The 54,869-nt window shown below is 40.5% G+C and carries 74 protein-coding genes, 3 tRNA genes and 1 pseudogene (1 of these 78 running past the window's edge); 73 read left to right on the forward strand and 5 right to left on the reverse strand.

The window, feature by feature from the left end; genetic code table 11:
- Positions 1–158: 158 nt before the first annotated feature.
- The 3 genes from G602_RS0109670 to G602_RS26015 form a co-directional block, all read right to left on the reverse strand.
- A complete protein-coding gene (locus tag G602_RS0109670) occupies positions 159–962 on the reverse strand; it encodes an ExeA family protein (protein ID WP_026657311.1) in 804 nt (267 codons plus the stop codon).
- Positions 962–2,206, reverse strand: coding sequence for a DDE-type integrase/transposase/recombinase (locus tag G602_RS0109675; protein ID WP_026512086.1), 1,245 nt, complete (start codon positions 2,204–2,206; stop codon positions 962–964). Before G602_RS0109675 ends, G602_RS0109670 begins: the two co-directional genes overlap by 1 nt.
- A 62-nt stretch (positions 2,207–2,268) precedes the next feature.
- Positions 2,269–2,787, reverse strand: coding sequence for a DUF6431 domain-containing protein (locus tag G602_RS26015; RefSeq protein WP_155829656.1), 519 nt, complete (start codon positions 2,785–2,787; stop codon positions 2,269–2,271).
- Between the two features lie 276 nt (positions 2,788–3,063).
- Between G602_RS26015 and G602_RS26020 the strand changes: the two genes are divergently transcribed.
- The 57 genes and pseudogenes from G602_RS26020 (at position 3,064) to G602_RS30315 (ending at position 41,531) form a co-directional block, all read left to right on the forward strand.
- Entirely contained in the window at positions 3,064–3,828 is a 765-nt protein-coding gene (locus tag G602_RS26020; protein ID WP_049945159.1) for a WYL domain-containing protein, read from the forward strand.
- Positions 3,800–4,354: an isochorismatase family cysteine hydrolase gene (locus G602_RS26025; protein WP_044931724.1), complete on the forward strand. Its 555-nt coding sequence runs from the start codon at positions 3,800–3,802 to the stop codon at positions 4,352–4,354. The genes G602_RS26020 and G602_RS26025 overlap by 29 nt, the downstream gene beginning before the upstream one ends.
- Position 4,355: 1 nt before the next feature.
- On the forward strand, positions 4,356–5,099 hold the full coding sequence (locus G602_RS0109695; protein ID WP_026658842.1) for an N-acetyltransferase: 744 nt from the start codon (positions 4,356–4,358) through the stop codon (positions 5,097–5,099).
- A gap of 190 nt (positions 5,100–5,289) precedes the next feature.
- Positions 5,290–5,496 carry a hypothetical protein gene (locus G602_RS0109700; RefSeq protein ID WP_026658843.1) on the forward strand — a complete coding sequence of 69 codons (207 nt, stop codon included), beginning with the start codon at positions 5,290–5,292 and terminating at the stop codon, positions 5,494–5,496.
- Between the two features lie 349 nt (positions 5,497–5,845).
- On the forward strand, positions 5,846–6,301 hold the full coding sequence (locus G602_RS0109705) for a hypothetical protein (RefSeq protein ID WP_026658844.1): 456 nt from the start codon (positions 5,846–5,848) through the stop codon (positions 6,299–6,301).
- Positions 6,302–6,790: 489 nt separating this feature from the next.
- Positions 6,791–7,750, forward strand: coding sequence for a hypothetical protein (locus G602_RS26030; RefSeq protein ID WP_049945160.1), 960 nt, complete (start codon positions 6,791–6,793; stop codon positions 7,748–7,750).
- A 631-nt stretch (positions 7,751–8,381) separates the two neighbouring features.
- A complete protein-coding gene (locus G602_RS0109720; RefSeq protein WP_022762071.1) occupies positions 8,382–8,999 on the forward strand; it encodes a TetR family transcriptional regulator in 618 nt (205 codons plus the stop codon).
- A 47-nt stretch (positions 9,000–9,046) separates the two neighbouring features.
- Positions 9,047–9,982 carry an aldo/keto reductase gene (locus G602_RS0109725; RefSeq protein WP_026658846.1) on the forward strand — a complete coding sequence of 312 codons (936 nt, stop codon included), beginning with the start codon at positions 9,047–9,049 and terminating at the stop codon, positions 9,980–9,982.
- 1 nt (position 9,983) lies between these two features.
- Positions 9,984–10,526 (forward strand): flavin reductase family protein, encoded by a 543-nt coding sequence (locus tag G602_RS0109730; protein ID WP_026658848.1) that lies wholly within the window; start codon positions 9,984–9,986, stop codon positions 10,524–10,526.
- Between the two features lie 63 nt (positions 10,527–10,589).
- Positions 10,590–11,069: a flavodoxin gene (locus G602_RS0109735; RefSeq protein WP_026658849.1), complete on the forward strand. Its 480-nt coding sequence runs from the start codon at positions 10,590–10,592 to the stop codon at positions 11,067–11,069.
- Positions 11,070–11,087: 18 nt separating this feature from the next.
- Positions 11,088–12,134, forward strand: a complete 1,047-nt coding sequence (locus G602_RS0109740) for an aldo/keto reductase (protein WP_026658850.1) — start codon at positions 11,088–11,090, stop codon at positions 12,132–12,134.
- A gap of 11 nt (positions 12,135–12,145) precedes the next feature.
- Positions 12,146–12,901: a carboxymuconolactone decarboxylase family protein gene (locus tag G602_RS0109745; protein ID WP_026658851.1), complete on the forward strand. Its 756-nt coding sequence runs from the start codon at positions 12,146–12,148 to the stop codon at positions 12,899–12,901.
- Between the two features lie 14 nt (positions 12,902–12,915).
- A complete protein-coding gene (locus G602_RS0109750) occupies positions 12,916–13,641 on the forward strand; it encodes a flavodoxin (protein ID WP_026658852.1) in 726 nt (241 codons plus the stop codon).
- A 50-nt stretch (positions 13,642–13,691) separates the two neighbouring features.
- Entirely contained in the window at positions 13,692–14,762 is a 1,071-nt protein-coding gene (locus tag G602_RS31875; RefSeq protein ID WP_049945161.1) for a DUF4405 domain-containing protein, read from the forward strand.
- Between the two features lie 83 nt (positions 14,763–14,845).
- Positions 14,846–15,202, forward strand: coding sequence for a helix-turn-helix domain-containing protein (locus tag G602_RS26040; protein ID WP_049945162.1), 357 nt, complete (start codon positions 14,846–14,848; stop codon positions 15,200–15,202).
- 54 nt (positions 15,203–15,256) lie between these two features.
- Positions 15,257–15,955 carry a metallophosphoesterase gene (locus G602_RS0109765; protein WP_026658853.1) on the forward strand — a complete coding sequence of 233 codons (699 nt, stop codon included), beginning with the start codon at positions 15,257–15,259 and terminating at the stop codon, positions 15,953–15,955.
- 550 nt (positions 15,956–16,505) lie between these two features.
- Positions 16,506–16,576 (forward strand) — tRNA-Ile (locus G602_RS0109770).
- A gap of 198 nt (positions 16,577–16,774) precedes the next feature.
- Positions 16,775–16,848 (forward strand) — tRNA-Thr (locus tag G602_RS0109775).
- A gap of 82 nt (positions 16,849–16,930) precedes the next feature.
- A tRNA-OTHER gene (locus tag G602_RS0109780) sits at positions 16,931–17,005 on the forward strand.
- Positions 17,006–17,220: 215 nt separating this feature from the next.
- Positions 17,221–17,874, forward strand: coding sequence for a tRNA(His) guanylyltransferase Thg1 family protein (locus tag G602_RS26045; RefSeq protein WP_242835561.1), 654 nt, complete (start codon positions 17,221–17,223; stop codon positions 17,872–17,874).
- A gap of 7 nt (positions 17,875–17,881) precedes the next feature.
- A complete protein-coding gene (locus tag G602_RS29790) occupies positions 17,882–18,808 on the forward strand; it encodes an RNA ligase family protein (RefSeq protein WP_081675953.1) in 927 nt (308 codons plus the stop codon).
- Between the two features lie 18 nt (positions 18,809–18,826).
- Positions 18,827–19,414, forward strand: coding sequence for a metallophosphoesterase (locus G602_RS28860; RefSeq protein WP_026658855.1), 588 nt, complete (start codon positions 18,827–18,829; stop codon positions 19,412–19,414).
- A complete protein-coding gene (locus G602_RS0109800; RefSeq protein WP_026658856.1) occupies positions 19,411–20,523 on the forward strand; it encodes an RNA ligase in 1,113 nt (370 codons plus the stop codon). Before G602_RS28860 ends, G602_RS0109800 begins: the two co-directional genes overlap by 4 nt.
- 8 nt (positions 20,524–20,531) lie before the next feature.
- Positions 20,532–21,368 carry a TIGR02452 family protein gene (locus tag G602_RS0109805; protein ID WP_026658857.1) on the forward strand — a complete coding sequence of 279 codons (837 nt, stop codon included), beginning with the start codon at positions 20,532–20,534 and terminating at the stop codon, positions 21,366–21,368.
- A 130-nt stretch (positions 21,369–21,498) separates the two neighbouring features.
- Entirely contained in the window at positions 21,499–21,864 is a 366-nt protein-coding gene (locus G602_RS0109810) for a type II toxin-antitoxin system RelE/ParE family toxin (RefSeq protein WP_026658858.1), read from the forward strand.
- Entirely contained in the window at positions 21,857–22,147 is a 291-nt protein-coding gene (locus G602_RS0109815) for a helix-turn-helix domain-containing protein (protein ID WP_026658859.1), read from the forward strand. Before G602_RS0109810 ends, G602_RS0109815 begins: the two co-directional genes overlap by 8 nt.
- Positions 22,148–22,511: 364 nt before the next feature.
- Positions 22,512–23,429, forward strand: a complete 918-nt coding sequence (locus tag G602_RS0109825) for a magnesium transporter CorA family protein (protein ID WP_026498250.1) — start codon at positions 22,512–22,514, stop codon at positions 23,427–23,429.
- 205 nt (positions 23,430–23,634) lie between these two features.
- Complete coding sequence (locus tag G602_RS26060; protein WP_242835562.1) at positions 23,635–24,666, forward strand: AAA family ATPase; 1,032 nt, start codon at positions 23,635–23,637, stop codon at positions 24,664–24,666.
- A gap of 5 nt (positions 24,667–24,671) precedes the next feature.
- The gene (locus G602_RS26065) at positions 24,672–24,995 is read left to right on the forward strand and encodes an RloB domain-containing protein (protein ID WP_081675965.1); all 324 of its coding nucleotides are present in this window, start codon (positions 24,672–24,674) and stop codon (positions 24,993–24,995) included.
- Positions 24,996–25,078: 83 nt separating this feature from the next.
- Positions 25,079–25,243, forward strand: a complete 165-nt coding sequence (locus tag G602_RS30300) for a hypothetical protein (protein WP_196808638.1) — start codon at positions 25,079–25,081, stop codon at positions 25,241–25,243.
- An 8-nt stretch (positions 25,244–25,251) separates the two neighbouring features.
- A complete protein-coding gene (locus G602_RS0109845) occupies positions 25,252–25,593 on the forward strand; it encodes a hypothetical protein (protein ID WP_026658860.1) in 342 nt (113 codons plus the stop codon).
- A gap of 24 nt (positions 25,594–25,617) precedes the next feature.
- Positions 25,618–26,136, forward strand: a complete 519-nt coding sequence (locus tag G602_RS0109850; protein WP_026658861.1) for a GNAT family N-acetyltransferase — start codon at positions 25,618–25,620, stop codon at positions 26,134–26,136.
- The gene (locus tag G602_RS0109855; RefSeq protein ID WP_026658863.1) at positions 26,133–26,744 is read left to right on the forward strand and encodes a sugar O-acetyltransferase; all 612 of its coding nucleotides are present in this window, start codon (positions 26,133–26,135) and stop codon (positions 26,742–26,744) included. The genes G602_RS0109850 and G602_RS0109855 overlap by 4 nt, the downstream gene beginning before the upstream one ends.
- Positions 26,689–27,408: an HD domain-containing protein gene (locus tag G602_RS0109860; RefSeq protein ID WP_330369126.1), complete on the forward strand. Its 720-nt coding sequence runs from the start codon at positions 26,689–26,691 to the stop codon at positions 27,406–27,408. Before G602_RS0109855 ends, G602_RS0109860 begins: the two co-directional genes overlap by 56 nt.
- 299 nt (positions 27,409–27,707) lie before the next feature.
- Entirely contained in the window at positions 27,708–27,992 is a 285-nt protein-coding gene (locus tag G602_RS26070) for a hypothetical protein (RefSeq protein WP_044931765.1), read from the forward strand.
- Between the two features lie 17 nt (positions 27,993–28,009).
- Positions 28,010–28,759, forward strand: a complete 750-nt coding sequence (locus tag G602_RS0109875) for a nucleoside phosphorylase (RefSeq protein WP_026658865.1) — start codon at positions 28,010–28,012, stop codon at positions 28,757–28,759.
- Entirely contained in the window at positions 28,756–28,887 is a 132-nt protein-coding gene (locus G602_RS31725; RefSeq protein ID WP_256374973.1) for a hypothetical protein, read from the forward strand. The genes G602_RS0109875 and G602_RS31725 overlap by 4 nt, the downstream gene beginning before the upstream one ends.
- A gap of 36 nt (positions 28,888–28,923) precedes the next feature.
- The gene (locus G602_RS0109885; RefSeq protein WP_026658866.1) at positions 28,924–29,112 is read left to right on the forward strand and encodes a hypothetical protein; all 189 of its coding nucleotides are present in this window, start codon (positions 28,924–28,926) and stop codon (positions 29,110–29,112) included.
- Between the two features lie 131 nt (positions 29,113–29,243).
- Positions 29,244–29,894: a 3'-5' exonuclease gene (locus tag G602_RS0109890; protein WP_026658867.1), complete on the forward strand. Its 651-nt coding sequence runs from the start codon at positions 29,244–29,246 to the stop codon at positions 29,892–29,894.
- Between the two features lie 18 nt (positions 29,895–29,912).
- Positions 29,913–30,584: an SIMPL domain-containing protein gene (locus G602_RS0109895; RefSeq protein ID WP_242835564.1), complete on the forward strand. Its 672-nt coding sequence runs from the start codon at positions 29,913–29,915 to the stop codon at positions 30,582–30,584.
- A gap of 22 nt (positions 30,585–30,606) precedes the next feature.
- Positions 30,607–30,801 carry a hypothetical protein gene (locus G602_RS0109900; RefSeq protein WP_026658870.1) on the forward strand — a complete coding sequence of 65 codons (195 nt, stop codon included), beginning with the start codon at positions 30,607–30,609 and terminating at the stop codon, positions 30,799–30,801.
- Between the two features lie 121 nt (positions 30,802–30,922).
- Entirely contained in the window at positions 30,923–31,447 is a 525-nt protein-coding gene (locus G602_RS0109905) for a hypothetical protein (protein WP_026658871.1), read from the forward strand.
- A gap of 579 nt (positions 31,448–32,026) precedes the next feature.
- Positions 32,027–32,188: a hypothetical protein gene (locus G602_RS30305; RefSeq protein WP_155829783.1), complete on the forward strand. Its 162-nt coding sequence runs from the start codon at positions 32,027–32,029 to the stop codon at positions 32,186–32,188.
- Positions 32,189–32,287: 99 nt separating this feature from the next.
- A complete protein-coding gene (locus tag G602_RS0109920; RefSeq protein ID WP_026658872.1) occupies positions 32,288–33,958 on the forward strand; it encodes a hypothetical protein in 1,671 nt (556 codons plus the stop codon).
- Complete coding sequence (locus G602_RS0109925) at positions 33,958–34,350, forward strand: hypothetical protein (protein WP_026658873.1); 393 nt, start codon at positions 33,958–33,960, stop codon at positions 34,348–34,350. The genes G602_RS0109920 and G602_RS0109925 overlap by 1 nt, the downstream gene beginning before the upstream one ends.
- Positions 34,337–34,612 carry a hypothetical protein gene (locus G602_RS0109930; protein ID WP_026658874.1) on the forward strand — a complete coding sequence of 92 codons (276 nt, stop codon included), beginning with the start codon at positions 34,337–34,339 and terminating at the stop codon, positions 34,610–34,612. The genes G602_RS0109925 and G602_RS0109930 overlap by 14 nt, the downstream gene beginning before the upstream one ends.
- A 504-nt stretch (positions 34,613–35,116) precedes the next feature.
- The gene (locus tag G602_RS0109940; protein ID WP_026658875.1) at positions 35,117–35,626 is read left to right on the forward strand and encodes a YcxB family protein; all 510 of its coding nucleotides are present in this window, start codon (positions 35,117–35,119) and stop codon (positions 35,624–35,626) included.
- A gap of 207 nt (positions 35,627–35,833) precedes the next feature.
- Entirely contained in the window at positions 35,834–36,487 is a 654-nt protein-coding gene (locus tag G602_RS0109945; RefSeq protein ID WP_026658877.1) for a hypothetical protein, read from the forward strand.
- Positions 36,488–36,747: 260 nt separating this feature from the next.
- Positions 36,748–37,284 carry a histidine phosphatase family protein gene (locus G602_RS0109950; RefSeq protein ID WP_026658878.1) on the forward strand — a complete coding sequence of 179 codons (537 nt, stop codon included), beginning with the start codon at positions 36,748–36,750 and terminating at the stop codon, positions 37,282–37,284.
- Positions 37,285–37,322: 38 nt separating this feature from the next.
- On the forward strand, positions 37,323–37,919 hold the full coding sequence (locus G602_RS0109955; protein WP_026658879.1) for a histidine phosphatase family protein: 597 nt from the start codon (positions 37,323–37,325) through the stop codon (positions 37,917–37,919).
- Between the two features lie 72 nt (positions 37,920–37,991).
- Positions 37,992–38,774: a PhzF family phenazine biosynthesis protein gene (locus tag G602_RS0109960; protein WP_026658880.1), complete on the forward strand. Its 783-nt coding sequence runs from the start codon at positions 37,992–37,994 to the stop codon at positions 38,772–38,774.
- A 69-nt stretch (positions 38,775–38,843) separates the two neighbouring features.
- A pseudogene (locus tag G602_RS32210) lies at positions 38,844–38,918 on the forward strand (GNAT family N-acetyltransferase); the annotation flags it as partial.
- Positions 38,919–39,078: 160 nt separating this feature from the next.
- The gene (locus G602_RS0109970) at positions 39,079–39,681 is read left to right on the forward strand and encodes a DUF1349 domain-containing protein (protein WP_026658881.1); all 603 of its coding nucleotides are present in this window, start codon (positions 39,079–39,081) and stop codon (positions 39,679–39,681) included.
- Positions 39,659–40,186 carry an MBL fold metallo-hydrolase gene (locus tag G602_RS30310; protein ID WP_196808639.1) on the forward strand — a complete coding sequence of 176 codons (528 nt, stop codon included), beginning with the start codon at positions 39,659–39,661 and terminating at the stop codon, positions 40,184–40,186. The genes G602_RS0109970 and G602_RS30310 overlap by 23 nt, the downstream gene beginning before the upstream one ends.
- A gap of 104 nt (positions 40,187–40,290) precedes the next feature.
- Positions 40,291–40,839 (forward strand): GNAT family N-acetyltransferase, encoded by a 549-nt coding sequence (locus tag G602_RS0109980; RefSeq protein WP_026658882.1) that lies wholly within the window; start codon positions 40,291–40,293, stop codon positions 40,837–40,839.
- 55 nt (positions 40,840–40,894) lie between these two features.
- A complete protein-coding gene (locus G602_RS26080; protein WP_049945164.1) occupies positions 40,895–41,398 on the forward strand; it encodes a GNAT family N-acetyltransferase in 504 nt (167 codons plus the stop codon).
- A complete protein-coding gene (locus tag G602_RS30315; RefSeq protein ID WP_155829787.1) occupies positions 41,370–41,531 on the forward strand; it encodes a hypothetical protein in 162 nt (53 codons plus the stop codon). Before G602_RS26080 ends, G602_RS30315 begins: the two co-directional genes overlap by 29 nt.
- Positions 41,532–41,549: 18 nt before the next feature.
- Here the strand turns inward: G602_RS30315 and G602_RS29800 are convergent, their stop codons facing one another.
- Positions 41,550–41,912: an alanine:cation symporter family protein gene (locus G602_RS29800; protein ID WP_242835566.1), complete on the reverse strand. Its 363-nt coding sequence runs from the start codon at positions 41,910–41,912 to the stop codon at positions 41,550–41,552.
- Here G602_RS29800 and G602_RS26090 point away from each other — a divergent pair.
- A complete protein-coding gene (locus G602_RS26090) occupies positions 41,818–42,597 on the forward strand; it encodes a peptide transporter (protein WP_242835574.1) in 780 nt (259 codons plus the stop codon). The genes G602_RS29800 and G602_RS26090 overlap by 95 nt on opposite strands.
- 18 nt (positions 42,598–42,615) lie before the next feature.
- A complete protein-coding gene (locus tag G602_RS0110005; protein WP_026658885.1) occupies positions 42,616–43,116 on the forward strand; it encodes a hypothetical protein in 501 nt (166 codons plus the stop codon).
- A 457-nt stretch (positions 43,117–43,573) separates the two neighbouring features.
- Here G602_RS0110005 and G602_RS0110010 read toward each other — a convergent pair whose 3' ends face one another.
- Positions 43,574–44,845, reverse strand: a complete 1,272-nt coding sequence (locus G602_RS0110010; protein WP_026658886.1) for a hypothetical protein — start codon at positions 44,843–44,845, stop codon at positions 43,574–43,576.
- A 386-nt stretch (positions 44,846–45,231) separates the two neighbouring features.
- Between G602_RS0110010 and G602_RS26095 the strand changes: the two genes are divergently transcribed.
- The 14 genes from G602_RS26095 to G602_RS26105 all read left to right on the forward strand — a co-directional run.
- On the forward strand, positions 45,232–45,672 hold the full coding sequence (locus G602_RS26095; RefSeq protein WP_044931777.1) for a hypothetical protein: 441 nt from the start codon (positions 45,232–45,234) through the stop codon (positions 45,670–45,672).
- A complete protein-coding gene (locus tag G602_RS0110020) occupies positions 45,659–45,973 on the forward strand; it encodes a TfoX/Sxy family protein (protein WP_026658887.1) in 315 nt (104 codons plus the stop codon). Before G602_RS26095 ends, G602_RS0110020 begins: the two co-directional genes overlap by 14 nt.
- A gap of 11 nt (positions 45,974–45,984) precedes the next feature.
- The gene (locus G602_RS0110025; protein ID WP_026658888.1) at positions 45,985–46,590 is read left to right on the forward strand and encodes an HD domain-containing protein; all 606 of its coding nucleotides are present in this window, start codon (positions 45,985–45,987) and stop codon (positions 46,588–46,590) included.
- Positions 46,578–46,802 (forward strand): hypothetical protein, encoded by a 225-nt coding sequence (locus G602_RS26100; protein ID WP_044931732.1) that lies wholly within the window; start codon positions 46,578–46,580, stop codon positions 46,800–46,802. The genes G602_RS0110025 and G602_RS26100 overlap by 13 nt, the downstream gene beginning before the upstream one ends.
- Positions 46,803–46,974: 172 nt before the next feature.
- Complete coding sequence (locus G602_RS0110035) at positions 46,975–47,187, forward strand: DUF3791 domain-containing protein (protein ID WP_026512034.1); 213 nt, start codon at positions 46,975–46,977, stop codon at positions 47,185–47,187.
- A complete protein-coding gene (locus tag G602_RS0110040) occupies positions 47,184–47,759 on the forward strand; it encodes a DUF3990 domain-containing protein (protein WP_049945166.1) in 576 nt (191 codons plus the stop codon). The genes G602_RS0110035 and G602_RS0110040 overlap by 4 nt, the downstream gene beginning before the upstream one ends.
- Positions 47,749–47,973: a hypothetical protein gene (locus G602_RS0110045; protein ID WP_026512033.1), complete on the forward strand. Its 225-nt coding sequence runs from the start codon at positions 47,749–47,751 to the stop codon at positions 47,971–47,973. Before G602_RS0110040 ends, G602_RS0110045 begins: the two co-directional genes overlap by 11 nt.
- Before the next feature lie 386 nt (positions 47,974–48,359).
- On the forward strand, positions 48,360–49,493 hold the full coding sequence (locus tag G602_RS0110055) for a M20/M25/M40 family metallo-hydrolase (RefSeq protein WP_026658890.1): 1,134 nt from the start codon (positions 48,360–48,362) through the stop codon (positions 49,491–49,493).
- Between the two features lie 279 nt (positions 49,494–49,772).
- A complete protein-coding gene (gene yqeK, locus G602_RS0110060; RefSeq protein ID WP_026658892.1) occupies positions 49,773–51,266 on the forward strand; it encodes a bis(5'-nucleosyl)-tetraphosphatase (symmetrical) YqeK in 1,494 nt (497 codons plus the stop codon).
- Between the two features lie 54 nt (positions 51,267–51,320).
- A complete protein-coding gene (locus tag G602_RS0110065) occupies positions 51,321–51,890 on the forward strand; it encodes a VOC family protein (RefSeq protein ID WP_242835568.1) in 570 nt (189 codons plus the stop codon).
- 281 nt (positions 51,891–52,171) lie between these two features.
- On the forward strand, positions 52,172–53,677 hold the full coding sequence (gene preA / locus G602_RS0110075) for an NAD-dependent dihydropyrimidine dehydrogenase subunit PreA (protein WP_026658894.1): 1,506 nt from the start codon (positions 52,172–52,174) through the stop codon (positions 53,675–53,677).
- A gap of 66 nt (positions 53,678–53,743) precedes the next feature.
- A complete protein-coding gene (locus G602_RS0110080; protein WP_026658895.1) occupies positions 53,744–54,304 on the forward strand; it encodes a hypothetical protein in 561 nt (186 codons plus the stop codon).
- A 20-nt stretch (positions 54,305–54,324) separates the two neighbouring features.
- Positions 54,325–54,828, forward strand: a complete 504-nt coding sequence (locus G602_RS0110085; protein WP_026658896.1) for a hypothetical protein — start codon at positions 54,325–54,327, stop codon at positions 54,826–54,828.
- A gap of 21 nt (positions 54,829–54,849) precedes the next feature.
- Positions 54,850–54,869, forward strand: partial view of a histidine-type phosphatase gene (locus G602_RS26105; protein WP_196808640.1) — the 5' end (the start) only. It continues 1,615 nt past the right edge of the window; 20 of the gene's 1,635 nt are visible here — the first part of the coding sequence; the start codon lies at positions 54,850–54,852; its stop codon lies off the right edge, out of view.

The following is a 54,869-nucleotide window of genomic DNA, read 5'->3' on the forward strand; positions in this document are numbered from 1 at the left end:
TGTTGTCCGGCACATTAAATGAGTCCTCAATCTTCACTTTAAATGAGGCTGCATAGGGTGTCAGACAAAGGGTACAGTTAGATTGTTTGACACCTGATTTTCAGATTATATAAATGAAATCATCCCTCACGCACTTTAAATGAGTGAGGGATGTAATCCTAACCAAGTTCGCAGTCATTGACTGCCTGCATGACGATGTCGGTTGTAATGAGATCAGCTTTGGCGCTGTCACCTATAAGGAGGCTGGCGTTACAGTACTTGTTTATGAGACGCGGAGTTCCATCAGCTGCGTTGAGTATTGCTTCTATTGCTGCACCATCAAAGATGGTCTGATTACAGCCAGCACCTTTGAGCTTTTCAGAGATATAGCTGCGGCCTTCTTCCTTTGTCACACCATCAAGGTTGTAGTTCATGACGATTCTCTGCCTGAGGGGTTCATGAATACCAAGCCCGAGTGTGGAATTAAGGTTCGGAAGTCCGGCAAGCAGAATGACTGCTCTGTCCCTGGAATCCATCTCAAAGTTAAAAAGAATCTTGAGATCGTTAAGGATGGTATTGTTGATATAGTTCGCTTCATCAATGATGATCACAGGCGTTTTCCTCTTTTCAACGGACAGGCGTGTGACTTCTTCCTGGATGATCTTGAAATTACTTGGTTTCTTGAATGCAGGCTGGGCGCCAAACTCTGAAACAAGATTTCTGTAGAAATCATTCGGGGTCAGGGTGGAAAGACTTGAATATATAACTTTATACAGCGAGGGATTCAGCGATGATGACCAGTGCCTTATGACAGTTGTCTTGCCTCTACCGGGACTTCCGGTGAGCAGGCCGAATCCTTTGGTCTTGGCCAGGTAGTCAAGGCGGAACAGGGCTTCCCTGTGTTCTGCGGTATCAACGATTATCTCCCTTGAGTTCTTGATAAATGGGTTAAACTCAAGCCCGTAGCGTGTAAAGTATTCCATCAGTCTTCTCCTCTGCAGATATGTACCTTGTCTCTCTTAACTTTGGAATTCTCCACTTTGTTTAGGAGACGGATTGGCGTAAGTGTTCCATCGGCTTCAACAATGTAAATTTCGTCAAGCCCTGGAGAATAGCGGAGCTTGATATGCTGCTTTGAAAAACGGCAGTCCACTTCGTATTCAACCTGGTCTATGGTGATGACATTATCAGCCGAGACTCTTCTCTCGATTTCGAGGAGGAAGGAGTGGTCTATCTCTTCATCGCTGAGGCGGTGGAAAAGATTTGGTTCTGAGAAGTATCTGTCCTGCGGTGATCTTCCGTTTAAGGAAGAATGTACGGTCTGATTGTACTTCTGCACATAGGCAAAGAGATTACCTCTGAGTTCATCGAGGGAATGGAAATCCCTGATGTCGAGGCCTGACATCCACTGATCTTTCATGGTGCGGAACCAGCGCTCGATCTTTGCTTTCTGTGTAGGCGTGTAAGGCTGGTCATAATGGATGACTGAGCCGATGCGGGCGGCAAGGAGTTCCATCTGCTTGTTCTTGTAGGAACTGCCATTGTCAAAGTTGAACATCTGTGGACGTCCATACTTTGCAACTGCTGATTTTATGACAGACATGAGGTTCACAAAGTTGTCATTGAAGAAAACATCTATGCCAACAATGAACCTGCTTGCATCATCGATAAGGGCAATGATATAGACTTTATGCTTCTTACCATCATCGGTCTTGAGATAAGGGCCAACGCTTGAATCTCCGCACCATACCTCGTTGATGTGTGGGCGCTCGTAACGTCGCATGTCAGGGTTTGTGGTGGTCTTCATTTCAAGTGAGAGCTGATTGACGTAGCGGTTGACTGTTGATTCTGAAACAGTGCCTACTTTTATGCTTCCGTTATCCTGAAGCTGTCTGTGGATAGATGCTGCGGACATGCGGGGGTAGTTGGTTTTGAGATATCTGATCTGTTCCTGAAGATCTGCATCCAGCTTTCGGGGCAGACCCTGATCCACACGGCCTGTAGGGATGAGAGCATCAAAACCGCCTTTCTTGTAGTTACGGTACCAGCGCTCAATGGTCTGTGGTGCAAAGTGCTTGACCGAGCCATCAGGAGCTAAAACTCCCTTGGCTGAGGCGTCATTAAAGAAAGCCGTAAGGGATGAGTAGTCTTCCCAGAGACCTGAAATGATTGGAGAGATAACAGAGTATCTCATAAGAGCAATGTTTTGTTGTTTTTCCTGATCCATGGCGGATCCTCCTTTCGTTTTTTCTTAAGTATATGGAGGATCAGGAGAGAGTTCGTGCCAGGTTATGTGGTATTTAGGAAAAGGATATTTGGAGTACATTTAATCTGCATGAACTGACGCTTGAAGTATTGAAAACAGCTGCTTATAAGGCTTTCGCCATCAACAGAAATACGTTCGGAGATAAGCCGTTGTTTCCAGTGCTTCAGGTACATCCTGATGATGTATCTAAAGTTGCTCTCGTCAAAAGACAGAGCTGAGGAAAGAGTGATGTTTGAAGGCGTCTCTTTTTCATGAGCTGTGATTATCTGAAGGTGATCCTGGAATGATATCTGGGAATAAGGAACCATTGATGACAGAAGGAGAGCGTGAGTGCGTCCACACTGATCGCATTTCACACGGCAGATCCTGAACATTACTTTTCCATCCTCGGTTTTAACATATCTGTTGTAATAACCATGGACGGATAGGCAGCCTGACTGACCACAAGGGCATTTGAGCTGATGGAACTGGAGATTGTTTAGGACAGAGTTGTAGAAACCTGGTGTAATCGGATTGTTTTCTTCGACGTAAAGGGTTATCATTGTCTTGCATGTTTTCGTACACTTCTGTGTACGGAGTTGCTAAGGCAGGATACCAAACTTTGGTCGGGGAGGGATCCTGCCTTTTATTGTCAGTAACTTTCCCATGATAACACAAAAGGCATGGCATTAAATAATCTGGTGTATTATGCACCTGAATAAATAAGTCCACACCTTTAAATAAAGTGATTCAAAAACAGAATTTAGAACGCAGGTAAAGTAACAAACAACAGTATACCGATCCAGACTTCTCAGGGAGCCGGAGGCGGCATAAGCATTATGAACGGATACCGGATGGACAGGACGCTTCTGACATCCCGGGATATGCAGATGATCCTTGCGGGACTGCGAAGTTTGGACAGTGTAAGCGGGAGCAGATACTACGGACAGCTGATGGAGAAGATACAGGCAGGTTCTTCTGAATTTGTAAACGGCAGGGATTCTATCCTGATCGATCTGTCGTCATGGTATAGGGATACGCTGCCCCCGAAGATTGGCCTCATCCAGGACGCCATTGAACTGCGCAGGAGGATCCGATTCGATTACTATTCGCCGGGAGGCGATACGAGAAGGGAGATAGAACCGTATTATCTGATCTTCAAATGGTCCAGCTGGTATGTGTATGGCTTCTGTCTGCTCCGGAAAGACTTCCGGCTGTTTAAGCTGAACAGGATGGTCAGTATCGTACATGGCGAGGTGTTTGAAAGAAGATCCGAGATCCCTTTGCCGGAGCTTTCGAACGAAAAGGTCTTTCCTGTAAGAGGAAAAGTTAGGGCAGTTTTTGATCCGTCCATGAAGTGGCAGCTCGTTGAAGAGTACGGCGTGGGTTCCTTTGAAGAACAGTCCGATGGATCACTCCTTTTTGAACATGAATATGCGGACGATGAAGGCCTGATATCATGGATGCTTTCCTGCAGGGATAAGGTGACTGTAATCGAACCGGAGTCTATCAGGGAAAAGCTTTATGAAATCGCCTGTGATATGGCGAAAAAATATGAAAGGAAGGGAAAGAAACATGGGAAACAAAGCACTGATGGTGATTGACATTCAAAATGACATTACAAAGAACTACAGAAAGATCATTGATCGGATCAATCAGGCTATCGACTGGGCTATGGCAGAGAATATGCAGATCATCTATATCAAGCATAATAATCTGTCGCCGGGAACCAGAACCTTTAAGCCGGACACAAAAGGGGCTGAGCTGGTTCCTGAAATGAAGGTGTTATCCGATAATATCTTTGTAAAGACGAAAGCAAATGCGCTTACGAGCGAGGAATTTACAGAGTTCATTGAAAAGAATGGAATTAATGAGTTCTTTGTTGCCGGTGCGGATGCCACAGGCTGCGTAAAGTCCACATGCTTCAATATGACAAAGGCAGGATATAGCGTTCACGTGATATCCGATTGTGTTACAAGCTATGATCTGAAAAAGATGGATGAAATGTACGCATACTATGCGAAAAAGGGCTGTGAGGTCAAAGAACTTAAGGATTATATGGGGGGCGCTGATCGTCCGGTGGACGATCGTTTAGCGCGGACCGGAACGAAGTGTAGACAGGAGAGCTGAGATGGAGTATATCAGGGTTACAAAAGAGAATCTGGAAGAGGAGCATATCTGCTGTGCCATATCCAACAATAAAGATGTACAGGTATCTTCAAAGAAGGCGTGGCTTGCGGACAGATTTGATGAGGGGCTTGTATTCTTAAAAAGTGTGGAGCGCGGGAAATGCTTCATAGAATATATTCCGGCAGAGCATGCATGGAATCCAATCGAAGCACCTGGGTATATGTATATAGACTGCCTATGGGTTTCCGGTTCTTTCAAAGGTCATGGATATTCAAGCGACCTGCTTTCCGAATGCATCAAAGACAGCAAGGAGAAGGGAAAGAAAGGACTTTGCATTCTTGCTGCAGCAAAGAAAAAGCCATTTCTGGCTGATCCGAAATTCCTGAAATATAAAGGCTTTGAAGTGTGTGATGAAGCGGATAACGGCATACAGTTATGGTATCTGCCCTTTGAGAAAGGGGCCGAGAAGCCGATGTTCAAAGAGTGTGCTAAGCATCCGCACATAGATGAGGAAGGATATGTTCTTTACTATACGAACCAGTGTCCGTTCAATGCGAAGTATGTACCTGTGCTGGAAGAGACAGCCAAGAACAATGGCATTCCATTCAGAGCTATGAAGATCGAGAGTAGGAATGATGCTCAGAATGCACCGACGCCGATCACAACTTATTCGCTATTCTGTGATGGGAAGTATATTACGAATGAACAGATGAATGACAAAAAGTTCTTAAAACTGGCACAGTAGGGGATGGATTGTGGGGAATAAAACAGGCCAAAATCAGTGTATAGCAGGTCATTATCCGTGAAATCGGAGGACCTGCTTATTTTATGTGATAATTTCAGTATGTGAATGACTGGACACTTGCTACTTTCATCCAAAGGAAGAAATTGATGAGGTTACCAAGAAACCGAAGGATATCTGGGAAGTCATTGGAATGAGCAAATCACGGTTTTATGCAAGACACAGTGAAGCTGTTATGCTCCTTAGGATAGAACTGTGGCGCTATGCCAAGAGAAGAGAGATTGAGGACATGGAGAACGGAATCATTCCATGGCATGACATTTATCCTGACAGACCAGGCGATGAGATACCGGATAAAAGAAAAAATCCCAGGGACGAACAATCTGGTGATGTTTCATGAACTATAATGAAAAGGGCGTGCATGGCAACATATGGCTATGCAGGCCCTTTTAAAAAAGTCTATTTTGTAATCCGGGCTGTAGTATACAATTATTTATAATGCCCTGAAAACTATCATAGAGTAGAAAGTGTGATTCGGAGCAGTTTGGGCAATGTAGAATCTTTCTGTACACCGGTACTTTCGGTGTCAGGGGGTTTTTTTAATGCTTTGTTATCTGAAAACCTGTGAGTAGTAGGAAAAATAAACTAGAGACTATTTCATAATATCCAATACTATCCGATACTATTGACAAGTAACGAAACCATATTTATAATTTGTTATATAAAAACTTTGGAAGGTGACAGGAACTGTGATAACTAAAAGAGTATTTATCAATTTTGCGGATACCAGGATCAAGGCCATTGATTGTATCAGTGATATTAGGAAAGCTGCTGAAAATGCAGGGCTAAACCTTTTCTCAAGGTACGGGATACAGCTTCAATGTCCGATGCCTGATAATGGGAGGGTAGTGGTTGAAATTGGAATTCCGGAAGAAATGGCTAAAAATTTCAAGTATGGTCATAGACTGCGTGGAATTGCTACGTTCTTACTAAATAACTGTGGCGGTAAATATAACGAACATATCCTGGGAAATAGGCTTTTAATTTATACAGAAATAGATAATCCAATACAGCAGTCGGATGATCTTACAGGTGATGAAAAGGTAAAAGCAATTGCAAAATTTTCGAAGCTCCTTCTAAGATCTGATAGTGTTGCTTTGAGAAGGATTGAAAGAATTCTTGATATTTTGGATGAACAGGATTGATTGTAGCATAGTAAAAAGAGTGGCTTAAAGGAGGAGAAGGGATTATGGACATAACAAAACATCAGTTTCGTAGGATAATAAGAAGATATGTGGAGCATTATAACGGAAAAGATAGTAGACATGCTATAGATGTAATTCATACTAAGCTATCGTGCAGTAAGCAGAAGGTTTGTGGCCACTTGTCTTGGGCCATAATAGGACAAAAGAAGATTAAAACAAAGACAAACGTGGTGGGAAAGCAATCTGATTTGCTCAAAATATAAAGTTTGTTATGCTGATAAATAAGTACCTGGATGATATGAGGCTGCCTGCTGAATGATTGTCCTGCATTGGAAACCATCAACCGAGAGCTGAATGACAAAAAACTACTGATAGGTATAAAATGATGCAAAGGAAAATCAAAACTGTTTATGGAATTATCATAAATAGTACAATTTCCTATGATACTGATTATGATATAATATGGTTACGGAAAGGAAGGAACGTCTAGTGGGTGAAAGAATTAATGCTGGTAGTACGCCTTTTGACGACGTGTTTAGGACACTTGTTGTTGATCATAGAAGAATGTTGCTGGCATTTATAAATGAGATGTTTCCAAGTTTGCCTGAGAAATATAACGGAGATGAAGTGGTTGTACCACTTAATGAGCAGTACCAGCAGAATCGTCAAGATGGAGAACAAGATAAACGAATAGTTGACTCAGCGGTTATGGTTATAGACCATTCAGGCAACAGGAGAATTTTTCATGTTGAGAGTCAGAGTACTGAAGATGGCAATATGATAGTACGCATGTTTGAGTATGACATGCAAATTGCTTTGAAGACTACCGGAGAGTATACGCCAGGAAAGTTAAGGGTTACTGTCCCACATTCAGGGATCCTTTTTCTTAGATGTACTGAAGGAACTCCAGATGAGATGACTGTCGAATTATTATTACCGAATGGAAGAGAAGTATCATATTCAATGCCTGTATTGAAGATGATCAGATATGATGACGATACTATTTTTGAAAAGAAATTATATTTTCTTGTTCCATTTTATCTTTTTAATCTTGAGCACTATTTTAAAAATCGTATAGAAATCGCAGACGAAGATAAGGCTTCATATGATAAAGAACTCATGTCTTTTAAGCAGAAGCTGATGAAGGCATTGGAGAACAGAAGCATTGATACTTATACTTACCGATCATTGATTGATTTATTCAATAAAGTCGTAGCTGCGCTTACTGTTGGGAAAGATAGTGTTTGGGAAGAAACGGAGGCAATTATGGGCGGACAAGTATTGGATTATGAAGCAAAGAGTATTTTGAATGAGGGCGTTATTAAAGGTACAGTAGAGGAGGCTCAGTTTTATGGAGCTACTTTTGAAGCGACAGTAGATCGTATTTCAGCAAAGTTCAATTTGAAAGAGGATGAGGCTGAGGAAGCTGTTAGCAAATACTGGAAATAAATATAATTGAATATGGCATCATGATATGGGCTATAGGCCTACGGACGCATGATATATGATCAACAGGACGACCATGCGTTACATGATTGCTTAAAGAGGTAGATTTCCCTCTATTGATCAGAAATGGATCAGTAGGGGGATTTTTTAATTGATTTGGAAGATCAAACTAAATTTTTGACTAAAATCCTATTTAATGTTAATATTAAATCAGCAAAGTAAATCGTTGCAAACCGCATGAGGATGTAAGGCAGATGTAAGCTGTCCGGTCCAGCGTTTTTGTTAGAAGGGCATTCCAGATATGGGATGTCTTTTGTTGTATATAGAATTTTACATAGGTCAGCAAAGACCGGAGACGTCCGGTACTTTCTGGTCTGTTTTTATGCCCAAATTCAGGTGCACACGGAGGACGGCATAACGAAACTATCAATCATATTTTAAGTCGAACGCTTTAAATAATACAGATCCAATATGCAATGTTAAAAGATAGTAAGTCCGATGCTTATTGATAATAGTAAGCACCGGACATTTTTAAGAAAAAAATAAAAAATTGAACATATATTGACACGGTGTCAATATATATGTATAATTCATATTGACACGAAGTCAGAATAAAAAATCAGGAGACAGATATATGCCAAAAGGATCACCGGAAAGAACCGCAGCAAGAAAAGAAGAAATCATAAGTGCCTGCGAGAAGCTGTATCAGACCATGAGCTTTAAAGATATCACTCTTAAAGAGATCGGGAATGAAACATCCTTCTCAAGACCGACAATATATAACTACTACCAGACAAAAGAGGAAATATTTTTGGCCCTTTTTGAGAGGGAGTACATTCGCTGGAATGAAGAATTACAATCTATTCTTCAGGAAAATGAGAAGCTTTCCAAGGAGCAGCTTGCAAACAAGCTTGCATCATCCATAGCAAACAGGCAGCAACTGCTAAAACTTCTCTCCATGAATAACTATGATATGGAGGAAAACAGCAGACCTGAACTTCTTACATCTTTTAAGGTAGCTTATGGCGAGTCTATGAAAAATGTATGCAGGATAATCACAAAGTTCTGTCCGGAGAAATCTGTGCAGGAGATTCAGGATTTTATATATGTATTCTTCCCATTTATGTTTGGTATTTATCCTTATACCGCAGTAACGGATAAACAAAGGGAAGCCATGAAACAGGCAAATGTGGACTATGTATATCAGTCCATTTTTGAGATAACAAATAACTGCCTGCTGAAGCTTTTATAAAGCGAGGCAGACTAATAAAAACACTAATTTCAAGGAGGAAAACTAAAATGGCAAATCTACCTAAGATCGCTCTTGGTGCATGGGCATGGGGCAACGACGGAACATTTGGAAACAATCTTACAGCAGATAGCCTTAAGCCTATTTTTGACACGGCAATGGAAAATGGACTTAACCTTTGGGATACAGCCTATGCTTATGGCATGGGAACATCAGAGAAGGTGCTTGCAGGATTTCTTGAAGGGCTGCCAAGGGAGTCTTACATCATTTCCGATAAGTTTACTCCACAGTGTGCAGATGTATCTTCAGCTTCTGCAATGAAGGATATGATAGAGATGCAGCTTGGCCTTATGGATCTGGACAGGTTTGATGTTTACTGGATCCACAATGTGTCTGGTGCACCAAAGTGGACGGAAGAACTGGCTAAGTACTTTGAAGGTAAGGACAATGTGCCTCTTCTTGGAGTGTCTAACCATAACCTTTCTGAGATCAAACAGGCAAATGAGATCCTGAAGGCTCACGGTCTTAAGTTGTCGGCAGTACAGAATCATTACAGTCTGATCAACAGATCATCAGAAGACTCAGGGATCCTGGATTATTGTAAAGAAAATGACATTACTTTCTTTTCATACATGGTTCTTGAGCAGGGAGCATTGTCAGGCAAGTATGATACAAAGCATCCTATGCCGGAAGGCTCTGCAAGGGCAGAGATCTATAATCCTGTACTTGATAAGCTGGAGATCCTTAATGAAGAGCTTAAGAAACTTGCAGACAAATATGGCGTAGGAATGGCTCAGATCCCGGTCGCATGGGCAATAGCAAAGGGAACCCTTCCTATTATCGGTGTGACAAAAGAAAACCAGGTGCTTGATGCAGTGAAAGCAGCAAATATTACTCTTACAGATGAGGAAGTAGCATTACTTGAAAAAGTAGCAGACAGTCTGGAACTTAATGTAATTCGTTTTTGGGAAAAGGAGATGAAATAATATGGCAAAGAAAAATATCGGAGCAACACTTGCATTATATCCATGCCCTGTAATCGTGGTTGGAGCAATGGTAAATGATAAACCCACATGGACTCTTGTGGCACATGCAGGAACTGTGGCACACACTCATCTGATGGTATCCCTGGTACAGGCTCACTATATCAATAAGGGAATCCGTGAGAATAAAAAACTCTCTGTAAATGTGGTAGATGAGTCATGGCTTGCAAAGGCAGATAAGATGGGAACAATCAGCGGAAACAAAGAGGATAAGTCTGAGGCTTTTGCATGGACAATGGGCGAAAACGGAGCACCTCTTATTGATGAGGCTAAAGTTTCTATTGAATGTGAAGTTGATGGTAACTATGAACTGGAAGACTTTGACCACTTTATCTGCAAGATACTTGCTACCTATGCTGATGAAGCAGTTTTAAATGAGCAGGGAAAGATCAACTATCATACCTTTAAGCCGGTATTGTTTGAATTCCCGACCTATGAGTATTTCGTTACCGGAGAAAAGGTCGGAAACTGTGGAAAGATGAACTGATTTTTCAAGTCTCTGACCTTTTATGGTCAGAGGCTTGTTTTATATAAGAAGAAAGGACAAAAAATGACAGGAAAAACTTTAGTGGCTGTTTTTTCAGCAAGCGGTGTAACTAAAAAAGTAGGAGAAGAGATTGCCCGTATCGCAGACGGAGATTTCTTTGAAATAGTGCCAAAAGAAATATATACAGATGATGACCTTAACTGGATGAACAAGCAGAGCAGGAGCAGCATTGAGATGAATGACCCTTCTGCGAGACCGGAGATTACAGGTACAGTATCAGACATGGCTTCCTATGACAAAGTAATCATCGGATTTCCAATCTGGTGGGGAGTTGCTCCAAGGATTATTGAGACTTTTCTCGAAAGCTATGATTTCAGTGGAAAGACAATCATTCCTTTCTGCACATCCGGAGGAAGTGGTGTAGGAAAAAGTGACGAAGAGCTCCATAAGAATGTTAAGGGCGATGTGGAGTGGAAAAAGGGCACACAGATCAATCGCTCGGATGAAGTTGTGATTAAAAAGTGGCTTGATGAAGTACTGTAAACGGAAAGGGGTATGGCTATGAAATATACAAAATTAGGAAATACTGATTTGAATGTATCTCGTATCTGTATGGGATGCATGGGATTTGGAGATGCCCAAAAAGGACAGCACAGCTGGACGATAGATGAGGAACATTCGAGAGAAATTATTAAGAGAGGTCTTGACCTGGGAGTCAATTTTTATGACACGGCAATCGCTTATCAGAGCGGAACCAGTGAGCAGTACGTAGGACGTGCACTTAGAGATTTTGCAAAGCGCGAGGATGTGGTTGTTGCGACCAAATTTCTTCCAAGGACGCCGGAAGAGATTGAAAAAGGAGTTAGTGGTCAGCAGCATATTGAAAACATGATAAATACGAGCCTTCAAAATCTTGGGATGGACTATGTGGATCTGTATATCTATCACATGTGGGACTGGAATACGGATATTTACGATATCATGGATGGACTGAACCGTATCGTGAAAGCAGGCAAGGCAAGATATATTGGCATTTCAAACTGCTTCGCATGGCAGATTGCAAAGGCTAATGCTCTGGCAGAAAAAGAGGACTTTGCAAAGTTTGTTTCGATCCAGGGGCATTATAATCTGATCTTCCGTGAAGAAGAGCGTGAGATGGTGCCTTATTGTGAAGAAGAAAATATCGCACTGACTCCTTATAGTGCATTGGCAAGCGGAAGACTTTCCAGAAAGCCGGGCGAAGGTGATACAAAAAGAGCTGCCCAGGATGTATATGCGAAGTTTAAGTATGATGCTACAGCGGATCAGGATGCTGTGATAATAAACCGTGTGGCAGAACTTGCCGAGAAACATGGTGTGACCATGACAGAAGTATCCCTTGCATGGCTCCTTACCAAGGTGACGTCTCCTGTGGTAGGTGCGACCAAGCTGCATCATATAGAAGGGGCAGCAAAGGCTGTGGACATTGAACTTACGGATGATGAACTGAAGTATCTCGAAGAGCCATATGTGCCACATCCGCTTGCAGGTGTTATGGCACAGAATAAGAGAAGTGATGCTTCAAAGAAACATGTATGGTCTACCGGAGACCAGAAAATTGGAAAGTGAGGTAAAACGCAATGAGCGAGAAAATTGTACAGACAGCAGGAAGAGATCAGCTTGGTGAGTTTGCTCCGATGTTTGCACACTTAAATGATGATGTACTCTTTGGTGAAGTGTGGAATGAGGAAGCGATTGATGTTAAGACCAAATGCATTATTACAGTGGTTTCACTTATGGCATCAGGCATCACAGACTCATCGCTTTCATATCACCTTCAGAATGCGAAGGCTCACGGAGTCACAAAGGAAGAGATTGCAGCCATCATAACCCATGCCACCATGTATGTAGGATGGCCAAAGGGATGGGCGGTATTTCGTCTTGCAAAGGAAGTATGGAATAAAGAAGTACCAGAGCTGACAGAAAAGGACAGGTATCAAAATTCGATTTTCTTCCCTATCGGAGATCCGAACCCCTATGGAGAGTTCTTTGTTGGGCAAAGCTTCCTCGCTCCTGTTTCAACTGAGCAGGTGCCTGTTTTCAATGTAACTTTTGAGCCGGGATGCCGTAATAACTGGCATATCCACCATGCGAAAAACGGCGGCGGACAGATGCTGATCTGCATCGGTGGAAGAGGATATTATCAGGAATGGGGCAAGGAAGCCGTGGAGATGACTCCAGGTAAAGTAATAAACATTCCTGCTGAAGTTAAGCATTGGCACGGAGCAGCACCGGATTCATGGTTCTCTCACCTTGCAATCGAGGTTGCCGGGGAAGAAACAAGCAACGAGTGGCTGGAAGCAGTATCTGATGAAGACTATGGCAAACTGAAATAGAAAGGTGACGCAAAATGAAGAAAAAGATGGCAGTACTTGCAGCTGTTTTGTTAGCTATTGGTCTTACGGCATGTGGGAATAACGAGGGTCAGGCGGCGAGTGATACAGCTCAGACTATACAGGCTGAGAGTTCACAGGAAACAGAAACTGCGAATAATACTGAAGAGGAAGCACAACAGGTCGTGACAAGTGAAGCTGCTTCAAACACAAATGATGAAAGTGCGGATGATACTTCTTCGGAAGAGACTGGTAGCTCCAAGGAAAACAGTGGTGTTCTTGTAGTATATTTCTCAGCAACCGGAACCACAAAGGGTGTTGCGGAAAAGATTGCAGGAATCACAGATGCAGATACCTATGAGATAAAGGCTGCACAGGAATATACAGATGCAGATCTAAACTGGAACGATTCAAACAGCCGCTCAACTAAGGAACAGAATGATTCAGCGGCAAGACCTGAGATTGGAAGTGATGCGATATCTCTTGATGGATATGCAACAATCTATATTGGATACCCTATCTGGTGGGGAGAAGAGCCGCGCATCATGGATACATTTGTGGAGAGCTACAGCTTTGATGGCATTACAATGATACCTTTCTGCACCTCAAGCAGCAGTGGAATAGGAAGAAGTGGTCAGAATCTTGCAGATAATGCAGGAAGTGGTACATGGATTGATGGAAAGCGTTTTGGCGCAGGAGCATCTGAGGATGAGATCAGATCCTGGATAGATGGCATGCAGTAAAGAAAGAGTGAGGAAGTGAGGACGGGAACATGTAGAGAAAACAAAATATCATGTTAAAAAGAATAGTGGATGTCTGTATGACCGTCCTCTTATTATGTCTGATGGCTTATCAGGTTACAGGCGAAGCATTGCATGAGTGGATCGGAATTGGCATGACGGTGCTCGTTATTATCCATCAGCTCCTTAACAGGAAGTGGTATGGTGCGTTATTCAAAGGTAAATACAATCCATACAGAATAATAACGACAGTAGTGAACATAGCCCTTCTTTTGTCCTTTGTTCTGACAGCTTTCTGCGGAATGTCCATGAGCGGTCATGCAGTACCTTTCCTGTATGGAATGACGAGGGTTTCTTTTGCCAGAAGGATGCATCTATCCATGTCTCATTGGGCATTTGTGCTCATGGGATTGCATCTTGGAATGCATATTCCGGTAATGTTTGCAAGGCTACACCTTACAGACAAACTGAAGACGGTGATATCTGCAGCATTATGTATTGTAGCAGGTATCGGTCTGCTTTTATTCATTAGGAATGGAATGCCGGATTATCTTTTCTTCCGTGTTTCCTTTGCTTTCCTTGATTATGAGAAGGCAGGAATATTGGTATTTGTTGAAAATGTCCTAATGCTTTTATTCTGGGGATTTATTGGAACCGAAGCTGCGGTCTTATGTAGAAACTCTCAGATGAAAACAGAAGATAAAAAGAATCCGCTATTGCCTGATCTGGCTTCAAAAGAAGATAATCTGCCTCTTGTTGAAGAGGAAAAAGATGATATATCGTCTGAGGAGAGGGTTCTGGAAACAGAAAGTGCAGCAGAACCGTCCGCTGTATTTTTTACAACGGATATAACAGCGGAGGGTCTTGTCAGGATATATGAACAGCTTGACTGGCAGCCAACCGGCAATGTAGCAGTTAAGATATCGACAGGAGAACCGCCGGCAAGTAATTATTTAAGACCTGAACTGATCGGTAATCTTGTGCAGCAGGTTGACGGAACAATCGTGGAGTGCAATACAGCTTATGGTGGTTCGCGTTCCAGTTCAGCTATCCGCTTCATACGCGGAAGGTTATGGGATCATGGCCCATTCCTGGGACTCTTTTCCTATAGAGGTGCTTTGTAGATTAGCTATCCAATTTATCAACCACGAGTTTATATACAATGAGATAAATCTCCAATAAAATAAAAATAGAGGAGGCAATATCGATGGATGATGGATATAGAAAAGTAATGGAGATCCTAGAAGCAAATAGATTTAGACACATGTTGGAGCCTTTGGATTACACTGTGTCTTGGGAAGAACCTGACAGGGTAAAAGGACTTGACCTTGAAGCTACAAAGAATAGAGTGTGCAATCTGATTAAAACAAAGGGATTAAAAGATAAGACCATTGCTGATAAATTGGGTATTACTCCGCAGGCTGTTAATAAATGGCGACATAAAGGATCTTTTTTTGTGATTGAAAACCTTTATATTCTCAGCGGCCTTCTGGGTGTAAGTGTTGATAATCTTTTAGTCCCTGTAGCCGTAAAGAAATGGGAAGTTTTGATTGAGAAAAGATGAGAGCCCTAATGTTAGTGAAGCAATGAATCAGTTTGGAATAATCGGAGTTTTGAAATGAGCAGAGTACTTGTGATTCCTGATGTACATTTAAAGCCATGGATTTTTGATATGGCTGATAGAGTTGATGAGAACAGCTACGATGACATTGTAATTCTCGGAGATCTGGTAGATGATTGGGGAAAGGGAAATGATTTAGACGCATATAACGAGACTTTGGACAGGGCTGCTGAATTTGGAAAAGAGCATGACCCTTCATTGTGGTGCTATGGCAACCACGATGTATCCTATCTTTGGGATGCCATGGAATCGGGGTATTCTGTCCAGGCAAGGATAACTGCTATTGAAGGTATTACCAGACTGGAGCGTGTTATTGAAGAACGTTATAGATTTGTCCATAAAATTGATGATGTGCTGTTCAGTCATGCCGGTCTTACGGAGAGTTTTGTCTTTCAGACGTGTGGATATCATATGAAAGAGATTGATGATATCCTTGCAAGGATTAACCGTATGGGTAAGCAGGAACTGTGGAGGGATAATTCACCGATTTGGGCAAGACCTCAGGCTGATTTCTACCGAATGTTCAGGGATGATCTCTTTTACCAGGTTGTGGGACATACACCTGTAGAGGAACCACTTGACCTTGGAGGAGTACTGACGCTGGATCTTTTTTCAACATACTCAAATGGGGATCCATATGGTAACCAGAAGTTGTATATTGTGGATACTGCAACCCGGAAGTTTGAAGAAGCATAATTATTTTTGCTGATTTAGAAAAAAGTGCTTTACAAGTCATTATACAGGTGCTAACCTAAATGCATAGGAAGTGCCTGTCCTATTTATTTTGATGCAATCATCAATATAAATATGCGGTCGCTTCCTTTTTTGTTAATTGGATTAAAACAGAAATACTACGAAAGGCAAGGTTTTAAGCTTTCAATGAGAAATATGATGTTTACAAATTTCACAGCCATAGAAACCAGAGCATATGATTGCACGATCGATATGCTTAGTACTCGTGCGCTCGATTTGGCGACATCACGCGGCAAAAAAGGTATAGAAAGAAATAGAAGGATAGATTATAAAGTCCGATGTTAGACTGATACCAGGCACATTGGAATAATAATCAGGGTTTTAGGATCTATCCGTGAAAGTGGGTAGGTCCTTTTTTGATGCACAAGACCGGCAAGCGAATGGATGCTTGCATACAAATTCATTTGCCGGTCGCAAGAACATGGAGCACGAAGTGCGGAATGTTCGTGTGCGAAATCGAGCAGGAGTCAGCCTGCTCGATTACAAAAATGATGGGCGGTAGTTCAATGGTGAGAACCGGTGTCTTATATGCATCTAACCTGAGTTCGATTCTCAGTCGCCCTATTAGGGAATAGTTAGCAGGCACTTCTTATTCCTGAAAAACTTAATACTTTAGCAGAAGTCCACAGGCACGGGCTTCTGCACCGCGGGTCTTGGGACTGCATGGGGTGGTCGCCTGCTTTGCAAGCAGGATATTCAGGTGGGTTTCCCACAGGGACTAGGCTGCGCCGTCGCATTCCCACAAGATCCATTTAAGCTTTCGCCTTCCTAGCTCAACTGGCTAGAGCATCTGCCTTGTAAGCAGAGGGTTCAGGGTTCGAGTCCCTGGGTAGGCTTTTGGCTCTATAGTATAAAGGCTATTATGCCGGACTGTCTATCCGGAGATCAGAGTTCGATTCTCTGTAGAGTCGTTTATATTGCGGGATAGTCTGGAGATGGTTCCAGCCCAGCCTCATAAGCTGTGCAACGCAGGTTCGAATCCTGCTCCCGCGACTAAGCTATAGAAAACTTGCAGGTTTCAGCTTCATGTTTTATCAACCACGAGTTAACTGACAGTCAGTATTTATAGGGATATCATTTAATTAATTGGATTGTGCGCCGTCACATTAATACGGAGGTGGTGTGAAAATCAGATGGTGTCCACCTATCGGGCGTCGCCGTAACAGTCGGATTTACAAGATTTGGGAAAATAAGTATAGCAGGGAGAGATGATAGAAATGCGTTTTGATGAGATGGACAAAAAGATGCGTGTTTACGAGCAGTCTTTAGATCAGGTATTGCTTCCAGATATTTATATGGTGGCAAGGCTTGATGGCAGAGGCTTTACAAGACTTACTAAGGAAGTCTGTCATTTTGAAGAACCATTTGATGAAAAGTTTAGAGATATGATGGTGAAAACAACAAAAACTCTCATGGATTGCGGATTCAGAGTGGTATACGCCTATACAGAAAGCGATGAGATTTCATTATTGTTTGCGGCAGATGAAGATACATTCGGCAGAAAAGTGCGCAAGTATAATTCAACTCTTGCTGCTGAAGCAAGCGCTGTCTTTTCACTTGAACTTGGGATGGCGGCTACATTTGACTGTAGAATGGTGCCTCTTCCGAATTCGGAGAGAGTTGAGGATTACTTCAGATGGCGTCAGGAAGATGCTAACAGAAACGCTCTTAATTCACATTGTTACTGGATGCTCCGAAAGGAGGGAGTATCAGTTCATAAAGCTACGTCAGAGTTGAAGGGAAAAGGTGTCGCTTATAAAAATGAGCTGCTTTTCAGCAGAGGAATCAACTATGATAAGTTGCCCTCATGGCAGAAACGAGGCGTAGGTATGTGGATGGAAGTGTGTCGGAGGAAAAGATGAGTTCCATGTGGGAGATTTGGTCGTCTGTTTCGAGATAGATTCGTTTCTCCCTGTATGTGAGGAGTTTGAATTCCTAAGGAAGAGCTCTTACAAAAATAATGATTTCATGGGTGAAGGATTCAGGCTAAAGACTATGAAGTTCAGGGGAGAGATATCACAGGGGCTTTGCCTTGGAATTGATAAACTCCCTAAGCTTCAGGGGATGAGCCTTGAAGAAGGAGTGGATGTGACGGAAATCCTTGGAGTTCGCGAGTGGGAAATGCCTGAGAGGGCAGGATCCGGAGGAACCATGATAGGAGACAGGCCCGGATATATACCCAAGACTGATGAGACAAGAATACAGTCAGCTCCGGAGCTGCTTAATGAGTTTAAGGGGCTGCCTTATTACATAACAACCAAGATGGATGGTTCAAGCCATTCCATAGGTGTAAGGGACGGAGAAATTTCTTTTACCGGCCATAACTTCACTTATAAGGATGACGGAAAGTCAGCGTTTGTGGAGCATGTAAAAACAGCAGGTATTCCAGAAAAGATGAAGGCATATGCAGAGGAACATGGACTGAGCTCTTTGGTTCTCCAGGGAGAATGGTGCGGGGAAGGAATACAGAAGAACAGACTTAGGCTTAAGAAGCCAGAGTGGTTTGTATTTACGGCAAGAGCTGATGATAAGAGAACTGACCTGGCAACGCTTAAGGAAATCTGCAGATATGTCGGATGTCAGATGGTTCCAGTGGAAGAGGAAGGCGATGATCTCTTAGCAAAGTATCCTGATGAGGCGGCTCTATTAGCAAGGGCAGAAGGTGTTGGATACAATGGGACAATAAGAGAGGGAATAGTAATAAGGACTGTTACGCCTGTTCACTCTTATACACTTAGCGGGCCTTTATCAATGAAAGTAATAAACAACAAGTATCTAATGAAAAATGATGAGTGATCATAGACAGGAGGCAGCATGATATCAACATTATATGAACCATTCAGGCACTGGTCAGAAAACGGATCTGTTTATATTTTGTCTGATACACATTTTAAAGATGCTGACTGTAAGCTAATGGATCCTGATTGGATAGAACCAGATGAACAGGTCAATATCCTGAATTCCGTGATCATGAAAAATGACACATTTGTCTGCCTTGGAGATGTTGGAAATCCTGGATATATAAAGAAGCTCAGGGTCAGAAAGAAGATACTGCTTCTTGGGAACCATGACAGAAGGGGAGATTACATTGGGCTTTTTGATGAGATATATTCTGGTCCGCTATTTATTGCTGACAAGATCCTTTTGTCACATGAGCCGGTATATGGACTTCCGTGGTGTCTAAACATTCATGGTCATGACCACAGTAACATGGAGATGTACAAGGAAGGCTGCAAGCATTTAAACCTTGCAGCCAATGTATGCGGATATACTCCGGTCAATCTTGGAAAACTGATAAAAGACGGGATTCTGTCTGATATAGACAGCATACACAGGATCACGATTGACCATGCAGTGGAGAAGAAAGAAAAGAAGTGGATTAGTAAAGAGACACAGCAATGAAATCGAAGATATTAGAGTTTATAGAAAATAATACAGATAGCTGGGAAGAAAAGCTGAATAAAAGGCTCATTAGGATAAGCCGTAATGGTGATTTGGCTTGCTTTAAGTATATGGCAGAAGCTGATTTCTCAGATCCACTGGTATGTGAAGCAAGAGGAATCATGATCGATGTGGTTCAGCTTTCTGTGGTCTGCTGGCCGTTTGATAAGTTTTTTAATGTACAGGAACAGTATGCTGTAGATATCGACTGGAATAGCGCCAGGGTGCTGGAAAAAATAGATGGCTCTATGATAAAGCTTTTCTGGTACAAAGGTGCATGGAGATTTGCAACAAGCTCCACTTGCGATGCAGGAAATGCTCCTGTTCCGGGATATAAGGATCTGAGTTATGCAGATATCATTAACAAGGCAGAGAATATAGCGGAGATACCATTTGATAAGCTGAATAAGGATTACACATACGTTTTTGAATTGGTATCTCCATTTACTCCGGTTGTCATCAGATATGATGTGACTCTTTTATTCTTTCTTGCAGCAAGGAATAACAAGACCGGTGAAGAGGCTGATAATGAACTGCCAGAGTTCAAAAAGCCTGAAAGCTATCTGCTTACTACACTTAAAGATTGCATGGAGGCTGCAGATAATCTGAATGACGGAGAAGATATTGAAAAAGAAGGCTTTGTGGTAGTGGATGCGAAACATAACAGGGTAAAGATAAAATCACCTGCTTATGTAGCAATGCACAGAATGGCTACTAACAGAGTGTTTACTGCAAAAAGGATGGCGGAGCTTTTCTGTAGCGGAGAAGATTTTTACAAGCTGGCCAAGGACTTCCCGGAAGATGCACATATAATCAAGTATTATGACTGGCAGTTTGCAGAACTTAAGGCTAGGGCCGAGGATATGATGCTATATACAAGGCGTCTGTATGAAGAATACGATCATGACAGAAAAGCGGTTGCGATGATGATTAAGGACTCACCATATGCATGGGCGGGATTTAAGGCGATCGGTAACGAGAAAGATATCGATGACATAATGAAACTGGTTGTTCCTTCCAGTGCAGAGAAATTAATATCAGAGTACTCGTACGCCAATAATTTACTTTAGGAGGAAAAATGGGACGAGATGAGAATGTCATTATCTTCAGAGACACAGAGAAGATGTGCAATGAGAACAGCAGGCTTAAAGAATCTATAAGGAAGGCGAGAGATGGTCAGAAACTGATTCTGGCTGGAGAGCCATTGCCCTCTTTTGACAGAAGTAGATATACAGACAGGGTCAGCCTTACTGTATCTAAGAAAAGAACTTTAGAGGCTGCGGCAGCTTATAAAAACATGAGAGTTGCTGTTCATAATTTCGCTTCTGCCACAAATCCTGGTGGAGGTGTAACTAAAGGGTCTACAGCACAGGAAGAATGCCTGTGCAGATGCTCTGCTTTGTATGAAATGCTTAATACGAAGAAAATGTGGGATGGTTTCTATAATCCGCATAGAGCTGCTTCTGATCCGGTTCATAATGATGACATAATATACACTCCGGGAGTTGTGGTGTTTAAGACGGACACAGCAGCTCCTGTTACCATGCCTGAATCGGAGTGGTATGAGGTCGATGTTATTACCTGTGCAGCTCCCAATTTGAGGGATAATCCAAGCAATCCATATAACCAGAATGATGGAATGAGAAAAGTGAAAATTTCAGATAAAGAGCTACTGGAGATTCATGAGAAGAGGCTGAGACGTATATTGGATGTTGCTGCATATAATGATGACGAAGTAGTTGTACTGGGAGCTTTTGGATGTGGAGCATTTCAAAACAAACCTGATGTTGTTGCAAGGGCTGCAGCGAATGTTATAGGAGATTATCTGAATGCATTTAGGATTATTGAATTTGCAGTATATTGCAGTCCCAGAGATTTAAGGAATTATGATGTGTTTAAGAGGGCAATCCATTAGAGGACTTACATGATGAACTGAGTGGAGAATTAGCTATTTTATGGCTTTGAAACTCGACATATACTACGCTAACGTTCTTGACGAAAAGAAGAGAATATGTTATATATAACATAATGAGAGGGGAGACAATTTGTCTGGTTTTCAAGTAAATTTTTATAGAGACATAGACGGCAGTAAGCCTGTTGGATTATTTATTAGGACTTTGGATGTAAAGATGAAGGCCAAGGTTGTGGCTAATCTTCACTTGCTTGAGGAGTATGGCAATCTTGCTAGAGAACCTCTTTCAAAAGAGCTGGAAGATGGTATATTTGAATTACGTAGTGGTGAAGGAAATAACATAGTCAGGATATTGTATTTCTTTGATAAGGGGCAAATCATAATTGCCACTAATGGTTTTGTTAAAAAACAACAGAAAACACCTAGAGGTGAAATAGATTTAGCTAAGCAGAGAAGAACCGACTACCATAGTAGGAAGGAGGCGGGAACGTATGAGTGATCTTCAGGAATTGACCAATGAACTTATGCAGGATCCTGAGTTTAAAAGTGAATATGAGGCACTTCAACCAGAAATGGATATTACAAGAGCGATACTTGATGCAAGAATCCATGCGGGTATGACTCAGTTGGAATTGTCAGAGAAGAGCGGTATAAGTCAAGCGGACATAAGCAGATTGGAGAAGGGTACAAGAAATCCTAGCATTGCGCTTCTTAAACGCCTTGCTGAAGCTATGGACAGTACTTTAAAAATAGAGTTTGTTCCTAAAAAAATGGTAAGATAATAACTTGTTTGGCTTTATGTCAAGATAGAGGTTATAAGAGGAATTAGATCTATTTCTTCTTACGATTAGATAAGAGTAGCCCTGCAAGCAGTGTAAACGGAGGTTGAGGCATGAGCAGTATAAAATACCATTCAGGAGATATAACTAAACTTAAGGTGGATGCAATTGTTAATGCAGCAAATTCAGGTCTGCTTGGCGGAGGCGGAGTGGACGGAGCGATACAATAAGGACAAATAGAATTATTCGGGCTCTGAAGCAGTAATGCTTTAGAGCTCAATTTATGTATAATAGAGATTGAAAGTTCAAAATTATCTTAAAGTATAAAGAACAAAATAGTTAAAAACATAATGTTGAAGGAAAACCGATGTTTTATTTGATTAAGGAAATGCTGGAAGAAGTTACAGCAGAAGAGATAAAGAACGCAAAAGATCAGTATGTTGCAATTCTTACATTTGAGGAATGGAGGAATTGTAGTGGCATATTTGATATGGGAATTGATATGGATATAGAAGATAAAGATATCCTGACTACAAAGGCAGAGGTGAATTATGACTCACTTACAGGTTCATTTGTAATTCCTGATAGAACCAACATGTCAGGAGAGAGTAGCAGATTTGCCTTTGCTCTTGATGAAAAGGGAATCGTATTTATCGATGATTCCGGTGCTGCAGCAAAACTGATAAAAAGGATTAAAAACACTAAGAAATGGCGTATGCCTTCCCTTGAGAGATTTCTTTACGATTTTCTTGACCAGATTGTGAAGGATGATCTACGACTCATGGAACGTTATGACAAAGAGCTTGATGCCATGGAAAATGCCATACTTAATGAAGATGAAAAAATTGCGTCCGGCAGAGTTAATGAGATAAGGAGTAATATCAGGGATCTTCGGATTCATTACGAGCAACTTATGGATTTAGGGCAGGAGTTTGAAGAAAATGAGAACAGCTTTTTCAAGCAGGAAAATATCAGATATTTCAGGCTGTTTCTTAATAGAATGGACAGGCTGCATGATACTTCAACAGCAATCAGGGACTATACCATGCAGATTAGGGATCTTTACAAGGCCCATCTTGATATAAAACAGAATAGGATAATGACTGTGCTTACAGTAGTTACAACAATATTTCTTCCTTTGACGCTTATAGTTGGATGGTATGGAATGAATTTTAGATATATGCCTGAGCTTGAATGGAGATGGGGATATCCTGTGGTTATTGCGATTAGCATTTTAATAGTATTGGTTAGTCTGCTATTCTTCAGGAAAAAGAAGTGGCTATAAACAGGAATAAAGGCATATGAATGGCAGGAGGGAGTCATCATCCGCAAAGCGGATTTTAGGATGTTAATATTGCAGAATAGTATGTTTGATTGAATATTTCAAATAGCGTATAAGTGTATTTGAAATCCAATTTACTGTGGGTGATACTTTTTATGCCTATGGTTTTTCTGCAATACTCAGTCAAAGAAAGATTACTGAGGAATGGTTGTATGAACTTATGCAGGATGGTAGTGCACATCAACTGTTCCTGAGAGAAGGCAGCAATGCACCGGTTCTTGGCGAAACTGTAAAGCTGTCTGCTTCTGAGAAAAGCAGATTTAGTGTTTATTCGGAGGACTTTGCCGGCCAGGATACACAGCTTTTCTTGACAGAAATGAACCGCGGAAAGAAGTATCCTGAGAATTCCAAGCTGATATTTTTGGTAGAAGCCTTCAGCTGGATCATGACTAATATCATCGTCATCAATCCAAACATTGGTATTTCAAATACTGAAGCATACTATAATGATGAATCGTTGGAGAACATAAGCAAACTGATTCAGACTTTTGATACCGGTGTTACCGAGATAAAAACAAGGCAGATTACCATAGATGAGATGGGTAAGATGATCCCCGCAGAGGTTGTTCAGGGAATCTTTTCGCAGTTGAAAGCTCAGCTTCAGATGAGTAACCTTCCAAGCATTCAGATGACCTGGAGAGTTGAAGGCGGTTTCTTTAATATTCGCATTAAGGAGGGAGAAGAACCTGAGATTTCTACTCTTGTTCTTAAGCATGGCAAATCTGTTTTTGACTTTAATTTCTCTGAGGAATCAGATGGAACAAAGAGATTGTTTGATCTGATTGATATGCTCCTTACAGAACGACCTGATACTGTATTTGTTGTTGATGAGTTGGAGCGCAGTTTGCATCCGAAGCTGACAGAACATTTTCTTAAACTTTTCATGGAAGCTCATGATGGTGTAAGAATGCAACTTGTATTTACTACACATGAAGATACAATAATGGATCAGAGTCTTTTCCGTAGTGATGAGATATGGTTCGTTGAAAGAGATGCCGACAATGCCAGCAAGATTTATTCTCTGGACAGATTTAAGGAAAGATATGACAAGAAGCTTAGCAAAGCTTATCTTGAAGGAAGATATGGTGCTATTCCTGTGTTCAGGCAGTTTTCTTTCCGGAAGGGCGCTGAACGTCCGGGGGACGTTCGCCCAGCGCGGACCGAAACGGAGAGGAGATAATGAATATGCCTGTGCATACATATACGAACTGGAACCAGCGTCCATCAGACCGGGAAGAGCAGATTGAGCCATTCAGGAAGTATTTCTTTATCTGTGAAGGAGCAAACACTGAGACCTTCTACTTTAAGCGTTTGATAGATTTAAAGAAAGAGCTTGGAATTCATCCTCTGATAGATATCAGATTATGGGAAAAGACAGAAGAAGACAAAAACATTTCTTTTGCAAAAAGACTTGTTGATTTCGCGGAAGAGCAAAAGAAGAATCCGGATAATGCATTGGCTAAGAAAAACACCAATATTGAAGAGTTCTTCGATGTTATTGATTGGTAAAACAAGGCGTTGCTTAGCAGTATTAATTGCTGTTAAGCGGCGTCTCTTTTTGATATATTAGAAATAGTTTTGGTGGAGGGAATATGGTGCAGGAAGATTGGATATTGAATTTAGAAGACAATGAGTGGCCGCTCACTACAATTGACCATGACAGAATGATAGCCAGGGCAATAGTAGTGGATGATGAGGGCTGCTTTTATTTTGTCAGAGCAAACAGAGATGATGATTTTGGTAAGGCAAGGGAGTAAGTAAAACTATGAATAAGAAAACGATTGCTACTACAATTTACATTCTGGGAATATGTTGTGTACTTTTCTTTGGTGCAAGTGCAGTTATAGGTGGAAATACTGTAAGCAATCCGGAGGCAATGATTCCTTTCACGGAATTTGAGAGAAATATAATAATACTGGGGATAGGATTTATTCCGATGATAGCGAGTTGCTTTTTCATGTTATCAGCTTACAGAATTAAGAATCGCACAAAAAAGATATTAGTTTTTATACCGGGGATTGCGACAGGAATACCTTTTATAATAGGTGCTTGTTTTGTGGTATATTTGCTCTTCCTCGGAATGGTTGATGTTATGGGAATGAAATAATAAGTAGGAGATAGTGGAAAAGTAATGGAACTTCGCAAAATAAATAATGAAGATGCTAAAGCTCAATGGGAATATACCACAGCACTTCCTGAAGATGAGAATGGTCTGACAAATCCTTACAATGGTGTTACTTATGATGAATATACGGAGAAGGTTCTTCCGACACTTATTTCATATGAACATCCTGTAAATATGCCGGATTGGTTTGTGCCTGAAACTTATTACTACTTATGGGATGAGGAAAAGCTGGTAGGAGAGTTCCGCATCAGGCATCATCTTACGGAGGCACTTAGAAATGGTGCCGGACATATTGGCTACAGTATTAAGAGGGATGAGAGAGGAAAAGGCTATGGCACAGCAGGTTTAGAGCTTACTATTGCCGAAGCAAAGAAGATAATTCCAGAGGATGAGATATATCTTCGAGTCAACAAAGACAACATCGCATCTCAGAAGGTCATGATGAATAATGGGGCCTATAGAGCTGGTGAAGATGAGGATCATTATTTTATGAGAATCAAAAAAAGTGTCGGAGGAATAAAATGAACCAAAAAGAAAGAATGCTTGCTAACCTCCCATACAAAGCTTGGATGGATGGGCTTAGCGAAGAGCGGATGGAAAACAAAAAGAGAATATTTAGATTCAACAACCTGGATCCAGAGAGCAGGTCGGAGAAGGACAAGCTTCTTAAGGAAATACTTGGAAAAACAGGAGAGTATGTAAATATAGAAGCACCTTTTCACTGTGATTATGGCTATAACATAGAGGTGGGAGAGAATTTCTTTGCCAATTATAACTTTGTTGTTCTTGATGTTGGAAAAGTCAGGATTGGCGATAATGCCCAGATTGCTCCAAATGTTTCCATATACACTGCCGGGCATCCGATCCATCCTGATTCTCGCAATTCGGGATATGAATATGGTATTGACATAACTATTGGTGATAACGTATGGATTGGTGGAAATACCTGCATTATGCCGGGAGTAACGATAGGAAATAATGTTGTCATCGGAGCAGGAAGTGTCGTTACGAAGGATCTGCCGGATAATGTTATTGCTGTAGGAAATCCTTGCAGAATAATCAGGGAAATCACTGAAGATGACAGGGATTATTATTTCAAAGACAGAAAATTTGATGTGGATGACTACAAGTGATTCGTATGAAAACAATTACCAATACCAGATCACAAAGAGGGAGCTTTGCCAGATTCAACGATTGTCAAAGTGTGGAGATGATGTGATGCAGAACGAAATAATAGAAAAAGCAATTCAATATATAAAGAAATTGTTCGAAGGAAATTCAGACGGGCACGATGCACAGCATACACTTCGAGTATACAAAAATGTGCAGCTGATATCGGAATCATATCCTGAAGCTGATTCCTTAATAACTGCTCTTGCTGCGTTATTACATGATGCTGATGATCATAAGCTTTTCAAGACAGAGAATAATGCCAATGCCAGATCCTTTTTACAAGAGAATGGTGTGCCTGATGAGTCTACAGAAAAAATCTGCGAGATAATAAACGCAGTGTCTTTCAGTAAGAACAAGGGAAAGACTCCGGAAACACTTGAGGGCAAGATTGTGCAGGATGCAGACAGACTTGATGCTATTGGCGCAATAGGAATTGCCAGAACCTTTGCTTATGGAGGAAAAGCAGGAAGGTCTCTTGATGATTCAGTGCAGCATTTTTATGATAAGCTTCTTCTGCTCAAAGATGAGATGAATACTGAGGCTGCTAAGGAAATTGCTAGAATGAGACATGAATACATGGAAGGATTTCTGAAGGAATACTATGAAGAAATCAGGTGCGAGTAAGGTATGGATTTTTGGACAGTTGGCTAACAATCTGTAAAAAATATTATTGACAGTGAATTATCAGTCAATTATACTTACAACTAATAATTTTCAGAAAGGTAGATGCTATGGAAAGACTTATTCTCGTCACAACATACATGGTCACCAATAAGCCCGTGAATGATAATCAGGGGTTTGATTTTGATATGTATGATGAGGATAAGATTAAGTGTAGGGCATAGTTAGAGTTTTATAACTGATATAGTTTACAAGGCCTCATCAAGCGAGAGTTTGATGAGGCCTTTTTTTCGGAGGTGTCTATGAGAATAAATGAACAGAAATACATTATACCTGATGGGCGAGAAATCGTGATTAAGAGCGCAGGGCCAGAGGATGCATTGAAGGTAAAGCTTCATAGGGAAGCAACTTCTGCTGAGACGCACTTTTTGGCAAGAGAGCCTGAAGACGGTCAGTTCAATCTAGAGAAGATTACAGAGATTCTTGGAAGCGTTGCTGAAAGCGACAGAGACTTCATGGTAAGTGCTTATATTGAAGATGAGTTGATCGGAGATCTTGGTGTAACACTCATAAGGCCACATATTTGAGTGAGGAGGAGTGAACGATGCGCGAAGAATTTTATGATGATAAGACAGAACCAATAATAGAACTTAAACAATTTTATGGAGAACAAAAACATCTTGTAGATAAATGCCTAATCATTTTTTCAAAAGTAATTCATGACCACATCCTGGAGAAATTTGATTGTGTAGAAATCGGTTCGCTTGGTGCATGTAATGGAAGAATACCTATCTATTGTCTTGAGTACAAAGGTGAAAAGATAGCATTTTACTTAACGGGAATAGGCTCTGCTTTTGCTTCAGGCGCTTGTTATGAAGCACATTGGGTAATCGGAGCAACAAAGTTTATTATGTTTGGTTCCTGTGGAAGCCTTGATCCGGAGCAGACCACCGGAAGATTTATCATTCCAACAGAGAGCTATAGAGGTGATGGCGCTTCATATTACTACGCTCCGGCAAGTGACTATATTGATATTAAGGGGCGTGAAAAAATAGAGAGCATTTTTACAGAGCTTAAGGTTCCATATGTTAAAGGCCGTGTTTGGACAACGGATTCCATGCTAAGAGAGACAAAAGGACTTGTTGCCAAAAGAAAAAAGGAAGGCTGCATAGCTGTAGAGATGGAACTTGCAGGAGTTCAGGCTTTGTGTGATTTTTATGGACTTGAACTTTATAATTTCCTTGAAGCTGGTGATGTACTTGCAGATAGTGGATATGAAGTGGAAGCGCTACATGCTGCAAACCATGATCTGGGTAAGTTCTACATTGCTTTGGATATTGCCGTAAGGATATGATTATATTTGGGTTCCGCGTTACGGGAAAAGAAAGAGATCGCCTGCTTGCATATTGCGAGAAGATGAATCTCGCTCAAGCCCAGATTTTTAAGGAAGCACTTGAGCTTCTGTATAAGACCAAGCCATAATGAAAGCTGTTTCTTCTTATAATAAGGAGGAACAAAATGGCACAGAGCAGAAAACTGTGTTGCCATAGTAAAGCGTATGATGCCACAGATGAAGATATATATGCAATGCTAAAAAATGTGGGATACTATATTGAATACATAGATATTGCCCGGGATAAGGACAGGATCGAAATGACAGCAAAGGTTGATGGAGAGCCACTGGGTTTTCTTAAGAGAATAGCGTGAATTCTTATAGATCGCTCTTATAGATCTTTAGAACGAATATTCGAATATACAGGTGTGATTATAGGACAGCATATTTTATAGAATATACTCAGAAGCAGAAAACTCGCAGTAGTTTAGAGAGGAGTATTCCTATGAAATATGCTGTTTTAGATTTAGAGATGTGTATGGTTCCTAAGGTATATAGGAAAAATGGCTATAAGTATCGTCAGGAAACTATTCAGATTGGAGCAGTTCTTCTTGATGAGGACTATGAGATTATCGATGAGTTCAATACATATGTTAAACCTAAATTTGGTTATATAGACAGCTTTATTGAGAATTTGACTGGTATTTCTCAGACAGATGTTGAGAATGCTCCTTGCTTTGAAGATGCTTTGGAATCTTTCCTGGATTGGCTGCCGGCAGATGATGTCAGATGTGTATCCTGGAGCAATTCTGATCCTAAGCAGATTATCCGTGAAACATTTGAAAAGGGTATAGAGGATGATCGCCTTGAGATTATCTTTGCAAACTGGATTGACTGTCAGAAGACCTTCGGACGGAAGATGGATAGAAGAATGGCATATAGCCTTGAGGAAGCGCTTTTTATATCTAACATAGCACCTGAAGGAAGAGCACATGATGGACTTGTTGATGCTGCCAACACAGCAGTTCTTTTCACAAAGCTGGAGACAGATCCTGATTACAGGCTCAATGAGCTGTATGAGACTGCTAGAAAAGAAGATGTCGACCATCTGAGTTTCTGCATGGGAGATCTGTTTGCAGGATTAGCGTTGGCATGATTAAGGAGGAACAGAGTTATGGCAATTGAGAGAACAATACGTGTCACCGGTAAAGGAAAACTTAAAGTAAGGCCTGATATGACAAGGATAACTATTACTCTGGAAGGCGTGAAAAAAGAATATTCCAGTACATTGAAACAGTCATCAGAGGATACAGAAGAATTAAAGAAAATACTGAAGAAGCATGATTTTTCAAGTGAGGATGTTAAGACTCTTTCTTTTAACGTTGAAGTTGAGAATGAGAGTTACCATGACAAAAATGGTGATTGGAAAAGTAGATTTGTTGGATATAGATTCAGGCATGTTCTCAAGGTTGATTTTGTGTCTGATAATGACAGGCTCGGAAAAATTTTATATTCTCTCGCTAATGCATTGATAATTCATCCTGAGTTCAGAATCAGTTTCTTTGTGAAAGATGAGACGGCTGCGAAAAATGAACTGCTTGGCAAGGCTGTAAAGGATTCAAGGGATAAAGCTGAAATATTGACCGCAGCTGCAGGAGTAAAGCTTGGAGATATACAGACTATTGATTATTCCTGGGGTCAGATCAATATGGAAATAGCGCCTATGCACATGGATATGCTCTGTTGTGAAACTGCAAAGTGCAGTACGGGCGGTTATGATATGGATATTGAGCCTGATGATATCGATATAACTGATACAGTTACGGTTGTATGGGGAATATGCTAAAGATTGATGAGGGGAATACAGAATGGAATACATTGATTTTGCATTAAGAAGTTTTATAGGAAGTCATTCTGATATTATTGTGTTATGGATTGGATATATTGAACTGACAGCCTTTTTATCGGTGCTATTGCATATAGTTCTGTTCAAGAATGAGCTAAAGAAGGATTATCCGGATATTCCTTATAATCAGGATACGGGATGGCTTCATGGAGAGTAACATGATATAGAAATAAAGGCATGTATTTTGTTTAAGTGGATATGTAACTGGCAACTCAAAAGGATTATCTTGTATATAGAGATATTACACCGTTTTCAGAGAAGTAATGGAGGGCGGGATCATGAAGAAGACTATAATTACTCTTGTGACAGCATTCGCTGTAGCGATTACCATATTTGCAAGTATACCGCTGAATGTTGGCGCATATAACAGCCAGTGTGCAAAATCTGGATGCACCAGGAAAAGAAGCACCGGAAGCATATATTGTTATGTCCATAAGTCATCTACGAGTTCTTCAAGTAGCTCATATTCTAGCAGTACCAAGTCCTATACAAGTACTTCCGTAGGGCATTGCGCTAAGTCCGGATGCACCAGGAAGAGAAGTACAGGAAGTATCTACTGCTACGAGCATAAGCCTGCCACAACATCAAGCAGTAGCTCTTCATATAGTAGCAAGAAGAGCACTTCAAAGAAGTCATATTCAAGATCCAAGAAGAAATATGATTCCTATGATGTATACGATTATAAATCTGCTCAGGATTTTGCTGATGACAAGTATGAAGAATTCTACGACTATGAAGATGACTACGATGATGAAGACGAGGCATATGATGCAGCTGAAGATTATTGGAATGATCATCACTGATGGGAAAGGAGTTTGTTATGAAGGGACCTTTTGATGATATGTTTGGAAATACTCCATTTGATCTGAATAATGACGGGCATATAGATGCCGGTTTTGATGCTGACGATTTTGATGATTTTGATTTTTAAGCTATTTACAAATAGTTGTTTTTGTTTGTCATAATGCATATCCGAATGAAATGATCCATCCTCTGGGTAGTAGGGTATGTAGCCACAGGGCATTTAGTCTGGTAGGGGATTTTGTGAGAGATCAGCCGGGCTGTACTCCTTTCTAAAATAAATGGCGCCAATAATCTTCAGAAGTTGAAGATTACTGGCGCTTTGTTACGTTAAAAAACGTTAAAAAAATCAATCGAAAATCACATGATAATAATTATATAAATCCAATGAAAACGATATTGGGATATTTCTAGGTGATGTATAACATAATTACAGAGAGGACAACAAAACGAATAGATAGAAAAAGCGATGAAAATTGTGTTTTAGAAACTCGGGAAGTACTATCATAAGCTCAGAAAGAGAAAACGGGCAGCCAAACGGCTAACATATACCACACACAACCAAGAAAGGGGTAAATATTATGAGATTTAACGATGTTCAGGATACAAGAAAAGCAGAAGTTAAGAGAGAGCAGAGAAACGAAGCATTCCGCAAAATGTATGATGATTGCCTTGAGAAGCTTTCAGCATTCTACAATAAAGAGAAGATGACAGTTGCTTTTGGAGCAACATTCACACTCTGATTTTCATAAACAAGAATATGGATTTATCCACCCGGAGCAGTGATTGCTCCGGGTTTTTTATGGTATCATCAATACTATGAAAAAAGGAGCTGAAGATATATGATGTTTCCATTTGATGATCCGTTTGATGCGGATATTTTTAATGAGGATTATAACGATGATGAGGACGCTATTGCCAGAAGGAGGGAAATAGCTGGAATCATGATCGAAGACATGATAAGTAAGGAACAGGGGAATGAGGTGGCACCGGATACCACGGGTGTGGATTATTTCTTTCTTACAGACTTCATCACCGAGGATATGGGGATGGATTTTGCCATCATTGAGCAGGATTTCCTTGATAAATGCAGGGGAAGACTGAAAGAGTTCAATGAAGTCGGATGGTATGGTGATGTTTCATTCAGACTGAGGAGCCCACTTGAGTGCATGCATAACAAGATGATGATGCTCATTTACAATGGGGCGAAGCTTGGGGATGAATACTGTGTAGAGCTTTTGAAATATCTTTACAAAACTTATCATAAGGATGAATACAAAAGCCTCAAAAGGTTCCGGACCATCAGGACGGAGGAGATATTTGGTCTTGCGGAGGATGAATTTGGTGGATGCGATTTTACCATAATCGGCAGGATCATGGGCATGTGCCCTTTCATGAATATCGAGTTCCATGAAAATTGCTCCGTTTTATATAAGCTGCTCTTAAAACGAAGGGATGCCTGGATAAAGGATGACGAGGAAGTCTGCGAATACCTGGAGTTTGATCATAAACTTTTCCTGGAATGTGCACATCAGGTAGATGAGTGGCTTGATGCACCCGAGAGAAAGGGACTGCCATTTGAAAGGCTGAATAAGCAGTATTTGGAGATGCGTGATTTTGCCGGGGCATGTCTGAGAAATCAGGGATATGCAGATGATTATGTCGAGCACTGTATGGAAAATTATATGGGCATAAGAGTGCAGATGGCACGGACACTGGCAGTACTTAAGACGCAGCATCCAAATAAGGAGTATACCTTTGAGCAGGTACAGCGTTTCACTAATGTTTATGACATTGTTGCGGCGCTGACAGATATAGCTGAATGTGTGGAATATGAGATCGGATATCTTACAGGTGATCAGGTTGATCCGATTGATGTAGAGGATTCCTTGTTCAAACCGGAGAATGTTGTCGTAAGGAATGCGCAAAAAAAGGAAGTCAAAAAGCAGATCATTCATGTGGCTCCTGTGAAAAAAGGCAATGTCAGTGAAGATGAATACATTAAGGAAATAGCTGAACTCAGGAGCAAACTTCATGAGAAGGAACAGGAAAACAAGTATCTGAGAGAGCAGTATAGGGTTGCAAAGAAATCATCTGAGGAGTCTGAAGAACTTATCAGTAAGTATGAAGAAGACCGTGCAGAGCTCATAGCTTTGCGCGAATATGCCTACAAGTCAGAGCATGATGAGCCTGTATCTGAGGATGCAATTCCTGATATGAAATCAGCTATTGCAGAGAAGAATGTTGTTATCATCGGAGGTCATGTAAGCTGGCAGAATAAGCTGAAGGCACTTTTCCCTAATTGGATGTTCATAGCTCCTGATGCCTATAAGACGGTTGATGGCAAGATGCTTGAGAATAAGGATATGGTGTATTTTTACACGGATTACATCAACCATATCAGCTATAAGAAGTTCATTGCTGCAGTCAGGGAGAGGAAGATACCGTTCGGATACCTTGGAAGTAATAATGTTGATAATGTAGTGAATCAAATCTATGGAGATCTTGGGTGATGAAAGAGCTGCGAAGTACTCTTGCAGAAATTGAAAAAAGAAAAACTACAGGAGAGTATAACCTTAACGCCAGCATTGAAGTGGAGAAAAAACTGAAGGCTGTCGTGGATCTTGACTCATTTGATAGTGATACGCTTAAGCTTATCCTGGACAGGGTACTGATAAAGGCAGACGGTACAGAAGAATCTGATATTGATATAGCGGTATTTGGAAATCAGTCAAAAGGTAAGGTATTAACTTCAAAGCAGTTTATGAAGTTTGCAGATGAACTTGCTGAGTTTGATGATTTTCTTCAGAGTTATGACATTTTGTATTTTAAGACTGGAAAAGAAGATAATTCAGCAATAATGGCTGAGATCAATAAGGGAGAAGTGCTGTATGTCAGGGAGTAATTATCCATTAAAAATTGCTCAGATAAAAGCTGAAAGGAAAATGTATAAGCATTCGCTAAATGAACTGATTAAGTACGCACAGTCTCTTGGAGTGAACGTCATTATTCCGAAATACATATTAGACAAGAGGCTGCTCATTACTTCCTGGGAAGCTGATGGTAGATATGATGTACATATGACTGTAAAAATCACACAGTTAGAAAAGGCATTTTTGGAAATAGAAGCTTGGTGCGATGATCTTTCCAAGAACGGATACAAGTAAAAATAGAATACAATGATTGTCAAAAGCTCGCATTCATACAGGGATGGCGGGCTTTTTCTTCGGAATTTTATAGGCTAAAATGACACAGTCAAGCAAGGAAAACAACAGGGTAGTGATAAAGGCAGATGGTACAGAAGAATACATATGGAAAGACCTGGAAATAGTGTGATGGCTATTTAAGCCGAAGGAACATTAGAGTAAATATCGGTAAAAATATAATAATTACCAAGAATTGCTCGAAAAAGTGTGGCGATCAGCATGGATTTATAGCTGTAATGAGGAGGAATACTTGAGAGATTAGGAAATATAGCTTAGGTTTTGCGGCCATGGGAAAGAAATGATTTTTTTTCTCATGGCCGCTTTTCTGATTCTGTTTGATTGTATAATGTTGGAGAACTTATATTACAGCTTAACTGGCTGGATATCCGTGCTGGTAAGTTATATAATTCTCTGTGAGCTTGTGCAATAGCATAAGAAAAAAGTATTGTTTGGAGGAAAACATAAATGCCATATGAAGCAGATTTTTTTTGTGATTATAAGGGGTTAAAGAAGGCGACAAGAGCTAGGCTGATTACTATGCTAAAGGAATACTGGTGGTTATTTCTCCTTATTTACATAGCTATGCCGGGCAAATTAATCATATCCGGCATAATGAAGAATAATGCCAGCGATATTTTCGCAGGTGCAAGTGCCCCAATTTTTCTAATAGTTGTCTATGCTTTTGTAATTGATTTCAGTGTTCGCAGACAGGTAAAGACCAATAAAGCCCTGGGAAATTTAAATGTGCACTACACCTTCAATGAAGAAGATTTCGAGTGGACATCTCCAAAGGTTAGCGCCAGATCAAATTACAGCGCTATCTACAGGATTGTCGAGGACAAAAACTTCTTTTTCCTTAAGCCCTCAGCGAGACAGATAATGATAGTTCCAAAAGAAAACTGTTCGTCTGAGCTGATAGCTTTCCTGAAGAATAAAAAGACTGAGATAAACTGCAATAAGAAAAAAATGCTTTAAGACATAAAGAAAAGCTTTATCTTTCAGTAAAACGCTCCATCTGCCAGGAAGTTGGTGCATAATACCGGAAGTTATTATCAATAATACAAGTGAAATGGAGAGAAGAGAGGTTTTTTACTACGATTTGGGAAGAGCCTCTTTTTTTCTTTGCATGGAAATAGTATCATTGAGAAGCTGTGTTTATATGTTTTGGGAGGAAAGTTTTTTATGGGTGAAAAGAAAGTAACAGGCTTTGATTTTTTATGGTGTGCGCTGTATGCATGTGCGGCTTTTGCAATAGAATTGCTGGTCCAGTTTGTTGAAGGGAAGATGGGGGTTGATGTAAGTAACTACAGTACATATCAAAACATAATTCATTGGGTAACAACTACAGTATTGTGGATCATTGCTGGAATTATAGTAATATATATCGGAAAGAAAACAACAGATTTTGATATCTGGGAGCACTGTGAAAAAATAAAGGGATGGCAATACGTGGCTCTCTTGCTGTGCTTCGCAGTAAATATCATTGCGAAGTATTTGGATTGGAATGGTTTTAAAGTTCTTATTGAATGGAATTCTAAGGAACCGATTTTGTTCATATTCCAATATATTTATTATCTGGCAGAAGGATTCCTTATTTCTCTTGTAATTGTCTACGGTCAGAAGGCATTTGAGAAATGGTTTAAGAACGATAAGATTCCTTATGGTGGAATTGTTCTTGGACTTATATGGGGATTGTTCCATATATTGACTAAAGGTAGCGTGCTTGTTGGGATTTTTTCTGCAGTGGCTGGTTTTCTATTTGGAACAGCATATATTTTTACAAATAAAGATTATAGAAAAGCATTACCTATCATTACGCTACTGTTCATTTTATAAATTCAATGGTACTGCAAATATAACATAGAACTTTATGATTAAGTGCATCTCTTCGGAGCTGCACTTATTTTTGTGGAGAAAAATATTATGGCAGCAACAAGACTTATATCATTACACATTTGCGATACGCTTGCTGAAAAGATAAGCGACTTATGAGAACAAGTTCAATATGCCAGAAAAATGGCCGTTTGACAGTGCAATTACTGTCAAATGGCTCTTTTTCTGTTATAGTAAAAATATGTTTTTGTTGGAGGGTGTTGGTGAAGGCTGTTCTAATTAGACATGGTAAAGTGAATTTTAGATGGGAATCTTGGTACACAGCTCATCAGTTTGATGAAGCTTGCATGCAATACGATCAGGCTCCTGTTATGAAGACAGGCTATTCTATACCAGATTCTAAGTTTTCCAGATACTACATAAGTACCCTGTCAAGGACCAGGGAAACAGCTCAGAATATCTTTGGTGTGCAGGATTATATTGCTACAGATCTGATTAATGAAGTCCCCTTATCTGCAAGTTTTAATACTGAGGCTAAACTACCATTACTATTTTGGAATATCACAGGCAGGATTCAATGGTATTTCAATAATGACAGGCAGAAAGAAGGCGGGTTACAGACAAAGGAAAGAGCTAAGCAGTTTGTGCATATGCTTGTTGATAAGAATGAGGACTGCGTGATAGTTACACATGGCTTTTTCATGCATACACTTGTGTCTGAGCTTAAAAATGCTCATTTTAGCATTGATAATAGATCGATGAAATATGATAACGGTGAGTGCGTAATTGCGAGATTATAAATACAAGGATAGGAAATAAGATTTAGAGAGATATTACAGTGAAGATATATTTTGCAAGACATGGACAAACAGATTGGAATATTCAGAGGAAAGTGCAGGGCACAACGGATATTCCGCTAAACGAAAATGGCATTCGCCAGGCTCAGGAGTTATGCAAGAACCTGGAGGACAGAAAGATCTCTTTTGAAAAGATATATACAAGCTATCAGGCAAGAGCAGTAAAGACTGCTCAAATAGTAGATGAGCATTTTCATTCAGGGTATGAAGTGGTACAAGGCTTAGAAGAAATGAATCTGGGCTTGTTTGAAGGACATAACTGGGATGAGATTTTGTCTATGTACGCAGAAGAGCACAAACAGTGGATGTCTAATAAAAGATACAATCGAGCTCCAAACGGGGAGTCTTATCAAATGGTCATGGAAAGACTATTTGGAGCACTAGATCATATTTTTGAGAAGCATGATACTGACTCGGATAAGAATCTACTAATAATATCACATGGGGCAGTTATAATGACTCTTCTTGCTATGAAGAGAGATATCCCTTTTGAACAGTCACACACGATTGAGGTTGAAAATGCAACTCCGATAGAATTCAGCATTGAGGAGTTGAAAGAGATTAGAAAAAAGTTATGAGCAAGGTATTATAGTTCTGGCGCAGAATGGGTCCAGATAGCATATGAGTATAAAAAACGAGTGAGGTAAGCAATGAAACAATATATTGTTGATGCTTTTACAAACAAACCTTTTTCCGGGAATCCGGCGGCAGTTTGTGTAATGGATAAATGGCCGGAAGAAGATTTCATGATGAAGCTCGCGATGGAGAATAATCTGAGCGAAACAGCATTTATAGTCAAGGAGGAAGAGGGCTATCACCTCAGATGGTTTACTCCGGGATCTGAGGTTGAACTATGCGGTCATGCGACTCTGGCCTCCTCTTTTGTGATATTTAACTACTTTGAGCAGAATAAGGATGTAATAGAATTTAATACTCTCAGCGGAAAACTAACAATTGCTAGAAAAGGTAAACTCTATGAGATGGACTTTCCCACATATGAGCAGCAGGAGATACCAGTGACAGATGATATGGAAAGTGCTTTTGGAGTGAGACCCATTAAGGCAATATTGGGACCTGATCTTGTATGCATTTTTGAATCTGAGGAGAAGATCCGAAACATGCAGCCGAATCAGAGTAAACTTGCTGAGCTACCCGGCCGTGGGCAGGATGTTACTGCAAAGGGAACAGATACAGACTGTGTATCACGTAGCTTCTTTCCTAAACTTTTGGTTCCTGAAGATCCCGTGTGCGGTTCTGCACATTGTCAGATAGCAGATTACTGGTCAAAAGAACTGGGAAAATCAGAGATTCATGCATATCAGGCATCAAAAAGAGGTGGTCATCTATACTGCAAACTGCTTGAGAACGGAAGAATAAAAATAAGTGGAGAAGCTACTTTGGTTGCTATCTCAGATATTGTTGTTGATTTTTAACTTCTAGGATAATGGCTTATGGAATTAAGAAGACTTAGAGACAATGAAATATAATTATTACAGGATTTTCTGTATGAGGCAATCTATATTCCGGAGGGTGTAGAGCCACCTGCCAGAGAGATTATATATCAGCCTGAACTGAAGATTTAGGATTCCTTGATATGTGTGATGCAGAAGATGCATCAAATGAACAGTTTTGTTACAGATGGCAAAAAGAGAGGGATTCAATCTCAATAAATATAAAAAATAATGAGATAGATTATTATCAGTGGTTTCATAGTATATGTAAGGGAGAACAGAAGAAATGAAAATTGACGCAAGAACAATGGAATGGATAAGAAAACCGAACGTATGCAATATTACTGAGGATAAAGTAACAATCACAACTGAGCCTTTTACTGATCTTTGGCAGAGGACATATTATCATTTTAGGAATGATAATGCACCTATTTTACAGATGAAGTCAGAGGAACAGTTCTTTTCATTTGTAGTGAGGACAGACTTTGATACTAAGGTTCGCTATGACCAGAGTGGAATTATCATGTATCTTGACAGTGATAATTGGATCAAGGCTTCAATGGAATATGAAAATGAGGAAATCCAGAGACTTGGCAGTGTAGTGACCAACAATGGTTATTCTGACTGGTCTTCAACTGATATTGATGCAAAAATAAAATCTGTGTGGTTCCGATTCAGCAGACGTGAGGATGATTTCTGCATAGAAAACTCGTTTGATGGGGTTACATTTAAGCAGATGCGCATCTGTCATATGTTTAATGTAAAAAATGAAATTGCCTTTGGTATATATGCTTGCAGTGCTGAAAACTCATCATTTAAGGCAACATTCACGGATATGGAACTTACAGAATGCAAATGGCTTGCCCATGATGGTCAGCAGCCAGACTAATGATGTGTGTGAATTTATGTATGCGCACCTGTATCTGCAATTCTTTGATAAAAAGGCACAGATAAAGTCTCTAGGTTCAGTTATGCTCTACGAGGTAAATCAGGGAAGGATTGGTCTTGGACAGTGTATAGATGAGCAGCTCCTTGAAATGGGCATAAAAGATTCTGACCTAGATGCAGTGCTTGTCACCCACCTTGACTGCGACCATGCAAACGGCCTTAAGCAGGTAAAGAACGCCAAGAAGTTCATGGTTTCTGCTGATGAAGTGAAGTTTGCAAATAAGATAACCAACAAGGTACGTTACTACAAAGGATGGTGGGAAGGTATCGACCTTACCGAATTTGAATGGAATGATAATCAGGGACCTGTAGGAAAATCTTTTGCACTCATGACTATTGGCAAGATGAGAAGCAGAGGAGTGTGTAAAATAAATCCTCTTACCATTGCAGTAACTGTTGTTGAGGATATTTGCGATACGCTTACAGAAAAGATAAGCGACTTATGAGAACAAGTTCAATATGTCAGAAAAATTGCCGTTTGACAGCACTATTTACTGTTAAATAGCTCTTTTTCTGTTATAGTAAAAATATGTTTTGCTGGAGGGCAATTATGGAATTTGGGGAAATTTCTATTAAGGATAAACTTGGCAGAACTGTAATACTGAGAAATGCAAGGCCGGAAGATTCAGCGGCTCTTATAGAGTATCTGAGAACGACTAGTGCCGAGACTCCTTATCTGATCAGAGAACCTGAAGAAATCACAATTACAGAGGAACAAGAGAATCAATTCATTCAGGCTAAGATAGATGCAGAGCGTGAGCTTATGCTTGTTGCCTTTATTGATGGTAAGCATATCGGTAATTGCTCCCTTATGAGCATTGCACCATATAAGAGGTACAGCCACAGGTGTGATGTTGCAATTGCTCTATACAAAGAATTCTGTGGATGCGGTATAGGGAAAGCTATGCTTCAGACTGTACTTGATGTTGCGAAGAACATAGGCTATGAGCAGGCAGAGCTTGAAGTAATGGCAGAGAATAAGGATGCCATTGCAATGTATGAGAAACTGGGATTCGAAAAGTTTGGCACGTTTCCTGAAAACATGAAATATGCTGATGGATCCTATATGGATGCATATTGGATGATGAAGAAACTCTGAGAAATGACAGATTGCGGATAAAACATCTGCAAATCGGCAGTTTGGAGAGGTAAACATGAACCATAAAGGAACAGTAGTGATCGAAACTGAAAAGCTTATTCTTCGTCCGTTTATAGATGAGGATGCTCAGGCTGCATTTAATAACTGGGAAAGTGATGAGAGAGTAACAGAATTTTTGAGATGGCCAACTTATCACGATGTAGAGGATACAAAGAGAATCATACACGAATGGGTACAACAATATGCTGATCCAACATACTATCAGTGGGCTATTGTTTTGAAATCACTTAATGAACCAATCGGGAGTATATCTGTTGTTGATCAGGATGAAAAAACAGATAAAGTGCATATCGGCTATTGTATAGGAAGTAGATGGTGGCATATGGGTATTACAAGTGAAGCTTTAATAAAGAACGGTAGATTATGGAGAGAAACGTATGGGAGCTTTAATTATTTGGCTTGTAATAATGGTTCCAGTCAGTGCATTACTTACAGGACTTGGAATCTTTGCCTGGAAAAGGTAGAAACCCATGTGGTTTTGGTCGGGGCAGACAGTTGAAGAAGATGAGATAGCCGATGTAAAGGCATACAACAGAGCTAACGGCATAATGTGGATTGCATTTTCTTTACTTATGTGGATTTCTACGGTTTTGGCATTCTCCAGCATGAAGCTGGCAGGGATAGTAATATGAGCTTTTGCTTTGAAATCTTTATTTTTTTCTGCCGGCCTTTTTATCCCAGACGTCTGCCGTCGTCCCGATGACGTCAGATGTAAAAGGAGTTCCGTCATTTTTCTCAAAATGCTCCTGCGCTCTCTTCACATACTTAAAGCCGATGTACAGAAGCGGAATGTTACAGTAAGCGATCAGGATATTGGCAAAATCTGACAGATCCCACAGCGCACCCAGATCCATTCCAACTATGGATGTAAGCATTCCAAAGCAGATAACTGCAATATCAATTATACGTACCAAATTTATAAATGCGGTACTCTGGCTTATCCTGTTGGCACAGATCTCAGAAAAAGACATAAACCCAAGAAGACAGGTAAATGCAAAAAGTCCGAAGCACAAAGATACAAGTAAAGTAACCAGGCTGTTAAAGGACGTTCCCGGAGTGAGCTCTGCCACAGATGCAAGAAACTTTGGAAGCTTACCCAGTTCAAACCAGGTTTGCGGATATCTGCAAAATTGGGCTGATGCTGTTATAGTCCGTTACCCAGATATTACTATGCTTGATAAAATGGCTGCAGCTATGACAATACCAGTTATAAATGCACTGACAAATGATAACCATCCTTGTGAAATGATGTCTGATTTATATGCACTCTCAAAAGTCAGAGCTGATTACCTTAAGGATGAGTATTTGTTTGTAGGGGCAGATGGAAATATAGGGAGAGCCTGGAAAGAAGCTTCAGAGGCACTCGGATTTTCATTAACTCAGAGTAGTCCTGCAAAGTATCAAATCTCTGGAATTGCTTGTAATGATAACTTGAAGAATGCGCTTGAAGGTAAAGATATTATTTGTACGGATTCCATTTCTTCAAACATGATAGGGGAATTTAAAGATTATCAGATTTCTAAAGACTTGATGGGAGTAGCAAATAAAGGCGCTATCCTAAATCCATGTCCGCCATTTTATAGAGGCGAAGAAGTAACAGAAGATGTAATTGATTCTGATTACTTTGTGGGATATGAGTTTAAACAGAGTTTATTAAAAGTGCAGCAGGCGATAATGATATATTGTCTGTTAAATTAATGAAATTGATGGGGCGAAATGAAAACAGAAAAGTATCAACGAAAGATAAATGATGTCATTTCCAAATGTCCAATAGAAGCTGGGGTAGAGATCCTCGTGTATAATCTTTTGGATGAGTGTGTAGATGAAGAAATATTTTCAGTGGTTGATATCAACAGAATATGCAAAGGAAAAGACAGCAGATTGACAACGGAGGCTGGAATTCCGGATATCGCCGTAGTATCTAAAGATTTTAGATTTGCAGAAACCGCTCTAGGAAATGTTTATGGCCTGGTAGAAGTAAAGGCGGCGGGAGTTTCTGTGAGGGTAACAGACCAGTCTAGCGGAGAGGCCAAGAAAGCAAAGCATTTTATATATACTAATGGCTTGGTTTGGAAATTCTATGAAGATGGTGATAATAAGGCGGTTTTCAACCTTATCGAAGGAAAGAAAAAACCTCATTCAAAAAGCTCAATTGTATTAGACCAAGTCGAGTTTAAAAACTTGCAGGACTATTTGTTGAATATAAAATGGAAATAGCAATGAATTCATAATGAGGAAATAAGCAGTGAAAGACAATCATTAATTGATAACAAGATTATTTATATTGCTCTTTACTGTATCTGCTTCTGTAAAAAATGTAATATGAGTATTGCCCCTCACGTTCCGTCACAAGCTAAGATGAATATATCATGAAAACAGGATGGCGATATAATCTGCAGCTATATGGCTATTTTTCTGTTCAAGCTGAGTTATGCTTTTTACTAAATTTTACGAGGCTTCTGGCATAGTACCCACCATCATGCCAGAAGCCTCAAACTAATATAGAGAGTCTAAATTTCAAGCTGTTAGGCTATCGCAAATGATGGAATGATTCCCGGCTCTTTATTGCATACTCTACAGGTGGCGACGGCACCTTCAACAAACGATACCCATTATACCCCGGAACAGGATATCTTAAGTCTCCTGGGAGATGAATACAATATTTGAATATTTGTTATTCGGTCCAGGGAAGTTTGATGTTTGGAAGCTCCAATTCATTCACATCCTGCAGGTCGTACACGATTCCATTTTCCTCCAGCTCCTTCAGAAAGGCATTCACAAAAACAGGGCTTGAAAATGTCTGGAGAAAATCAAGGGTGAAACGTCCATTCACCGCGGATATTTCTACAGTTAAGCCATCGGTCGCCGAGGAGGTCCAAGCCCGGAAATCACGGATATACTGCTCGGCTTCATGATAGTTGGCCTTGCCAACATAACTCACTGTGGCCGTCATGACCCTGGCAGCCAGAGCACTGATATAGCTTGTCACGCCCAGGCGCTCCTGGTCGTTTTCTTTGGAGAGAATAAGGCCATTGATCCCTTTTATGGAGGCTACTCCCATCAGAACATTTTCCTCCTGATTCTGTGCTAAGACCATACCTCTGTAAGCGGTGGCCTGCTGGTCAAGAGGCCAGTCGCGCATTTTATCCTTGTATTCCAGCATAATGCCGCCGACCAGACTTTGATGTGCCGCAGGTGCGTGAAGTGCCTTTCTTTGATTCACGCACAGTGTGATGCGGATGATGTCATTCGCATCCGGGAACAGCTTTGCAATGGCCCGGCTGAGCAGCAGAGAGACCATGGTTCCGGGGCTGCCATCGTTGTCCAGATTGAATTTCATGAACTCGGATTCAGATATGGCGATGCTGTAAACAGTACGCCGGTGATCCTCCTCCAGTCCTGCAGATGCGATCAGATTCAGCGCGTCTGACATCTCTTCGTTGCGTCTGGGGGTCGGAAGATCGGTTCTGTTCGCCACGGGGTCGATCCACTCCTCCTTAGGAATTTCATCACCAACCAGGCGGATGCCATCTTCCTTCAGTCTGACGTCATACCGCTCGGAGCAATAGTAATAGAGGAGCGTACGCACTATCTCATATGCGCCTGTCCCATCTGTCATGCCGTGGAATACATCCAGAATGATCCAGTTATCCTGCCAGCAAAACGCGATCATATGATAATTGGAATCCTCGGAATTTAAAGCCACGCCGTGAAGCGAGTGGGTGACGACAACAGGCCGATGGTTTTCTGCGAATATGTACTGGTTATCCCTTTTTTGCAATTCAACGCAAAAATAGGGGTATCTTTGCATGGTGGTATCTACGGCATGGCGGAGTATGTCCGGATCGATCAGATCTCGCATACGAATCCGTATTCTGATTTCATTGGGTCTTTCTTTGCTTGTTACATATAACGGACGTAATTCCAGAAACAGCTTCTGTTCCATATGAGCCTCCATATATACTGTTTTGATAGAATAATAATAGTTCAGGTACAGCCCGCTTTCAAGTTATAACGGCGCTGTCATTTTTTTAAGAAAGTATTAATGGAAATTTAACGTAATGATAATAATGGCATACGGTAAACTGATAAAATAATAATGCAATCAGGGAAATAGCCGATAGAAATATGGTAAAACCTGTGTGACGATAAGCAATATGATAGGAAAGGGAACCCTAATTATAATAATAATAATAACTTAAACTTCGCACATAAAAAAGTGCTTTAGAACGTTGATAATTCAATAAGAACTGGCATTTTTAAAGGCGTGAAGCCTCTGCATTTGGTATAATTTAAGTACCACCAAAAACCATCCCAAAGGAGACTCACGCCTTGGCTAAAATTATATCACAGAACGACTACGATTCTAAGCAGATTACTGATTCTATCAGATACTTTTTTGAACGTTTTCACTTATCAGCTGTTCTCAAAGCATCCAATGCAAAGAAGTCGAAAGGCGTCACACCGCTCCAGATCGTGAGTTATGCCTTTGCTTTGGTTTTTAGAAACAAATCTATGTACATGGACATGGTTCTCGGAAATAGCGAATTATCTTTTGCCAAAGATACATACTATCGTTTTATGAATAGCATCAGCATAAACTGGATTCGTTTCACAACACTACTTGCCGCCAACATCTGTAAGGAATCTATTGCACCTGCTAAGTCTGAAGACAGAGTTAATGCACTTATCATTGATGACTCCACTTATTCAAGGAGCTGTTCCAAAAAGGTAAGAAATATGAGTGAAAGAGGTAAGTATGGCATCAACTAAAGAGTACCTGGATTTTATATTAGAACAGCTTTCGGGGCTTGATGAAATAACATATAAGGCAATGATGGGCGAGTACATCATCTATTATCGAGGCAAGATCGTTGGTGGTATCTATGATGACCGCTTCCTTGTAAAGAACGTAAAGGCAGCCATAGACAAGATGCCTGACGCTGATCTGGAGCTTCCTTATGAAGGAGCAAAAGAGATGCTGCTTGTGGATGATGTTGATAATAAGGAGTTTCTGAAAGAGCTTTTTGAAGCAATGTATGATGAACTTCCAGCGCCAAAGAAAAAGAAGTGAGGAGGAACTGTATGATCACAAGGGATGAGGCATTTGAACTTTTAAAGAAATATAACAAGGATCCATTTCATATCCAGCATTCATTGACAGTTGAGGCTGTTATGAAGTGGTATGCAAATGAACTGGGATACTCTGATGAAGCAGAGTACTGGGGGATTGTAGGTCTTTTGCATGATATAGACTTTGAACTGTATCCAGAAGAGCACTGCCTGAAGGCTCCTGAAATCCTAAGAGAAGGTGGTGTCAGTGACGACATTATTCACTCTGTATGCTCGCATGGCTATGGAATAACTGTTGGATGCGGGACAACTATAGATGTGGAACCCATTCACGAAATGGAGAAAGTTCTTTTTGCAGCAGATGAGCTTACCGGACTTATCTGGGCAGCGGCGCTCATGAGACCGTCCAAGAGCACCAAGGACATGGAGCTTAAGTCTCTTAAGAAAAAGTACAAGAGCAAGGGCTTTGCCGCAGGCTGCTCAAGAAATGTTATTGAGCGTGGAGCGCAGCAGCTTGGCTGGGAACTCGATAAGCTGCTTACAATGACGCTTCAGGCCATGGCTGCAAGCGAAGATCTGATAAATGAAGAATTTGAGGAATACTCATGTGGAAGATAAAACAGATATTTGATGGAGACTTTGGCTGCGAGGAGCTCGCACTCGGAGAAAGGCCAAAGGTTTCAGTAACACTTGAAAGTGAGGAGGGACAAACAAAGCTTGTTTCCGTAGAAGATGCATGGCTTTCCGATAACGGACTTAATGTAGGCGATGCTTGGCCTATGCAGGGTGAAACTTTAACTTTCAGGTTAATTGTTGAAAAAAATGTGTAGAAGATCAAATTGAGGCAATTATCTGATAACTGCCTCAATTACATTTTTAGAATGGTTTATATGTTATGGCATGGTCGTATTATTTTCAAAGAAATGACATTCTTTTAGAAAAGATTGTATAATTAAGGAGAAGAAAACAGTTGCATTATCAAGAAAGTAGTGGGTGTACATAATGATAAATGAAATTCTGTATATGGAAATAAGGTTAGTAGGTGCTTTTAGCGAAAGATATAAGCTTACCAGGGCGGCTGCAAACAGAATTTTTACAAAATATAATATCTGGCAGTACATAGAGTCATGCTATGATGTTTTTCATGTTAGTGGAGATGACTACAATTTGGATGATATATGTAATGTTTTGAAGCGGAAAGGGGCAGCTCTATGAAATTAAAAGATGGGATGCTTCTTTACCATGGTAGTTATACGAGTGTTGAAAACATTGATTTGAACCAGTGCATGAATGGCAAAGATTTTGGCAAAGGTTTTTATCTTACAAGTGATCCTAATCAGGCCAGAAGTTTTATAAGGGCTTCTTTGATTAAGGCACAAAATACCGGAAATGCCCCTATAACACAGAATTATGGGTATGTGTCATCATTTCGTTATCATAAACCTGAACAGGAAATAGCGGTACATGAGTTTGAAAATGCCGACAGAGAGTGGCTTTGGTTTATTTCTCAAAATAGAAGAAAACGGCTAGCGGAGGACTTGATTCCGCTGATTACTGGCAAAATATTTGACGCTGAAATCATTATTGGCAAAATTGCTAATGATACAACAAATCCGGTCATCACAGCATATCTTAATGGATTGTATGGAGATATTAAGACTGAGAAAGCAGTGAATTTTGCGATAGAACAATTATTGCCGGATCACCTGTCTGATCAGTATTGTTTCCTTACAGAAGATGCGGTTGGTTGTTTGGAGTTTCAGGAGGCAAGGAAATATGTCATCTGATAAAATGAATGCTTGTGCTGATATGGTTCTTACTAATGCTATTGAAGACATGGCAATGGAAGAGAATATCTCAATTGATGAAGCAAGAAATAAGCTTTTGGATTCGGACGCTTGTAAATGTTTGTACGATTTTGATTCAAAGTTATGGATGGAAGGTTCTGACTATTTTCTTGATTTTTACAGAATGATTGAAAATAAGCAGCATATCTCCTAGATAGATCGTGAAAATCGTCTAGAAAGGCGGGTGATCAGAATGAAGGCTTATGATGAAGCAATGTACTGGATGAGAAATGATCTTCCTGTGTCGGATGCAGCTCGTCCAAGTGAACGTGATGAAACAGTATAAAATTGATAAGGACAGGTACTCATAACAGTAGCTGTCCTTTTACATTATTCACGGAATACAGTTAAAGAATGTCAGAAAATATATTCAACATAGATATGTTTTTATGTTAATTTTATAACCATTACGATTTGATAGAACAGTGAAAGAGGTATGAAAGGAAAAACGGATATGACTAAAAAACATGGTGTTTTAGACCGTCCAAACATTTGCTATTATTTTGATAGATGACTGTGAAGAAGCAGGAGCAATTTTCTATGAGAGAAAATGACAAGAGAGTAGTAGACAGATTTACAGAGCTTGCGCTGGTAGACGGTGAATCCTTTAATGAGAGGCTTGTCGCTGATTATCTTATAGCAGAGTTCCAAAAGTTGGGAATAAAGCTTATCGAGGATGATATTGCCGGTAAGATCGGTGGTAACTGTGGGAATCTGTATGGCTTTGCAGAGGGGCGGGGAAAGTATGCAGATTCTGAGCCTATTATGTTCTGTGCACATATGGACACCGTATCTCCGGGGAACAATAAGAAGATCATATTAAATGACGGCGGAACAATCACAAGCGATCATACGACTGTCTTGGGAGCAGATGACAGGGTTGGCATAGCAGGAATTATCGAGGCGTACACCAGAGTAATCGAGGAAAATCTGGATCATCCTCCAATAGAGTTTCTGTTTACGGTGGCAGAAGAGGTTTACGGCCTTGGAAGCGCGGCTCTTGATTATTCAAGGATTCGCTCCAGGATAGCCTTTGCTCCCGACTGCAGCGGAGAATATGGAGTCTATTCATCCTGCGAGCCGACACTCATTTCATTCGAAGTACATATAAAGGGTAAGGCTTCCCACGCTGGTTATGAGCCTGAAAAGGGAATAAATGCAATAGCAGTAGCAGCTGCTGCAATCAGCAGAATAAAGCAGGGGTGGGCTGATGATCACACCACGCTGAATATCGGAATAATAGAAGGCGGAAGTGTTACCAACGCTGTTCCGGAAAACTGTTTTATAAAAGGTGAGATAAGAAGCGGTGTCCATGAAGATGCACATCGGACAATAGACTTAGTAGAAAGCATTTTTTCAGAAGAAGCGAATAGAGCAGGTGCAGAGCTTTGCATAGATAAAAAAGAAAGAATCACCGTTTACAGGATAGATCCCGAAGCCGCAGAAGGAAGTGCTTTGGATAGATATAAGAGAGCATTAGAGAAACAGGGAAGGAGAGCCGTGGCAAAGAAATCCTTTGGGGGAAGTGATATAAATTCTTTGATAAAACACGGAATGGACGGACTAAATATATACGGTCCCATGCATAACATACATACAACTGAAGAATACACAACTGTCCAGGAAATAGCAGACTTCACAGAACTGATAAAGATACTTATGACACAACCATGAGGAACAATTTAAAGGCTTTTGCGAATATAAGGGGGCAAAAAGCCACTTGCAAAGGTTCTTGAGACAGACCAGACATTTTTTGATTATTTTCTTTAGACCAAAAGGTGAAAAAGGCCAGGCTCTACATTACTGCATGCGGACTTTAGGCTTAGGGAACGGTAGAACGAGCTTTGCGTGCGCGGCACTCTTTTCCTGATCCGCCTTGCTCTTTGGAATCGGCGAAAATGAATGCCCCGTCCCCTAGAACCGTTTCACCAATGGAAGGATAAGGATAACGAGATGTTTGAAGAAATAAGAAACTTCGGACAGATTAAGCTTGAAGATGAATGGATATCTCATATTAAAACATATATGAGCGATTCCAGATTTGAACATACGCTGGGAGTGACCACTGTAGCCGTCTATTTATCAGAATTTTACGATGTAGACAAGGACCTTGTGCGGAAAACTGCCCTGCTTCATGATATAGCAAAAGATATGTCCCCGGATGAAATGGCCAATATTGCAGGAAAATATGGATATCAGATACAAGATATCAGCCTGCAATATGAAGCTAATCTGCATGCAGAAATTGGAGCGCTCATTGCAGAACATGAATTCGGACTTTATGATAAAGATGCTTTGAACGCAATTCGGTTTCATGTCTGTGCGCGTCCGGATATGTCATTACTTGAAAAAATTATATTCCTTTCTGACCATGCCGAACCCCAAAGACCAAATCAACCAATGCTAAGGACTCTTATTGAAATCGCTAAAACTGATATCAATCTGTCAATCCTTAGAATGCTGCGAGTTGTAATTGAGTATCAGGTTAGCAATAGCATACCAAAGTATGTTTGTGATATCACCTCTGAGGCATATGACTATTTGCTTGAAGATTATTGCAAAACAGACCAGATATATGATCAATCTCCTGAGAACAATGACATACTTTCCGATGAGGAGTTTGACGAAGCGTTTGAACTGATTCGCTGCAATCAGATAAAACTGAAATCTGTTGAAAATGCCAGGTGGATAAAAGATTTACTGACTAATTCCGGAAGAAAGATTAAAGATGGACTTCTAATTAGAAGTGGAAGCCTTCATCAGTTAACAGATGAAGAAGCGGATTATTTGAATACGCTTGGTCTTTCTCTAGTGATCGATCTTCGCACGCCAATGGAAGTAGCGCAAGCCCCGGATAAAAGCATTGCAGGAGTGCGGTATGAGAACATTCCTTTGGTTGAGAATATAGATACAAGCATGATGGATTACCTTACACAGCGTTATATGCAAAGTCTGTCTGAAACTGATAGAGCTTGGTATGTTGAGCAATATGCCCGCATAGACGAAGTGATAAAAATGTACAGAAACATTTCCATGGATGCACGTTCATTGGATTCGATTCACCGCATTTTTCAACTTCTTAGAGAATCCCCCGGAACAATTCTTTTTCACTGCACCAGCGGAAAGGATCGAACCGGTATCATTGCGGCACTTCTTCTCTTAGCTCTTGGGTGCGATAAAAAATACATTATCAGCGATTACAATGCATCTGCTGTAACCTTATTTACTAAAACCGAGAGTATAAAGGCTGATCTGGGTGTTCGTGGTAATGGCAAAGAAAACCTGAAGCGTGGTCTTCAGACAAGTATAAGCGTAGTTCCGGAGGTTCTTAGATCAGGATTATATTATATAGAAAATAATTACTTTTCGAATGACTCGTTCATATTTGAAGCAACCGGATGTAATGACAGAGAACTTGAGTTGTTACGCAATAAATTTCTGGTATAGCTATCAGCAGGGGAGTGAATATTTTGCGATATTTGTTCTCAAAGGGGAAAACTAATGTTGGCAGTAGATCAGGCTGGAAACAAGTTACTTGAATTTATTGATGTTTCTGAGGAAAGAGCATCTTTGGATTATTCGCCTATAACAGTTTGTCTTCTTGTTGTAAAAATAGGAGCTGACTATCTTCCAGATAATGAAATAAGCAAGTTCAATCGGAGTTTGTCGAAAACATCGACCAAGGAGAGGACGAAAATGGTAAAAGGTATACATCACATATCGATGAAATGCAATATTGGAGAAATAGATAGAGTAAAAGACTTTTATATAAATGTACTTGGTATGTCTATTTGCCGGGAATGGCCAGAAGGAATAATGATAGATAGCGGCAACGGGCTGATTGAAGTATTTGTAACTGGTAATGGCGAACATAGGAAAGGTTCTATTCGTCATATTGCATTTGCAACAGAAGATGTTGACAATGTTATAGATAAAGTAAAAAAAGCGGGATATGAAGTTTTTATTGAACCAAATGATAAAGTTATTAATTCTTCGCCTGAATATCAATTTAGAATGGCATTTTGCTTTGGACCGCTGGGAGAAGAAATAGAGTTTTTTGATGAAAAATAAATTCAGATTGCTGGGCTGAGATGTTAGCACTTTATATTACTTATGGCCTGGTGGCCTGCTTTGTGTCGGAGACGGAAGATGATGAATGAGGATGTAGAACACGTATCTACCTTCTTCAAACTGATTGCGGACGAGCGGACGGCCTATGAAGCACTCGGTATCGGGAGCAAGGAATGATATAAGGAAAAGTGAATCATGCAAAATAAGATGTATCAGGTATCCACACTACAGGATCTGCAGGCTGAAATAAAATCTATTGAATAAAGGTGAGGGATTATTATATGTTGATAAAACCTGCTATTGAACGTTCCGATATGATTTATTGTGCGCTGTGTAAAGATGCGCCATGCAATAGCGCATGTTTGGCTATGGATCCAGCCAGGGCATTACTTGGAATCTGGTTTGACAATCAGGATGTTGCAGCAATGAAACTTCCTGAGAAAAATGCCTGCGCAGACTGTAGTGCACCATGCGAAAAAGCATGTGTAAATAGCGGGAGTGTTCCAATTAAAGGCCTTATGACTGCCCTATATGAAAAAGTAAAACCTGAGGTAGAAGTTGCTATACCGGATGATGAGAATAGGCTTAAGTGTGATATATGCGGAGTACCGATTGAAAATCCATTTCTTTTGTCTTCGTCTGTAGTTGCATCCACCTACGACATGTGTGCAAGAGCTTTTGAAGCAGGCTGGGCAGGGATATCTTTTAAGACAATCTGCTCATTTGACATTCATGAAGCTTCTCCGAGATATTCTGCAATAAAGGGAGATAACGGAAGCATAATTGGCTTTAAGAATATCGAGCAGCTTTCAGATCACAGCGTAGCTGAGAACATGGAGATATTCAGAAAACTGAAAGAGAATTACCCATCAAAGTTCATTCTTGCATCAATTATGGGACAGGACGAAGCGGAATGGGAGTCACTAGCTAAGATCTGTGAAGAAAACGGAGCAGATGCAATTGAGCTTAATTTCTCATGCCCAAACATGCAGGAAGATGGCCTTGGATCAGATATAGGCCAGGTACCTGAACTGGTTGAGAGGTTTACCAGGGCAGCTAAAAGAAGTACGACTATTCCGGTTCTAGCGAAGCTTACACCTAACGTTGCCACAATGAGTCCTGCTGCAGAGGCAGCACTACGTGGCGGTGCGGATGGGATAGCTGCGATCAATACCATAAAAAGCATTGTCGGAGTAAGTCCATATACATTTGCTTCGGTACCTGCAGTAAAGGGAAAGTCTGCAGTTGGTGGTTACAGCGGAAATGCCGTAAAACCCATAGCACTCAGATTTATTGCTGAAATTGGCCAGAATCCAACACTTAAAGGAATGCATATAAGCGGAATGGGCGGAATCGAAACCTGGAGGGATGCTCTTGAGTTTATCCTTATGGGGGCTGGCTCAATACAGATAACGACTGCTGTAATGCAATATGGATACAGAATAATAGATGAACTGAAGGAAGGACTGAATTATTACCTTGTACAAATGGGAATAAAATCTGTAAAAGACGTTATTGGTGCAGGTCTTGACAGCGTAAGTGATACAACTGATGTACTGGAGAGAGACACAGTTCTTTTCCCTGCATTTAATCTGGAAAAATGTAATGGCTGTGGAAGATGTGTTATCTCCTGTAATGACGGAGGGCATCAGGCAATCAGATTCGATGACCGTAAACCAAAGCTCGACGGAAGCAAATGCGTGGGATGCCACCTGTGCAAGATTGTGTGTCCGAATGATGCGATTGAAGCAGGAAAAAAGCGTATAAAAAAGATGGATAGACCATAACTTCTAGGAGACCAGCTATGAACAGAGTGCAATGAAATTACGTTATCTTGGAAGCTTTGATGAAAAATGAATGGAGACGTTACTGAAGGAGGAAATCACTATGTCAATCTATACCTTAATCGTAATCATTGGAACCTTGAGGATTATGTAAAAGTTATCACGGATATGACACCACCGGATTGTCCCGTTGTTTTGAACATTATCTGCAACAATTTGTCTCAAGATGAAAAAGATATCATAGAGGATACCATACTGGACGATTTTGCTTACAATCTCGGATTGGTGGAAAAGGAAGAAAAAAGACATATGCAGTCTTTTGCACTTATGACCATTGGTCTTATCATCTCAGGTATACTGCTGTGGATTTCGAATGCAATGGCTGAGGTGCCGCGAGAATTGCTTTATATTCTTTTCTGGTTTTTGGGAGAAAACTTGTGCGACTATATTTTTCTAAGTGGCTATGATATGCGAAAGGAAAGGAGACTATCCGGGCGGCTTGCAAGCGTAAAGGTCTTTTTTTCAGAAAACTATGAAGAACCTCATTATACAAAAAATGATGTGGATGTTTTGTTTTCTGAAATTGAGAAAGATATAAACGAAACGATCCAGAACAGTGAAGAACATTAGTCTTACTAAGGAGGTTACCCATGGTTGAACTAAGCAAAAAAAGAATTGAGGAGATTCTAAACGAAGAGACTGCCAAAACCGAAGAACTGCCAACGATTCTACGCGGTGTTTATACAAGATATATGTGCCTGTTTGAGAAATACTTTGCAGACATAGATGCGCTAAATGATGAGAAGGTAGCTGAGTTTAGAAAACATCATGAAGAGACTAAAAGCCTGATAAAATACTATTATATGGACATTCCTTTAGATATCTGTGCTGGTCTGAAAGCATTTGAGAAAGAGTATTGTGATAATCTGCTTGGAACTAAATGGCATGATTATCTTTATAGCTATTACAAGGATTTCAGAAAAAAACGCAATGATAAAAGGAAAGGCAGTAAGGAAGAGTTTTCAAAACAAACTCTGAGCAATTTTTATGATGTAATGGATTATATTTTCAGAGATTGTTTCGGTACGGAAAGCAAGAGCGCCGATGAGATAAAAAGTGGTATTTTGGGGCTGTTGTTTGGGGAAGGAGAGTAATCCGGAAAGGAGCATACGGCAGTGATTATTAAGAAAAAGCT

Source organism: Butyrivibrio sp. AC2005, from assembly GCF_000424145.1.
Lineage (GTDB): Bacteria > Bacillota > Clostridia > Lachnospirales > Lachnospiraceae > Butyrivibrio.

What these genes read in the sequence shown, in the direction of transcription:
- G602_RS0109940 (WP_026658875.1), top strand. Translation starts at nt 35,117, where the DNA reads ATGCCATATGAAGCAGATTTTTTTTGTGATTATAAGGGGTTAAAGAAG.
- preA (WP_026658894.1), top strand. Translation starts at nt 52,172, where the DNA reads ATGTTGATAAAACCTGCTATTGAACGTTCCGATATGATTTATTGTGCG.
- G602_RS31875 (WP_049945161.1), top strand. Translation starts at nt 13,692, where the DNA reads ATGTTAAAAAGAATAGTGGATGTCTGTATGACCGTCCTCTTATTATGT.
- G602_RS30315 (WP_155829787.1), top strand. Translation starts at nt 41,370, where the DNA reads ATGTGGTTTTGGTCGGGGCAGACAGTTGAAGAAGATGAGATAGCCGAT.
- G602_RS0109735 (WP_026658849.1), top strand. Translation starts at nt 10,590, where the DNA reads ATGACAGGAAAAACTTTAGTGGCTGTTTTTTCAGCAAGCGGTGTAACT.
- G602_RS0110005 (WP_026658885.1), top strand. Translation starts at nt 42,616, where the DNA reads ATGAAAACAGAAAAGTATCAACGAAAGATAAATGATGTCATTTCCAAA.
- G602_RS0109890 (WP_026658867.1), top strand. Translation starts at nt 29,244, where the DNA reads ATGAAATATGCTGTTTTAGATTTAGAGATGTGTATGGTTCCTAAGGTA.
- G602_RS0109970 (WP_026658881.1), top strand. Translation starts at nt 39,079, where the DNA reads ATGAAAATTGACGCAAGAACAATGGAATGGATAAGAAAACCGAACGTA.
- G602_RS0109900 (WP_026658870.1), top strand. Translation starts at nt 30,607, where the DNA reads ATGGAATACATTGATTTTGCATTAAGAAGTTTTATAGGAAGTCATTCT.
- G602_RS0109895 (WP_242835564.1), top strand. Translation starts at nt 29,913, where the DNA reads ATGGCAATTGAGAGAACAATACGTGTCACCGGTAAAGGAAAACTTAAA.
- G602_RS0109730 (WP_026658848.1), top strand. Translation starts at nt 9,984, where the DNA reads ATGGCAAAGAAAAATATCGGAGCAACACTTGCATTATATCCATGCCCT.
- G602_RS0109675 (WP_026512086.1), bottom strand. Translation starts at nt 2,206, where the DNA reads ATGGATCAGGAAAAACAACAAAACATTGCTCTTATGAGATACTCTGTT.
- G602_RS0110045 (WP_026512033.1), top strand. Translation starts at nt 47,749, where the DNA reads ATGTCATCTGATAAAATGAATGCTTGTGCTGATATGGTTCTTACTAAT.
- G602_RS0109855 (WP_026658863.1), top strand. Translation starts at nt 26,133, where the DNA reads ATGAACCAAAAAGAAAGAATGCTTGCTAACCTCCCATACAAAGCTTGG.
- G602_RS0109725 (WP_026658846.1), top strand. Translation starts at nt 9,047, where the DNA reads ATGGCAAATCTACCTAAGATCGCTCTTGGTGCATGGGCATGGGGCAAC.
- G602_RS0110040 (WP_049945166.1), top strand. Translation starts at nt 47,184, where the DNA reads ATGAAATTAAAAGATGGGATGCTTCTTTACCATGGTAGTTATACGAGT.
- G602_RS0109850 (WP_026658861.1), top strand. Translation starts at nt 25,618, where the DNA reads ATGGAACTTCGCAAAATAAATAATGAAGATGCTAAAGCTCAATGGGAA.
- yqeK (WP_026658892.1), top strand. Translation starts at nt 49,773, where the DNA reads ATGTTTGAAGAAATAAGAAACTTCGGACAGATTAAGCTTGAAGATGAA.
- G602_RS0109695 (WP_026658842.1), top strand. Translation starts at nt 4,356, where the DNA reads ATGGAGTATATCAGGGTTACAAAAGAGAATCTGGAAGAGGAGCATATC.
- G602_RS0109980 (WP_026658882.1), top strand. Translation starts at nt 40,291, where the DNA reads ATGGAATTTGGGGAAATTTCTATTAAGGATAAACTTGGCAGAACTGTA.
- G602_RS0109875 (WP_026658865.1), top strand. Translation starts at nt 28,010, where the DNA reads ATGCGCGAAGAATTTTATGATGATAAGACAGAACCAATAATAGAACTT.
- G602_RS0109925 (WP_026658873.1), top strand. Translation starts at nt 33,958, where the DNA reads ATGAAAGAGCTGCGAAGTACTCTTGCAGAAATTGAAAAAAGAAAAACT.
- G602_RS26070 (WP_044931765.1), top strand. Translation starts at nt 27,708, where the DNA reads ATGAGAATAAATGAACAGAAATACATTATACCTGATGGGCGAGAAATC.
- G602_RS0109960 (WP_026658880.1), top strand. Translation starts at nt 37,992, where the DNA reads ATGAAACAATATATTGTTGATGCTTTTACAAACAAACCTTTTTCCGGG.
- G602_RS26040 (WP_049945162.1), top strand. Translation starts at nt 14,846, where the DNA reads ATGGATGATGGATATAGAAAAGTAATGGAGATCCTAGAAGCAAATAGA.
- G602_RS0110085 (WP_026658896.1), top strand. Translation starts at nt 54,325, where the DNA reads ATGGTTGAACTAAGCAAAAAAAGAATTGAGGAGATTCTAAACGAAGAG.
- G602_RS0110025 (WP_026658888.1), top strand. Translation starts at nt 45,985, where the DNA reads ATGATCACAAGGGATGAGGCATTTGAACTTTTAAAGAAATATAACAAG.
- G602_RS0109700 (WP_026658843.1), top strand. Translation starts at nt 5,290, where the DNA reads ATGAGCAAATCACGGTTTTATGCAAGACACAGTGAAGCTGTTATGCTC.
- G602_RS0109905 (WP_026658871.1), top strand. Translation starts at nt 30,923, where the DNA reads ATGAAGAAGACTATAATTACTCTTGTGACAGCATTCGCTGTAGCGATT.
- G602_RS26065 (WP_081675965.1), top strand. Translation starts at nt 24,672, where the DNA reads ATGCCTGTGCATACATATACGAACTGGAACCAGCGTCCATCAGACCGG.
- G602_RS0109750 (WP_026658852.1), top strand. Translation starts at nt 12,916, where the DNA reads ATGAAGAAAAAGATGGCAGTACTTGCAGCTGTTTTGTTAGCTATTGGT.
- G602_RS31725 (WP_256374973.1), top strand. Translation starts at nt 28,756, where the DNA reads ATGATTATATTTGGGTTCCGCGTTACGGGAAAAGAAAGAGATCGCCTG.
- G602_RS0109765 (WP_026658853.1), top strand. Translation starts at nt 15,257, where the DNA reads ATGAGCAGAGTACTTGTGATTCCTGATGTACATTTAAAGCCATGGATT.
- G602_RS26045 (WP_242835561.1), top strand. Translation starts at nt 17,221, where the DNA reads ATGATAGAAATGCGTTTTGATGAGATGGACAAAAAGATGCGTGTTTAC.
- G602_RS26015 (WP_155829656.1), bottom strand. Translation starts at nt 2,787, where the DNA reads ATGATAACCCTTTACGTCGAAGAAAACAATCCGATTACACCAGGTTTC.
- G602_RS0109885 (WP_026658866.1), top strand. Translation starts at nt 28,924, where the DNA reads ATGGCACAGAGCAGAAAACTGTGTTGCCATAGTAAAGCGTATGATGCC.
- G602_RS0109930 (WP_026658874.1), top strand. Translation starts at nt 34,337, where the DNA reads ATGTCAGGGAGTAATTATCCATTAAAAATTGCTCAGATAAAAGCTGAA.
- G602_RS0110035 (WP_026512034.1), top strand. Translation starts at nt 46,975, where the DNA reads ATGATAAATGAAATTCTGTATATGGAAATAAGGTTAGTAGGTGCTTTT.
- G602_RS0109670 (WP_026657311.1), bottom strand. Translation starts at nt 962, where the DNA reads ATGGAATACTTTACACGCTACGGGCTTGAGTTTAACCCATTTATCAAG.
- G602_RS0109860 (WP_330369126.1), top strand. Translation starts at nt 26,689, where the DNA reads ATGACAGGGATTATTATTTCAAAGACAGAAAATTTGATGTGGATGACT.
- G602_RS0109825 (WP_026498250.1), top strand. Translation starts at nt 22,512, where the DNA reads ATGTTTTATTTGATTAAGGAAATGCTGGAAGAAGTTACAGCAGAAGAG.
- G602_RS0109740 (WP_026658850.1), top strand. Translation starts at nt 11,088, where the DNA reads ATGAAATATACAAAATTAGGAAATACTGATTTGAATGTATCTCGTATC.
- G602_RS0109720 (WP_022762071.1), top strand. Translation starts at nt 8,382, where the DNA reads ATGCCAAAAGGATCACCGGAAAGAACCGCAGCAAGAAAAGAAGAAATC.
- G602_RS30300 (WP_196808638.1), top strand. Translation starts at nt 25,079, where the DNA reads ATGGTGCAGGAAGATTGGATATTGAATTTAGAAGACAATGAGTGGCCG.
- G602_RS26080 (WP_049945164.1), top strand. Translation starts at nt 40,895, where the DNA reads ATGAACCATAAAGGAACAGTAGTGATCGAAACTGAAAAGCTTATTCTT.
- G602_RS0109805 (WP_026658857.1), top strand. Translation starts at nt 20,532, where the DNA reads ATGGGACGAGATGAGAATGTCATTATCTTCAGAGACACAGAGAAGATG.
- G602_RS30305 (WP_155829783.1), top strand. Translation starts at nt 32,027, where the DNA reads ATGAGATTTAACGATGTTCAGGATACAAGAAAAGCAGAAGTTAAGAGA.
- G602_RS0109815 (WP_026658859.1), top strand. Translation starts at nt 21,857, where the DNA reads ATGAGTGATCTTCAGGAATTGACCAATGAACTTATGCAGGATCCTGAG.
- G602_RS0109845 (WP_026658860.1), top strand. Translation starts at nt 25,252, where the DNA reads ATGAATAAGAAAACGATTGCTACTACAATTTACATTCTGGGAATATGT.
- G602_RS30310 (WP_196808639.1), top strand. Translation starts at nt 39,659, where the DNA reads ATGATGGTCAGCAGCCAGACTAATGATGTGTGTGAATTTATGTATGCG.
- G602_RS0109800 (WP_026658856.1), top strand. Translation starts at nt 19,411, where the DNA reads ATGAAATCGAAGATATTAGAGTTTATAGAAAATAATACAGATAGCTGG.
- G602_RS28860 (WP_026658855.1), top strand. Translation starts at nt 18,827, where the DNA reads ATGATATCAACATTATATGAACCATTCAGGCACTGGTCAGAAAACGGA.
- G602_RS26020 (WP_049945159.1), top strand. Translation starts at nt 3,064, where the DNA reads ATGAACGGATACCGGATGGACAGGACGCTTCTGACATCCCGGGATATG.
- G602_RS0110055 (WP_026658890.1), top strand. Translation starts at nt 48,360, where the DNA reads ATGAGAGAAAATGACAAGAGAGTAGTAGACAGATTTACAGAGCTTGCG.
- G602_RS26025 (WP_044931724.1), top strand. Translation starts at nt 3,800, where the DNA reads ATGGGAAACAAAGCACTGATGGTGATTGACATTCAAAATGACATTACA.
- G602_RS26100 (WP_044931732.1), top strand. Translation starts at nt 46,578, where the DNA reads ATGTGGAAGATAAAACAGATATTTGATGGAGACTTTGGCTGCGAGGAG.
- G602_RS0110080 (WP_026658895.1), top strand. Translation starts at nt 53,744, where the DNA reads ATGAATGGAGACGTTACTGAAGGAGGAAATCACTATGTCAATCTATAC.
- G602_RS0110065 (WP_242835568.1), top strand. Translation starts at nt 51,321, where the DNA reads ATGTTGGCAGTAGATCAGGCTGGAAACAAGTTACTTGAATTTATTGAT.
- G602_RS0109745 (WP_026658851.1), top strand. Translation starts at nt 12,146, where the DNA reads ATGAGCGAGAAAATTGTACAGACAGCAGGAAGAGATCAGCTTGGTGAG.
- G602_RS0109920 (WP_026658872.1), top strand. Translation starts at nt 32,288, where the DNA reads ATGATGTTTCCATTTGATGATCCGTTTGATGCGGATATTTTTAATGAG.
- G602_RS0110010 (WP_026658886.1), bottom strand. Translation starts at nt 44,845, where the DNA reads ATGGAACAGAAGCTGTTTCTGGAATTACGTCCGTTATATGTAACAAGC.
- G602_RS0110020 (WP_026658887.1), top strand. Translation starts at nt 45,659, where the DNA reads ATGGCATCAACTAAAGAGTACCTGGATTTTATATTAGAACAGCTTTCG.
- G602_RS0109945 (WP_026658877.1), top strand. Translation starts at nt 35,834, where the DNA reads ATGGGTGAAAAGAAAGTAACAGGCTTTGATTTTTTATGGTGTGCGCTG.